Annotated in this window: 51 protein-coding genes, 1 tRNA gene and 1 pseudogene; 29 read left to right on the plus strand and 24 right to left on the minus strand. The window is 71.5% G+C overall.

Features of this window, described 5'->3' with window-relative positions; all coding sequences use genetic code 11:
* The coding region (locus GTY47_RS00625; protein ID WP_010039479.1) for a cytochrome b at positions 1-1,327 on the plus strand (1,327 nt) is incomplete at its 5' end.
* Here the strand turns inward: GTY47_RS00625 and GTY47_RS00630 are convergent.
* Positions 1,299-2,270, minus strand: a complete 972-nt coding sequence (locus GTY47_RS00630) for an acyl-CoA dehydrogenase family protein (protein WP_010039480.1) — start codon at positions 2,268-2,270, stop codon at positions 1,299-1,301. The two genes, GTY47_RS00625 and GTY47_RS00630, sit on opposite strands and share 29 nt — an antisense overlap.
* Positions 2,270-3,409, minus strand: a complete 1,140-nt coding sequence (locus GTY47_RS00635; protein WP_010039481.1) for an acyl-CoA dehydrogenase family protein — start codon at positions 3,407-3,409, stop codon at positions 2,270-2,272. Before GTY47_RS00635 ends, GTY47_RS00630 begins: the two co-directional genes overlap by 1 nt.
* 47 nt (positions 3,410-3,456) lie before the next feature.
* On the opposite strand from GTY47_RS00635, the gene GTY47_RS00640 reads away from it, so the two are divergent.
* Genes GTY47_RS00640 through GTY47_RS00650 form a run of 3 tightly spaced genes read left to right on the plus strand, consistent with a single transcriptional unit; the run spans position 3,457 to position 6,065 of the window.
* Entirely contained in the window at positions 3,457-4,242 is a 786-nt protein-coding gene (locus GTY47_RS00640; protein ID WP_010039482.1) for an SDR family oxidoreductase, read from the plus strand.
* A 12-nt stretch (positions 4,243-4,254) separates the two neighbouring features.
* Positions 4,255-4,884 carry a TetR/AcrR family transcriptional regulator gene (locus GTY47_RS00645; RefSeq protein WP_050810229.1) on the plus strand — a complete coding sequence of 210 codons (630 nt, stop codon included), beginning with the start codon at positions 4,255-4,257 and terminating at the stop codon, positions 4,882-4,884.
* Positions 4,885-4,907: 23 nt separating this feature from the next.
* On the plus strand, positions 4,908-6,065 hold the full coding sequence (locus GTY47_RS00650) for an acetyl-CoA C-acetyltransferase (RefSeq protein ID WP_010039486.1): 1,158 nt from the start codon (positions 4,908-4,910) through the stop codon (positions 6,063-6,065).
* Here GTY47_RS00650 and GTY47_RS00655 read toward each other — a convergent pair.
* The 4 genes from GTY47_RS00655 to GTY47_RS00670 are packed head-to-tail and all read right to left on the minus strand — an operon-like array spanning position 6,049 to position 9,394.
* Positions 6,049-7,098 (minus strand): nitronate monooxygenase, encoded by a 1,050-nt coding sequence (locus GTY47_RS00655; protein ID WP_010039487.1) that lies wholly within the window; start codon positions 7,096-7,098, stop codon positions 6,049-6,051. The genes GTY47_RS00650 and GTY47_RS00655 overlap by 17 nt on opposite strands.
* Positions 7,098-7,817, minus strand: a complete 720-nt coding sequence (locus tag GTY47_RS00660; RefSeq protein ID WP_010039488.1) for a CoA-transferase — start codon at positions 7,815-7,817, stop codon at positions 7,098-7,100. Before GTY47_RS00660 ends, GTY47_RS00655 begins: the two co-directional genes overlap by 1 nt.
* Positions 7,814-8,650: a CoA-transferase gene (locus GTY47_RS00665; RefSeq protein ID WP_010039489.1), complete on the minus strand. Its 837-nt coding sequence runs from the start codon at positions 8,648-8,650 to the stop codon at positions 7,814-7,816. The genes GTY47_RS00660 and GTY47_RS00665 overlap by 4 nt, the downstream gene beginning before the upstream one ends.
* A complete protein-coding gene (locus GTY47_RS00670; protein ID WP_010039490.1) occupies positions 8,651-9,394 on the minus strand; it encodes an enoyl-CoA hydratase family protein in 744 nt (247 codons plus the stop codon).
* 54 nt (positions 9,395-9,448) lie between these two features.
* On the opposite strand from GTY47_RS00670, the gene GTY47_RS00675 reads away from it, so the two are divergent.
* The gene (locus GTY47_RS00675; RefSeq protein ID WP_010039491.1) at positions 9,449-10,189 is read left to right on the plus strand and encodes an SDR family oxidoreductase; all 741 of its coding nucleotides are present in this window, start codon (positions 9,449-9,451) and stop codon (positions 10,187-10,189) included.
* Position 10,190: 1 nt separating this feature from the next.
* Positions 10,191-11,114 (plus strand): SDR family oxidoreductase, encoded by a 924-nt coding sequence (locus GTY47_RS00680; RefSeq protein WP_010039492.1) that lies wholly within the window; start codon positions 10,191-10,193, stop codon positions 11,112-11,114.
* Positions 11,115-11,230: 116 nt separating this feature from the next.
* Here the strand turns inward: GTY47_RS00680 and GTY47_RS00685 are convergent, their stop codons facing one another.
* A complete protein-coding gene (locus GTY47_RS00685) occupies positions 11,231-12,118 on the minus strand; it encodes a hypothetical protein (RefSeq protein WP_010039494.1) in 888 nt (295 codons plus the stop codon).
* Between the two features lie 122 nt (positions 12,119-12,240).
* Between GTY47_RS00685 and GTY47_RS00690 the strand changes: the two genes are divergently transcribed.
* The 6 genes from GTY47_RS00690 (at position 12,241) to GTY47_RS00715 (ending at position 19,288) form a co-directional block, all read left to right on the plus strand.
* Positions 12,241-12,555 carry a hypothetical protein gene (locus GTY47_RS00690; protein WP_158688409.1) on the plus strand — a complete coding sequence of 105 codons (315 nt, stop codon included), beginning with the start codon at positions 12,241-12,243 and terminating at the stop codon, positions 12,553-12,555.
* A gap of 62 nt (positions 12,556-12,617) precedes the next feature.
* Positions 12,618-12,968 (plus strand): chorismate mutase, encoded by a 351-nt coding sequence (locus tag GTY47_RS00695; protein ID WP_010039498.1) that lies wholly within the window; start codon positions 12,618-12,620, stop codon positions 12,966-12,968.
* 141 nt (positions 12,969-13,109) lie between these two features.
* Entirely contained in the window at positions 13,110-13,661 is a 552-nt protein-coding gene (locus tag GTY47_RS00700; protein ID WP_010039500.1) for a response regulator, read from the plus strand.
* A 67-nt stretch (positions 13,662-13,728) separates the two neighbouring features.
* Positions 13,729-16,224 carry an aminopeptidase N gene (pepN, locus tag GTY47_RS00705; RefSeq protein ID WP_010039502.1) on the plus strand — a complete coding sequence of 832 codons (2,496 nt, stop codon included), beginning with the start codon at positions 13,729-13,731 and terminating at the stop codon, positions 16,222-16,224.
* A 197-nt stretch (positions 16,225-16,421) separates the two neighbouring features.
* Positions 16,422-17,828 (plus strand): aminotransferase class V-fold PLP-dependent enzyme, encoded by a 1,407-nt coding sequence (locus GTY47_RS00710; protein WP_010039504.1) that lies wholly within the window; start codon positions 16,422-16,424, stop codon positions 17,826-17,828.
* Complete coding sequence (locus GTY47_RS00715) at positions 17,825-19,288, plus strand: SidA/IucD/PvdA family monooxygenase (RefSeq protein ID WP_010039506.1); 1,464 nt, start codon at positions 17,825-17,827, stop codon at positions 19,286-19,288. Before GTY47_RS00710 ends, GTY47_RS00715 begins: the two co-directional genes overlap by 4 nt.
* Positions 19,289-19,301: 13 nt before the next feature.
* On the opposite strand, the gene GTY47_RS00720 is transcribed toward GTY47_RS00715, so the two are convergent.
* Positions 19,302-21,107, minus strand: coding sequence for a 5'-nucleotidase C-terminal domain-containing protein (locus tag GTY47_RS00720; protein WP_010039508.1), 1,806 nt, complete (start codon positions 21,105-21,107; stop codon positions 19,302-19,304).
* A 163-nt stretch (positions 21,108-21,270) separates the two neighbouring features.
* Between GTY47_RS00720 and GTY47_RS00725 the strand changes: the two genes are divergently transcribed.
* Positions 21,271-21,990 carry an SIMPL domain-containing protein gene (locus GTY47_RS00725; RefSeq protein ID WP_010039509.1) on the plus strand — a complete coding sequence of 240 codons (720 nt, stop codon included), beginning with the start codon at positions 21,271-21,273 and terminating at the stop codon, positions 21,988-21,990.
* Positions 21,991-22,141: 151 nt separating this feature from the next.
* Positions 22,142-23,614, plus strand: coding sequence for a pyruvate kinase (gene pyk / locus GTY47_RS00730; RefSeq protein WP_010039511.1), 1,473 nt, complete (start codon positions 22,142-22,144; stop codon positions 23,612-23,614).
* On the opposite strand, the gene GTY47_RS00735 is transcribed toward pyk, so the two are convergent.
* Together GTY47_RS00735 and GTY47_RS00740 are read right to left on the minus strand one after the other, a co-directional pair.
* Complete coding sequence (locus tag GTY47_RS00735) at positions 23,583-24,326, minus strand: helix-turn-helix domain containing protein (protein ID WP_010039513.1); 744 nt, start codon at positions 24,324-24,326, stop codon at positions 23,583-23,585. The two genes, pyk and GTY47_RS00735, sit on opposite strands and share 32 nt — an antisense overlap.
* 107 nt (positions 24,327-24,433) lie before the next feature.
* Positions 24,434-24,508: transfer RNA gene (locus GTY47_RS00740), tRNA-Leu, on the minus strand.
* Between the two features lie 102 nt (positions 24,509-24,610).
* On the opposite strand from GTY47_RS00740, the gene GTY47_RS00745 reads away from it, so the two are divergent.
* Positions 24,611-25,267 (plus strand): response regulator, encoded by a 657-nt coding sequence (locus GTY47_RS00745; protein WP_010039515.1) that lies wholly within the window; start codon positions 24,611-24,613, stop codon positions 25,265-25,267.
* 61 nt (positions 25,268-25,328) lie between these two features.
* Here GTY47_RS00745 and GTY47_RS00750 read toward each other — a convergent pair whose 3' ends face one another.
* The 8 genes from GTY47_RS00750 to GTY47_RS00785 all read right to left on the minus strand — a co-directional run bounded on the left by GTY47_RS00750 (position 25,329) and on the right by GTY47_RS00785 (position 35,648).
* A complete protein-coding gene (locus GTY47_RS00750) occupies positions 25,329-26,045 on the minus strand; it encodes an ABC transporter ATP-binding protein (RefSeq protein WP_010039517.1) in 717 nt (238 codons plus the stop codon).
* Positions 26,042-26,917, minus strand: a complete 876-nt coding sequence (locus tag GTY47_RS00755) for an ABC transporter ATP-binding protein (protein WP_029181140.1) — start codon at positions 26,915-26,917, stop codon at positions 26,042-26,044. The genes GTY47_RS00750 and GTY47_RS00755 overlap by 4 nt, the downstream gene beginning before the upstream one ends.
* A 5-nt stretch (positions 26,918-26,922) precedes the next feature.
* Complete coding sequence (locus GTY47_RS00760) at positions 26,923-28,734, minus strand: branched-chain amino acid ABC transporter permease (protein ID WP_010039521.1); 1,812 nt, start codon at positions 28,732-28,734, stop codon at positions 26,923-26,925.
* Positions 28,735-28,738: 4 nt separating this feature from the next.
* The gene (locus GTY47_RS00765; protein ID WP_010039523.1) at positions 28,739-29,668 is read right to left on the minus strand and encodes a branched-chain amino acid ABC transporter permease; all 930 of its coding nucleotides are present in this window, start codon (positions 29,666-29,668) and stop codon (positions 28,739-28,741) included.
* Between the two features lie 140 nt (positions 29,669-29,808).
* On the minus strand, positions 29,809-31,038 hold the full coding sequence (locus GTY47_RS00770; RefSeq protein WP_010039525.1) for a branched-chain amino acid ABC transporter substrate-binding protein: 1,230 nt from the start codon (positions 31,036-31,038) through the stop codon (positions 29,809-29,811).
* 793 nt (positions 31,039-31,831) lie between these two features.
* Entirely contained in the window at positions 31,832-32,704 is an 873-nt protein-coding gene (locus GTY47_RS00775) for a trypsin-like serine protease (RefSeq protein ID WP_010039527.1), read from the minus strand.
* A gap of 118 nt (positions 32,705-32,822) precedes the next feature.
* A complete protein-coding gene (locus GTY47_RS00780) occupies positions 32,823-33,311 on the minus strand; it encodes a hotdog fold thioesterase (RefSeq protein ID WP_010039530.1) in 489 nt (162 codons plus the stop codon).
* Between the two features lie 57 nt (positions 33,312-33,368).
* Positions 33,369-35,648 carry an FdhF/YdeP family oxidoreductase gene (locus GTY47_RS00785; RefSeq protein ID WP_010039532.1) on the minus strand — a complete coding sequence of 760 codons (2,280 nt, stop codon included), beginning with the start codon at positions 35,646-35,648 and terminating at the stop codon, positions 33,369-33,371.
* A 163-nt stretch (positions 35,649-35,811) separates the two neighbouring features.
* Here GTY47_RS00785 and polA point away from each other — a divergent pair, with 163 nt between their 5' ends.
* Together polA and GTY47_RS00795 are read left to right on the plus strand one after the other, a co-directional pair.
* The gene (polA, locus tag GTY47_RS00790; protein WP_010039534.1) at positions 35,812-38,538 is read left to right on the plus strand and encodes a DNA polymerase I; all 2,727 of its coding nucleotides are present in this window, start codon (positions 35,812-35,814) and stop codon (positions 38,536-38,538) included.
* A 197-nt stretch (positions 38,539-38,735) separates the two neighbouring features.
* Positions 38,736-39,284: a hypothetical protein gene (locus GTY47_RS00795; protein ID WP_078602822.1), complete on the plus strand. Its 549-nt coding sequence runs from the start codon at positions 38,736-38,738 to the stop codon at positions 39,282-39,284.
* Here GTY47_RS00795 and GTY47_RS00800 read toward each other — a convergent pair.
* Entirely contained in the window at positions 39,196-40,059 is an 864-nt protein-coding gene (locus GTY47_RS00800; RefSeq protein WP_010039537.1) for a DUF4184 family protein, read from the minus strand. The two genes, GTY47_RS00795 and GTY47_RS00800, sit on opposite strands and share 89 nt — an antisense overlap.
* 315 nt (positions 40,060-40,374) lie before the next feature.
* Between GTY47_RS00800 and GTY47_RS00805 the strand changes: the two genes are divergently transcribed.
* The 3 genes from GTY47_RS00805 to GTY47_RS00815 all read left to right on the plus strand — a co-directional run bounded on the left by GTY47_RS00805 (position 40,375) and on the right by GTY47_RS00815 (position 43,421).
* Positions 40,375-42,111 carry a lytic transglycosylase domain-containing protein gene (locus GTY47_RS00805; RefSeq protein WP_010039539.1) on the plus strand — a complete coding sequence of 579 codons (1,737 nt, stop codon included), beginning with the start codon at positions 40,375-40,377 and terminating at the stop codon, positions 42,109-42,111.
* A 157-nt stretch (positions 42,112-42,268) separates the two neighbouring features.
* Positions 42,269-42,403: an SPW_0924 family protein gene (locus GTY47_RS00810; RefSeq protein ID WP_010039541.1), complete on the plus strand. Its 135-nt coding sequence runs from the start codon at positions 42,269-42,271 to the stop codon at positions 42,401-42,403.
* Between the two features lie 25 nt (positions 42,404-42,428).
* The gene (locus GTY47_RS00815) at positions 42,429-43,421 is read left to right on the plus strand and encodes a DUF3068 domain-containing protein (protein ID WP_010039543.1); all 993 of its coding nucleotides are present in this window, start codon (positions 42,429-42,431) and stop codon (positions 43,419-43,421) included.
* A 13-nt stretch (positions 43,422-43,434) separates the two neighbouring features.
* Here GTY47_RS00815 and hrpB read toward each other — a convergent pair whose 3' ends face one another.
* Together hrpB and GTY47_RS00825 are read right to left on the minus strand one after the other, a co-directional pair.
* The gene (gene hrpB, locus GTY47_RS00820) at positions 43,435-45,975 is read right to left on the minus strand and encodes an ATP-dependent helicase HrpB (protein ID WP_010039545.1); all 2,541 of its coding nucleotides are present in this window, start codon (positions 45,973-45,975) and stop codon (positions 43,435-43,437) included.
* Between the two features lie 4 nt (positions 45,976-45,979).
* Entirely contained in the window at positions 45,980-46,840 is an 861-nt protein-coding gene (locus GTY47_RS00825; protein WP_173937308.1) for a class I SAM-dependent methyltransferase, read from the minus strand.
* Between the two features lie 314 nt (positions 46,841-47,154).
* Between GTY47_RS00825 and rpsA the strand changes: the two genes are divergently transcribed.
* From rpsA to GTY47_RS00845, 4 genes are all read left to right on the plus strand, one after another.
* Positions 47,155-48,651: a 30S ribosomal protein S1 gene (gene rpsA / locus GTY47_RS00830; protein WP_010039549.1), complete on the plus strand. Its 1,497-nt coding sequence runs from the start codon at positions 47,155-47,157 to the stop codon at positions 48,649-48,651.
* Positions 48,652-48,885: 234 nt separating this feature from the next.
* The gene (locus GTY47_RS00835; RefSeq protein ID WP_010039551.1) at positions 48,886-49,824 is read left to right on the plus strand and encodes a PAC2 family protein; all 939 of its coding nucleotides are present in this window, start codon (positions 48,886-48,888) and stop codon (positions 49,822-49,824) included.
* 85 nt (positions 49,825-49,909) lie between these two features.
* Positions 49,910-50,530, plus strand: coding sequence for a dephospho-CoA kinase (coaE, locus tag GTY47_RS00840; protein WP_010039552.1), 621 nt, complete (start codon positions 49,910-49,912; stop codon positions 50,528-50,530).
* Between the two features lie 50 nt (positions 50,531-50,580).
* A complete protein-coding gene (locus tag GTY47_RS00845) occupies positions 50,581-50,961 on the plus strand; it encodes a tetratricopeptide repeat protein (protein ID WP_010039553.1) in 381 nt (126 codons plus the stop codon).
* Positions 50,962-51,028: 67 nt separating this feature from the next.
* Here GTY47_RS00845 and GTY47_RS00850 read toward each other — a convergent pair whose 3' ends face one another.
* A complete protein-coding gene (locus GTY47_RS00850; RefSeq protein ID WP_010039554.1) occupies positions 51,029-51,292 on the minus strand; it encodes a DUF6343 family protein in 264 nt (87 codons plus the stop codon).
* A 150-nt stretch (positions 51,293-51,442) separates the two neighbouring features.
* Between GTY47_RS00850 and GTY47_RS00855 the strand changes: the two genes are divergently transcribed.
* Positions 51,443-52,153, plus strand: a complete 711-nt coding sequence (locus GTY47_RS00855; protein ID WP_029181142.1) for a class I SAM-dependent methyltransferase — start codon at positions 51,443-51,445, stop codon at positions 52,151-52,153.
* Positions 52,154-52,273: 120 nt separating this feature from the next.
* On the plus strand, positions 52,274-52,738 hold the full coding sequence (locus GTY47_RS00860; protein ID WP_010039556.1) for a DoxX family protein: 465 nt from the start codon (positions 52,274-52,276) through the stop codon (positions 52,736-52,738).
* Positions 52,739-52,840: 102 nt separating this feature from the next.
* On the opposite strand, the pseudogene GTY47_RS00865 reads toward GTY47_RS00860, so the two are convergent.
* Positions 52,841-53,308: pseudogene (locus GTY47_RS00865) on the minus strand (RNA-binding S4 domain-containing protein); the annotation flags it as partial.
* Between the two features lie 132 nt (positions 53,309-53,440).
* Here GTY47_RS00865 and GTY47_RS00870 point away from each other — a divergent pair.
* From GTY47_RS00870 to GTY47_RS00880, 3 genes are all read left to right on the plus strand, one after another.
* Positions 53,441-54,058, plus strand: coding sequence for a winged helix-turn-helix domain-containing protein (locus tag GTY47_RS00870; RefSeq protein WP_010039558.1), 618 nt, complete (start codon positions 53,441-53,443; stop codon positions 54,056-54,058).
* Positions 54,055-55,404 (plus strand): MFS transporter, encoded by a 1,350-nt coding sequence (locus GTY47_RS00875; RefSeq protein ID WP_010039560.1) that lies wholly within the window; start codon positions 54,055-54,057, stop codon positions 55,402-55,404. The genes GTY47_RS00870 and GTY47_RS00875 overlap by 4 nt, the downstream gene beginning before the upstream one ends.
* Before the next feature lie 101 nt (positions 55,405-55,505).
* Positions 55,506-56,210, plus strand: coding sequence for a uracil-DNA glycosylase (locus tag GTY47_RS00880; RefSeq protein ID WP_010039563.1), 705 nt, complete (start codon positions 55,506-55,508; stop codon positions 56,208-56,210).
* On the opposite strand, the gene GTY47_RS00885 is transcribed toward GTY47_RS00880, so the two are convergent.
* Positions 56,207-56,869 (minus strand): GntR family transcriptional regulator, encoded by a 663-nt coding sequence (locus GTY47_RS00885; protein ID WP_029181144.1) that lies wholly within the window; start codon positions 56,867-56,869, stop codon positions 56,207-56,209. The two genes, GTY47_RS00880 and GTY47_RS00885, sit on opposite strands and share 4 nt — an antisense overlap.
* Positions 56,870-56,892: the final 23 nt, after the last annotated feature.

A 56,892-nucleotide genomic window follows, 5' to 3' on the forward strand; every position in this document is an offset into this window, starting at 1 on the left:
CTTCGACGTGCGCGGCGGGCTGCTGATCCGGCAGATCCACCACTGGGCGGCGCTGGTGTTCATCACGGGCATGCTGGTGCACATGATGCGGGTGTTCTTCACCGGCGCCTTCCGCAAGCCCCGCGAGCTCAACTGGGTCTTCGGCTGGACGCTGCTGATGCTCGGCATCATCACCGGCCTGACCGGCTACTCCCTCCCCGACGACCTGCTGTCCGGCACCGGCATCCGCTTCGCGCAGGGCGCGATCCTGTCGGTCCCGATCGTCGGGACGTACCTGTCGTTCTTCCTCTTCGGCGGGGAGTTCCCGGGCGAGGACATCATCTCGCGGCTGTACCCCGTCCACATCCTGCTGCTGCCCGGGATCATGCTGGCTCTGGTGACCGCCCATCTGATTTTGGTCTTCTACCACAAGCACACGCAGTTCCCGGGCCCCGGGCGCAAGGAGCGGTCGGTCGTGGGGATGCCCTTCCTGCCGGTCTACATGGCCAAGGCGGGCGGCTTCTTCTTCCTGGTCTTCGGTGTCCTGACGGTCATGGGCGCGATCGCCCAGATCAACCCCGTGTGGGCCTTCGGCCCCTACCGTCCCGACCTCGTCACCACGGGCGCCCAGCCCGACTGGTACCTCGGGTTCTCGGAGGGGCTGATCCGGGTGATGCCGGGGTGGGAGATCAACCTGTGGGGCTACACGCTGGTGCTCGGCGTGTTCATCCCCTTCTCGCTCTTCCCGCTGATCCTGCTCGCCCTCGGCCTCTATCCCTTCATCGAGGCGTGGATCACCGGCGACAGGCGCGAGCACCACATCCTGGACCGGCCGCGCAACGTGCCCGTGCGCACCGGCCTGGGCGTGGCCTGGCTGACCCTGTACGCCGTGCTGCTGATCGGCGGCGGCAACGACATCGTGGCCACGCATCTGCATCTGTCCATCAACGTGATCACCTGGTTCGTGCGGATCGGCGTCTTCGTGCTGCCGGTCGTCGCCTTCATCGTCACGAAGAAGATCTGCATGGGCCTCCAGCGCCGCGACCGCGCCAAGGTGCTGCACGGCAGGGAGACCGGCACCATCAAACGGCTGCCGAACGGCGAGTACATCGAAACGCACGAGCCCCTCTCGCAGGGGGAGCTCTTCACCCTCACCCAGCACGAGCAGCGCCCGCCGTACGAGATGGGGCCCCGGGTCGACGCGGGGGGCGTCCGCCGCAAGGTCAAGCGGTCCGAGCGGCTGCGTGCCCGGCTCGCGAAGGCGATGTTCGGGCCGGACGCGCGGATCGAGAAGCCGACGGTGGAGGAGTACCGGGAGATCACCAGCGGCGATCACCAGCCGCACTGACGACCAGGGCCCGGCACTCGTGGGGGTCGCCCCAGGCCGTGCGCAGGGCCCGGGCCTTGGTCAGCCACAGCGACAGGCCGTACTCCGCGGTGTAGCCGATCGCGCCGTGCAGTTGCAGCGCGGTGCGGGCGGTGCTGTACGCCGCCTCGCACGCGGCGACCTTGGCGGCGGCGACCTCCGCCGGCCGCATGCTCAGGGCGGCACCGAAGACCAGCGGACGTGCGAACTCCAGGGCGATCTTCGCGTCGGCCAGCCGGTGCTTGACCGCCTGGAACGACCCGACGGGCACCCCGAACTGACAGCGCCGCTTCACGTGGGCGACGGTCCGGTCGAGGAGCGCCAGGCCCACGCCCAGGGCCTGCGCGGCGGTGGCGAGGCGGGCCCAGGCGAGGGCCTGTTCCGTGAGCGGACCGGCCAGGAGGAGTTCGCCGCCCGGGGTGAGGGGTGTGAGGCGGCGGGCCGGGTCGAGCGCGGGGCGGACGGGGCCGTGGCCGGGGGAGAGGCGGATGCCGTCGGGGGAACAGGACAGGCGCAGGCCGGCGGCGTCGCCGTCGAGGGCGTACGACTGCTCGGTCCCTACTGTCGCGATCGTCCCGCCCGACGCCAGCGGCGGCAGCAGTCGCTTTGCCGTGCCCGGGTCCGCACCGCTGAGGAGCACCGCCGCCATGACCGTCTCGACGAGCGGCCCCGGTACCGCGTGACGGCCCAACTCCACGAAGGCGACGGTCAGGTCGACCGGTCGCGGCCCCAGGCCGCCTTCGCAGGTCTCCGGAACCGCCAGCGCGAACACGCCCGCCTCGGCGACACGGGACCACAGCGCCCGCCCGCTCGCATGGTCGCCCCGGCTCCAGTCCCGCACCACCGCCGGTGTGTCCGCCGCCGTCAGCAAGGCGTCCAGCGAGGCGGCGAAGGCGCGCTGCTCGGCGTCGAGGAGGAAACGCATCAGCGGCGTCCCTTCGGCAGTCCGAGCAGGCGCTCGGCGATGATGTCGCGCTGGATCTCGTTCGTGCCCGCGTAGATCGGACCGGCGAGTGCGAAGACGTACCGCTCCGCCCAGTCCGTGTCCGCCGGCTCGCCCTGAGGGCCCAGGAGATCGAGGGCCGTCTCGTGCAGGGCGAGGTCCAGTTCGGACCAGAAGACCTTGTTCAGGCTCGACTCCGGGCCGACGGCCCCGCCGTCCAGGAAGCGGGAGGCGGCCGCGTACGTGAAGAGCTGGTAGGCGCGGGCGCCGATCAGGGCGTCGGCCACCCGCTCCCGCTCCGACACCGGACCGCCCCGCTCCCGCCACAACTCGCCCAGCCGCCGCGCGGCGGCGAGGAAACGGCCGGGGGAGCGGAGCATCAGCCCGCGTTCGGCGCCCGCCGTCGCCATCGCGATCCGCCAGCCCTGGCCGGGTGCGCCGATCACGTCCTCGTCGGGCACGAAGACCTCGTCCAGGAACAGCTCCGCGAACGCCGGCTTGCCGTCGAGGCGGGCGATCGGGCGGACCGTGACCCCCGGGCCGCGAAGGTCGAACATGAGGTACGTCAGGCCCTGGTGCGGCTTCGCGGTGTCCGGGTGGCTGCGGAACAGGCCGAACGCGCGGTCGGCGAACGCGGCCCGCGAGGACCAGGTCTTCTGGCCGCTCAAGCGCCAGCCGCCGTCCGTGCGCACGGCCCTCGCCCGCAGGGACGCCAGGTCCGAACCGGCCTCGGGCTCCGACCAGGCCTGCGCCCAGACCACCTCTGCGGAGGCCATCGGGGGCAGCACCCGGGCCCGCTGCTCCTCGGTGCCGTGGGCGAAGAGGGTCGGGGCGAGCAGGTGGATGCCGTTCTGCCCGACGCGCCCCGGGGCGCCCGCCGCGTAGTACTCCTCCTCGAAGACCAGCCAGCGCAGGAGCCCCGCGTCCCGCCCGCCGTACTGCGACGGCCAGTCGACCACCGACCAGCGGTCCGCGGCCAGCTCCGCCTCCCAGGCGCGGTGGGCGGCGAAGCCCTCCGCCGTCTCCAGCGAGGGCAGCGGCTCGCGCGGCACGCGCGCGTGCAGCCACTCCCGCACCTCGGTGCGGAACTCCTCGTCCGCCGGCGAGAACGCGAGATCCACGACCGCCCTCCTTCCCTAACAAGTGTTTGGTAGGTTAGCGTGAGGCCATGACAGACGTCGAGAGTCCGTCGTACGTGCCCGGCCACGGCGTGCTGAAGGGGCGGACCGCCGTGATCACCGCCGCGGCCGGCGCGGGAATCGGCGGGGCCACCGCGCGCCGCTTCCTGGAGGAGGGCGCGCGCGTCCTGATCAGCGACGCGCACGCGCGGCGGCTCAAGGAGCACCAGGCGGAGCTGGCCGGCGAGTTCGGCGCGGCGTCGGTCGCCGCTGCACCCTGCGACGTCACCGACGAGAGGCAGGTCCGCGCCCTCTTCGACACGGCGGTCCGGGAACACGGACGCCTCGACGTCGTGGTCAACAACGCCGGTCTCGGCGGCACCGCGGACCTCGTCGACATGACCGACGAACAGTGGTCCCGCGTCCTGGACGTCACGCTGAACGGCACGTTCCGGTGCCTGCGGGCCGCACTCCGTCACATGCGGGAAAGCGGCGGCGTGATCGTCAACAACGCCTCCGTCGTCGGCTGGCGCGCCCAGGCCGGGCAGGCCCACTACGCCGCCGCGAAAGCGGGAGTGATGGCGCTGACCCGGTGCGCGGCGGTCGAGGCGGCCGAGTACGGCGTGCGGGTCAACGCCGTCGCGCCCAGCCTCGCCATGCATCCGCACCTGGTGAAGGTGACCACGCCCGAGCTGCTCGCCGAGCTGATCTCACGCGAGGCCTACGGGCGGTACGCCGAGCCCTGGGAGGTGGCCAACGTGATCGTGTTCCTGGCCTCCGGCTACTCCTCGTACATGACGGGGGAAGTGGTGTCCGTCAGCAGCCGGCACCCCTAGGACAATGGACCTGTGCCTCCTACGAAGAAGAAACCCCAGGTGACCGCCGCAGAGCCCGCCGCCGCCCGCGACCGCCGCAGCGAACTCCTCGGCACCGCCGCCGAGGTCTTCGCCGAGCAGGGCTACAACGCCACCACCGTCCGCAAGATCGCGGACCACGCGGGGATGCTCGCGGGCAGCCTCTACTACCACTTCGACTCCAAGGAGTCGATGCTGGAGGAGATCCTGCGCACCTTCCTCGAGGAGCTCTGGGACGGCTACGACGCCGTGCTGGGTGCCGGACTCGGGCCCCGTGAGACGCTGCAGGCCCTGGTCACCGAGTCGTTCCGGGAGATCGACCGGCATCGCGCGGCCGTCGCGATCTACCAGAAGGAGAGCAAGCAGCTCGTGGCGCAGGAGCGGTTCGCGTTCCTCGCCGAGTCGCAGCGCAGATTCGAGAAGGCGTGGCTGTCCACGCTGGAGCGCGGCGTCGCCGAACGGGCCTTCCGGGCCGACCTCGACGTCCGGCTCACCTACCGGTTCGTGCGCGACACGGTGTGGGTGGCCGCGTCCTGGTACCGGCCGGGCGGGCGGCACAGCCCGGACGAGATCGCCCGGCAGTACCTGTCGATGGTGCTGGACGGGATCGCCGTACGCGAATAGCCCTTATCCCCGAGGGAGTTGCCATGGCCGAGGCCTACATCGTCGAAGCGGTCCGCACGCCCGTCGGGCGGCGCGGGGGAGGGCTGAGCGCCGTCCATCCGGCCGATCTCGGCGCGCATGTGCTGAAAGAGCTGATGAGCCGCTCGGGCGTCGACCCGGCGGCCGTGGAGGACGTCGTCCTCGGCTGTCTGGACGCGGTGGGGCCGCAGGCCGGGGACATCGCGCGGACCTGCTGGCTGGCGGCCGGGCTGCCCGAGGAGGTGCCGGGCGTGACCGTCGACCGGCAGTGCGGTTCCTCGCAGCAGGCCGTGCACTTCGCGGCGCAGGCCGTGCTGTCCGGCACGCAGGACCTGGTCGTGGCCGGCGGGGTGCAGAACATGTCGATGATCCCCATCGCCTTCGCCACCCGGCAGGCCGCCGAGCCGCTGGGGCTCACCCAGGGCCCGTTCGCGGGCAGTGCGGGCTGGCGGGCCCGGTACGGGGACAAGCCCGTCAACCAGTTCGCGGGCGCCGAGATGATCGCCGCGAAGTGGGGGATCGGCCGGCGGGACCAGGAGGAGTTCGCCCTGCGGTCCCATCAGCGGGCGGTGCGGGCGATCGACGAGGGCCGCTTCGACCGCGAGACCGTGCCGTACGGGGAGGTCGCGGCCGACGAGGGCCCGCGCCGGGACACGTCCCTGGAGAAGATGGCGGGGCTCAAGCCGGTCCTCGACGGCGGCACGATCACCGCCGCCTGTTCCTCACAGGTCTCCGACGGGGCGGCGGCGATGCTGCTGGCCTCGGAGCGGGCCGTGCGCGAGCACGGGCTCACCCCCCGCGCGCGTGTGCACCATCTCTCGGTGCGCGGCGAGGACCCGATCCGCATGCTCACCGCCCCGATCCCGGCCACCGCCCACGCCCTGAGGAAGACCGGCATGACCATCGGCGACATCGACCTGGTCGAGATCAACGAGGCCTTCGCCCCGGTCGTCCTGGCCTGGCTGAAGGAGACCGGCGCGGACCCGGAGAAGGTCAACGTCAACGGCGGTGCCATCGCCCTGGGTCACCCGCTGGGCGCGACCGGCGTGAAGCTGATGACGACCCTGCTGCACGAACTGGAGCGCACCGGCGGCCGGTTCGGCCTGCAGACCATGTGCGAGGGCGGTGGCCAGGCCAATGTGACGATCATCGAGAGGCTGTGAGACGCCGGCGGGTGTCCTCGGCCTCCTCCATGATCCGCTCCACCAGCTCCGCGCACGAGGGCAGGTCGTCGATCACTCCGGCGACCTGCCCGGACGCCATCACGCCCAGATCCGTACGGCCGTCCACCATGGACGCCTTGAGCAGCATCGGTGTGTTGGCGGCGAGCAGGACCTGGCTCCAGGTCAGGTCCTTGCCGTGCCGGAGGGCGAGGCCGTCGCGGACCATGCGACGCCAGGTGAGGCCGGACAGCCGCCGGAAGCGGGACGCCCTGCGCGTCGCATGGAACAGGGCTGTCACCCGGCCCGCGTCCTCCAGCGCGTCCACCAGCTCCGTGCGCAGCATGCGATGCGGCAGCCCGTCCACCGCCCGGGTGACCGTCACGTCCCGCACCGTCGCCGCCAGGTACCGCGCCTTCACCGCCTCCGGCACCGTCGAGTCCGAGGTGAGCAGGAACCTCGTGCCCATGGCGATACCCGCCGCGCCGTAGGCCAGAGCCGCGACCAGTCCCCGCCCGTCGAAGAACCCGCCCGCCGCCACGACCGGTATGTCCACGGCGTTGACCACCTGCGGCAGCAGCACCGTCGTGGCCACCTCGCCGGTGTGCCCGCCGCCCTCCGTGCCCTGCACGAGGACCGCGTCCGCGCCCCACCCGGCGACCTTCTCGGCGTGCCGCCGCGCCCCCACCGTCGGCATGACGACCACCCCGGCCTCCTTGAGCTCGCCGATCAGCTCCCGGGAGGGGGCCAGGGCGAAGGAGGCGACCCGGACGCCCTCCTCGATCAGGATCCGCACCCGGTCGCCGGCGTCCGCCGCGTCGGCGCGCAGGTTCACCCCGAACGGCGCGTCGGTACGGGCCCGGACCTCCCGGACGGCCGCGCGCAACCGGTCGAGCGTCATCGTCGCGGAGGCCAGGATGCCCAGAGCGCCCGCGTTCGCCGTGGCGGAGACCAGACGCGGCCCCGCCACCCAGCCCATCCCGGTCTGCACGAGGGGATGACGGACCCCGGTCAGCCGGGTCAGCGCCGTCTCCATCACGCGGCGACCTCCCTGGTACGAGCGGCGGCCGGGTCGACGACCTCGCGGATCAGCCGGAGCTCCTCGGCGGTCGGCTCGCGGGTCGGCGGCACCTCGTCCGGGACGCTCAGCTCGAAGCCCGTCGCCTCCCTGACCTGCTCCACCGTGACCCCCGGGTGCAGCGAGGCCAGCCGCATCGAACGGTCCGGGGTGGCGAAGTCGAAGACACCCAGGTCGGAGACGACCCGCGGGATGCGGTGGTGACGCGCCCCGGCGGCGTGGTCGTACCCGACTCCGCAGACCAGGTCGACCCGCTCGACGAAAACCCGCCGGGAGTGCCTGGGGATCCAGTAACTGGTCGGATGGTTGAGGGTGTTGACCGGTGCCCCGCGCACCCCGAGCAGCTGCCGCCGCGGCCGCTCCCAGTCGCCGATGCAGGAGATGTTCTGGTTGCCGAACCGGTCGATCTGGCTCGCGCCCATCATCACGTGCCGCCGGCCTCCGGTGACCAGGGCCAGATGCTGCCGGTACGGCAGCCAGCCCTCCGTCGTCCCGTCCGGGCGGACCAGCAGCGCCTCGCCGTCGGTCAGCAGCAGGTCCGGCGCGAAGGTGAGCCGGGCGAGGCGGGCGCCGACGGAGGGGATCAGCCCCATGGGGCTCGCGAGCACCTCACCGTCGCCCCGCCAGGCCTCGGCGCACGCGATCACGCAGTACTCCGCGCGGCTGACGCGCGTCATGTCCCCTCCCCGACGGCCGACTGGTACGCCTGCTCGTCCCCGGCGAGGAAGCGGGCCGCGAACTGAGACCAGGGTGTCGTCGCGTACGTCTTCTGGAAGGCCTCGTCCCGGCCGTAGTCGGGTGCGCAGGACGTGAAGTGCGCCCCGTTCGGGGCCTCCACGACGCCTGTCACCGTGTGCCGCTTGAGCAGCAGGGTCTGCGGCGGTGCCGCCTTCGTCAACTCGGCCGTGTCGACGATCCGTTCGCAGCTGACGTACGCCGTGTCCGCCGCCTCGCAGAACAGGTCGTCGAAGTACGGGTCCGGGCCCAGGTACTGCCCGTTTCCCAGCCGGTCGGCGCGGTTGACGTGCACCAGGGCCGCGTCGAGCCGCAGGGCGGGCATCGCCACGAACGTCTCCCCGTCCTCGTACGGCGAAGTGACCGTCCGCAGGCCGGGGTTGACCCGCATCACGTCCGAGCCGATGCCGGCCCGCACGGGCAGGAACGGCAGCCGGTTCGCCGCCGCGTGCAGGCCCCACATGAACATCGCCTCGTCGATCTCCGTCAGGTCGAAGGCCCCACGCTCGCGGGCCGCGCGGTAGTGCGGCTCCAGGGGGATCGAGTCCAGGGTGACGAAGGCCGTGACCAGCTTCCGGATCCGCCCGGCGGCGGCCAGCATGCCGATGTCCGGGCCGCCGTACGAGACGATCGTGAGATCGGTGATCCGGGATCGGAGCAGTGCTCTCACCAGGGCCATCGGCTTGCGGCGCGAGCCCCAGCCGCCGATGCCGAGGGTCATGCCGCTGGACAGGCGGGACACGGCCTCGTCGACCGTCATCGTCTTGTCACTCACCTACGTGCCCTCCTTCCCGAAGCCGGCGCGCACCCGGTCCGCCACCCCGCTGAGGCCCGCCTCGAAGGTGAAGCCCTGCTCGAAGCGGTAGCTGCGGCGCACGTCGACCGGGTCGATGCCGTTGATGGCGGCCTTGGCCAGGCGCAGCAGCCGCCCGTCCTTGGCGGCGATCTCGCGGGCCAGCCTCAGGGCTGCAGCGCGCAGTTCCCCGCGCGGCACGACCCGCCACACCGAGCCGTGCGCGTGCAACTCGGCCGCGGTCGCCGTGCGCGAGGTGTAGTACAGGGCGCGCATCAGGTGCTGCGGCACCAGCCGGGCCAGGTGGGTGGCCGCGCCCAGCGCACCCCGGTCCAGCTCGGGCAGCCCGAAGACGGCGTCCTCGCTCGCCACGATCACGTCCGCGTTGCCCACCAGCCCGATACCGCCGCCCAGGCAGAAGCCGTGCACCGCCGCCACGACCGGCACCGCGCAGTCGTACACGGCGGCGAAGGCCTCCGCGCAGGCGTGGTTGGCGCCGATCAGCGCGCCGTTCGGGTCGTTCTGTATCTCCTTGATGTCCACGCCCGCGTTGAACCCGCGCCCCTCGGCCCTCAGCACCACGCACCGCACCTCCGGGTCGCGCCCGGCCGCGCGCACCGCGTCGGCCAGGGCGAACCAGCCGGCCACCGGCAGGGCGTTCACCGGCGGGAAGTCGACCGTGACGACGGCTATGCCCTTTTCCACGCACGAGGTGGAGACACCCATGGCCGCATCAGCTACCTTTCCACCAAACGTTTGTTAGGTGGAAGGTAGCAGCGAATGGAGCTGGACGGGAGGGTCGCCGTCGTCACGGGCGGGACCCGGGGCGTCGGGGCCGGCATCGCGCGTGCCTTCGCACGGGCGGGAGCCGAGGTCGTGGTCTGTGCCCGCCGCCCACCGGAAGTCCCGGTGCCCGGAACCGAGTTCGTGCCGCTGGACGTCCGGGACGCCGACGCCGTCCGGCGGCTGTGCGGCGAGCTGCCCCGGCTGGACGTCCTCGTCAACAACGCGGGCGGCAGCCCCCACCGCCCGCTCACCCACGCCGACGCCGACCGGCACGCGCGCGTGGTGGAGCTCAACCTCGTGGCACCGCTGACCGTGTCCCTCGCCGCGTACGAGCACCTACGGCGGGCCAGGGGCTCGATCGTCATGATCGGCAGCGTCAGCGGAGGCCGCCCGTCCCCGGGCACCGCCGCCTACGGCGCCGCCAAGGCGGGCCTGGAGAGCCTCGCCCGCTCGATGGCCGTGGAGTGGGCGCCCGACATCCGGGTCAACACCCTCGTCGTCGGCATGGTCCGCACCGAACTGTCCCACCTCCACTACGGCGACCGGGACGGCGTAGCCGCCGTCGCCCGCACCGTCCCGCTCGGCCGTCTCGCCGAGCCGTCCGACGTCGGCCGGGCCGCAGTCTTCCTCGCCTCGGACGCCGCCGCCTACATCAGCGGGGCGAGTCTGCTCGTCCACGGGGGCGGGGAGCGCCCCGCGTTCCTGGGCGTCTCGACCGCGCACAAGGAGACCTGAGATGAGCGGAATCTGTGACGGGCGGGTCGTCGTCGTCACCGGCGCGGGCCGGGGGCTCGGCCGCGCCCACGCCCTCGCCTTCGCCGCCGAGGGCGCGCGGCTCGTCGTCAACGACCTCGGCGTCGGCCTCGACGGCACACCCGGAGCCGACGGGATGCCCGGGCCCGGCAGCCCGGCCACCCGTGTCGCCGAGGAGATCCGCGCGGCGGGCGGCGAGGCGGTGCCGCACGGCGGCGACATCGCCACGACCGAGGGCGCGGCCTCTCTCGTCCGGACGGCCCTGGAGACGTACGGCCGGCTCGACACGCTCGTCAACAACGCGGGCTTCCTGCGCGACCGGATGCTGGTCAACCTCGACGAGGACGACTTCGACGCCGTCGTACGCGTCCACCTCAAGGGCCACTTCCTGCCCCTGCGGCACGCCGCCGCGCACTGGCGGTCCGAGGCCAAGGCGGGCCGCCCGCCGGAGGCCCGGATCGTCAACACCAGCAGCGGAGCCGGGCTGCTCGGCTCGGTCGGACAAGGCAACTACAGCGCCGCCAAGGCCGGGATCGTCGCCCTGACGCTGGTCGCGGCGGCCGAACTGCGCCGCTACGGCGTCCAGGTCAACGCGATCGCCCCCGCCGCCCGGACCCGTATGACGGAGCGGACCTTCGCCGAAACCATGGCGGCGCCCGACTCGGGCTTCGACGCGATGGCCCCGGAGAACGTCTCCCCCCTGGTCGTCTGGCTCGGCTCGGCCGCGAGCGCGGGGGTCACGGGCCGGGTCTTCGAGGCGGAGGGCGGCCGGATCACGGTGATGGAGGGCTGGCGCCCGGGTCCGAGCGCGGACAAGGGGGAACGGTGGGTTCCGGCAGAGGCGGGGGAGGCGGCGCGGAAACTGCTGGCGGAGGCGGACGAGCCGGGGCCGGTGTACGGAGCTTGAAGGCGGTGTACGGGACTTGCAAGGCGATGTACGGGACTTGAACGGTGGCGTACGGGACTTGAACGGTGGCGTACGGCTTGAAAGGCGCACCCGGAGGCGCGCGCACTGGGGAATGCCTACGTGTCGCACTCCAACACGCTCCGGCACAACGCACACCGCGCCCGGACCCGCCCCCGCACCGGCACCCTGATCCGCTGATGGCAGGTCGGACACGGAAACGACACCCGCAGCCGCCCACCCCCGTCGGGAGTGAACGAGTACCGCACACCCGGCTGCGGCGGCCCGGCCGGCGCGTGCCGCCGGTCGCGCGCGTACCGCCGCCGCCCCGCCCAGCCCGCCGCGGTCAGCGGCGGCTGCTGCTCATCGCGCCGGGCCAGCTCCATCCCCTTCACGTACGCCGTGTACGCCTGCGGGCTGGTGAACCACACCGACGGGTCCTCGCCGAAGACCAGCGCGCGCTTGGCCAGCACGTACCCGAATTCCTCCGGCGTCAGATAACCCAGCTTCTGGGACGACGCCCGGTCCTCCCGGTACGCGTCCAGCAGCAGCCAGCCCGCGCCCAGATACGTCGTCGCCGTGTCCGTCAGGATCTCGTTGTCCCGGACGCCGGGAAACGACAGGTCGAGGCGGTGCAGATACACATGCATCACCTCGTGCGCCAGGGCCGCCCCGATGTCCCGCCGATGCGTACGGAACCGGTCGTTCAGCTCCACGAAGTACTCCGGCCCGGCCGCGAGCTCGACGTTCGCCGCGTGCCGCATCTCCCGGAAGCTCACGATCAGCCGGGCGTCCGGCAGCCGGTAGTGCCGCACCAGCTCGTGCGCCACCCGCTGCGCCCCCAGATACAGGTCGTCGGTGTCGCAGAACGCCACGTCGGCGGGGAGCACACTGGTCGCGAACGTCTGGATCGTGTCGTACGACAGTCGCTTGTACAGCGCCGTGATGGCCGCCCGCACCGTCTCCAGATGCGGGTAGCCGTGCTCGACCGGCCCGTCGTTCGCCACGCCTCACCCCCAAGACGCCCCTGAACCCGGTTCCACTGTACGAAAGTGTGACGCCCACAGGGGCGCTCCGCCGCCGCGAAAACCGGTCGTCGCCGCTCCCGCCCGCCGACAGAATCCGGGCCGTGACCAGCGAACAGCGTTCCGTCGCCGCCTCGCTCCAGGTGGGCGGGCAGGACGACGAACTCTGCCGTGGACATGCTCTGGGTGCGCGCGGACCAGCAGCCCGCCGGCTGGGGCGGCCGGCTGATGCGCGCCGCGGAGGCCGAGGCCGTCCGGCGCGGCTGCACGGACATGATCGTCTCCACGGACAGCTTCCAGGCGCCCGCTGCTACCCGCGGCTCGGCTTCCGGGAACGGGCCCGCATCGAGGGCGTGCCCGGCGGACACGAGGAGATCTACTTCCACAAGCGGCTGAGCGAGGCTTCGACAAGCGGCTGAGCACCGCCGAGTCGTGAGACGGCCCGCGGCCGCCGGGCCTGCGCCCCTTAGGCTGACCTGCCATGACCACCAGCAACACCGGCACCGGTGACGTCGACCCTGCCGTCGTCACGGAACTCGCCCGCCTGCGCGACAGCATCGACAACATCGACGCGGCCGTCGTCCACATGCTCGCCGAGCGGTTCAAGTGCACCCAGCAGGTCGGCCACCTCAAGGCCCGGCACCAGTTGCCGCCCGCCGACCCGGCCCGTGAGGCCCGCCAGATCGCCCGGCTGCGCGCGCTCGCCGAGAACGCCAAACTGGACCCGGCCTTCGCGGAGAAGTTCCTGAACTTCATCGTCGCCGAAGTCATTCGCCACCACGAACGCATCGCGGACGAGACGCTCAACGGCACAGCGCCCGGCCGCGACTGACCTCACGCGACCACCCTCCGGGGGAGTGACACGGCGTCCCGCGCGGGGCATGCTGCGCTGTGCACAGCATGTCAGCTGACGAGTACTGCGCGTCAGTGTCCCGGACTACTCTGGTCCTCCACGAGGGAGGGGCGTCGGGCCATGCCGTCGGATACCAGGATCCTCATCGTCGACGATCACGAGGACACGCTGTACGCGCTGGAGAGCGCCCTGGCCCCGCTGGGCTATCTGCTCGGCCGGGCCACCAGCGGAGACGAGGCGCTCAAGCAGGTGCTGCGCGGCCAGGTAGGCCTGCTCCTGCTCGACGTGCGCATGCCCGGCGTGAGCGGACTGGAGGTCGTGCGCTACATGCGGCGCGTGGAACAGACCCAGCACATCCCGGTGATCCTGCTCACCGGCTTCGGCCCCGACCAGGAACTGACCACCGCCGCCTTCGGCCTCGGCGTCGCCGACCTCGTCATGAAACCCGTGGACCCCTGGGCCCTGCGCACCAAGGTCCGCTACCTCTTCGACGCCCACCAGCACCACCTCGCCCTGGAGCAGGAGGTGCGCCGGCTGCGCGCTCAGGTCCGGGAGCACACCGAGACCGCCGCACACCCACAGCGGCCCGCCCTGCCCCACCCCGACGTGCATGTGCCGCCCCAGCGGCCCACGGGGGCGCACGCCGGGGAGCTCGAAAAAGACCGCGCATAGACCGGACATTGGGCGCGTACCGATCCGCCTCTGTGCCATGCCAGTGCCATCAGGCAGCATGTCCTGCATGTCCGTACTGACGCGCGACGAAGCGCAGACCCGAGCAGGGCTCCTCGACGTCCACCGCTACACGATCGAACTCGACCTGACCACCGGGGACGAGACCTTCGACTCCCGCACCCTGATCAGGTTCAGCGCCCGCGCGCACGGGGACACCTTCGTCGAGGTCAAGCCCGCCGAGCTGCGCTCCGTCACCCTCGACGGACAACCTCTGGACCCGGAAGCCCTCGACGGCAACCGGCTGCCCCTGAAGAACCTCACCGCCGGCGAACACGAACTGCGCGTGCACGCGCACATGCGCTACTCCCGCACCGGCGAGGGCATGCACCGCTTCACCGACCCCACCGACGGCGAGACCTACGTCTACACCCAGCTGTTCATGGAGGACGTCCAGCGCGTCTTCGCCGCCTTCGACCAGCCCGACCTCAAGGCCGTCTTCGAGCTGTCGGTGCAGGCCCCGGAAGGCTGGACCGTCCTCGCCAACGGCGTCACCGAGCACACCGGCGACGGCCTCTGGAAGGCCGCCGCCACCCCGCTGATCTCCACCTACCTCGTCGCCGTCGCCGCCGGCCCCTGGCACTCCGTGCGCGCCGAGCACCGCGGCCTGCCCTTCGGCCTGCACTGCCGCCGCTCCCTCGCCCCCTACCTGGACACGGACGCCGACGAGCTCCTCGACGTCACGCGCGCGTGCTTCGACCGGTACCACGAGAAGTTCGACGAGCCCTACCCCTTCGACTCCTACGACCAGGCCTTCGTCCCCGAGTTCAACGCGGGCGCCATGGAGAACCCCGGTCTGGTCACCTTCCGCGACGAGTTCGTCTACCGCTCCGCCGTCACCGACACCGAGCGGCAGACCCGCGCCATGGTCGTCGCCCACGAGATGGCCCACATGTGGTTCGGCGACCTCGTCACCCTCAAGTGGTGGGACGACATCTGGCTGAACGAGTCCTTCGCCGAGTACATGGGCTACCAGACCCTCACCGAGGCAACCCGCTTCACCGACACCTGGACCGACTTCGGCGTCAACCGCAAGGCCTGGGGCTACGACGCGGACCAGCGCCCCTCCACCCACCCCGTCGCCCCCGAGGCCGTCGACGACACCGCCGCCGCGCTGCTCAACTTCGACGGCATCTCCTACGCCAAGGGCGCCTCGGCGCTGCGGCAGCTGGTCGCCTGGCTCGGCGAGAAGGACTTCCTGGCCGGCATCAACACCCACTTCGCCCGCCACAAGTTCGGCAACGCCACCCTCGCCGACTTCATCGACTCCCTCGCCGGCGCCACCGAACGCGACGTCCACGCCTGGGCCGACGCCTGGCTGCGCACCACCGGCGTCGACACCCTCACCCCGAGCATCGCCCCCGGGGAGAACGGCACCTGCGCCCTCACCGTCGACCGCACGGGCAGCCGCCCGCACCGCATCGCCGCCGGCCTGTACGACCGGGACCTCGGCGACGACGGCGGGCAGCTCGTCCTGCGCGAACGCCTCCACCTGGACCTGCCGCAGACCGGCGCCCGTCCCATCGGCAAGCGCCCCGCGCTGCTCCTCCTCAACGACGGCGACCTCAGCTACGCCAAGGTCCGCTTCGACCCCGAGTCCTTCGAGACCATCCGCAAGGACCTGTCCGGCCTGCCCGAACCGCTCACCCGCGCGGTCGTGTGGAACGCCCTGCGCGACGCCGTCCGCGACGGCGAACTGGCGCCCGCCGCCTACCTGGAGACCGCCCGGGCCCATCTCCCGCTGGAGACCGACCTCGCGATCGCCCAGGGCGTGCTCGCCTTCGCGTCCACGTACATCACCGACCGCTACGTCACGCCCGAGGAGCGGCCCGCCGCGCTCGCCACGCTCTCCGAGCTGTGCCGCGACCTCATCCGCCGCACCGAGGACGGCGACAACCCCGGCCTGCGCCTGATCGCCGTACGGCACCGCATCGACGTCGCCGCCCACCCGGACACCATCGCCGCCTGGCTCGCCGACGGCACCGTGCCCGGCGGCCCGGAGCTCGACCCCGAGCTGCGCTGGCGCGTCCTGGGCCGGCTCGCCGTCCTCGGCGCCACCGACGAGGCCGCCATCGCCGCCGAACTGGAACGCGACCCGAGCGCCACCGGCCTGGAGGGCGCCGCCCGCTGCCGGGCCGCCCTGCCCGACCCGGAGGCCAAGGCCCGCGCCTGGGAGTCGATGTTCGGCTCCGACGACCTGTCCAACTACCTGTTCACCGCCACCGCCCAGGGCTTCTGGCAGCCCGAACAGGCCGACCTGGTAGGCGCGTACGTGCCGCGCTACTACACGGACGCGGTCGACCTCGCCGACCGACGCGGGCCGGCCATCGCCGAAGCCGCCGGCCGCTGGGCCTTCCCCGCCGACGCCGTCGACCCCGAGAACCTCCGCCTCGGCCAGGAGTGCCTGCGGGACGCCGCACCGATCCCGGCGCTGCGCCGCAAACTCGTCGACCAACTCGACGACCTGGCAAGGGCGCTGCGGGTCCGCCGAGACCAGGAGGTCTAGGGCCGGTCCCCGGGGCGCGGACGGTCGCCCGTCGGCGGCCCGGGCGGAGGACTTGAGGACCTGCGGACCTGAGGACCTGGGATCCGAGGCCCGGGCCGGGCGGTTCCGTACGAGTTTCCCCGTACGGAAGCACCTCCTCCGGCATCCGGTCGTTGGGCTATTCGGGCGCGCCCGCCCCGCCCCCCGGAGGACAGCCCATGAGCACGCCGCCCCTCGCCTCAGGACCCGAAGGCCCCCGCGCCCTGCGGCCGTTGCTCGACACCGTGCTCGAAGCACTGGACGAGGGCGCCCGGGCGCGCGGCGGGCCCCTGCCCGCGGGCGGGCCGGACGTCGTCGCGGCGCGGATGCGGGAGGCGCTCGGCGAGGCCCTGCCCGACGAGGGCGACCCGCACGCCCTGCGCACCCTGGTCCGCGCCTTCGCCGAGGGCGCCGCCGACCCGGCACACCCCCGGTGCGCCGCCCACCTCCACTGCCCGCCCCTCGCCCTCGCCACAGCCGCCGACCTCGCGGCCTCGGCCCTCAACCCGTCCCTGGACTCCTGGGACCAGGCCCCGGCGGCATCGGAACTGGAGACACTGGTCGCGGGGGCGCTGGCCGCCGAGATCCACGGGCCCGGGGGAGACCCGGGCACGGCCCCCGACTCCCTGATCACCACCGGCGGCACCGAGTCCAACCAGCTCGCCCTCCTCCTCGCCCGGGAGGCGCACGGCGGTTCGGTGCGGCTCGTGGTCGGGGCCAACGCCCACCACTCGCTGCCGCGCGCCGCCTGGCTGCTCGGACTGCCCGACCCCGTGGTGGTACCCGCCCCGGCCGGCACCCTCCACCCCGCCGCGCTCGACGAGGCCCTCTCCCACCTGGCCGGCCCGCTGCTCGTCGCCGCCACCGCCGGCACCACCGACGCCGGACTCATCGACCCCCTGCCCGAGATCGCCGCCCGCTGCGCGGCCCACGGCGCCCGGCTGCACATCGACGCCGCCTACGGCGGAGGGCTCCTCTTCAGCGACCGCCACCGCGCCCGGCTCACCGGGCTCGACGCGGCCGACACCGTCACCCTCGACCTGCACAAACTCGGCTGGCAGCCGGTCGCCGCGGGCCTCCTCGCCGTCAAGGACCGCCGCGACCTCACCGCCCTGCGGCACCGCGCCGACTACCTCAACGCCGCCGACGACACCGAGGCCGGCCTGCCGGACCTGCTCGGCCGGTCCCTGCGCACCACCCGCCGCCCCGACGTCCTCAAGCTCGCCGTCACCCTCAGGACCCTCGGCCGCAGCGGCCTCGGCGCGCTCGTCGACCAGGTCTGCGCCCGGGCCCGGGAGTTCGCCGCCCTCGTCGACGAGCACCCCGCCTTCGAACTCCACGCCCGCCCTGCCCTCAGCACGGTCCTGTTCCGGCCCGCGGGCGCCACCGACGACACCGTGGCCGCCGTGCGCCGCGCGCTCCTCACCGACGGCCGTGCCGTCCTCGGCCGGGCCCGCCTCGACGGCCGGCTCTGGCTGAAGGTCACCCTCCTCAATCCCGTCACCGGGCCCGCCGACCTGGCCGCGCTGCTGCACCTCGTGGCGGCGCGGCGAGCGACACTCGTGGAAGGACACACCCCCCGATGAACCCCGTGCCGAGTCCCCGGCCGCACGACGAGCCGAGCCCCACCCGGACCACCCCGCACCCGCACCACGAACCGGACGCACCCCGCGACCTGATCGGCATCGGCATCGGCCCGTTCAACCTGTCCCTCGCCGCGCTCGCCCACCCGCTCGGCGAACTCGACACCGCCTTCTACGAGCAGCAGCCCGCCTTCGGCTGGCACTCGGGCCTGCTCATCGAGGGCGCGACCATCCAGGTGCCGTTCCTCGCCGACCTGGTGAGCCTCGCCGACCCCACCAGCCCCTGGACCTTCCTCAACTACCTCAGGTCGCGCGAGCGCCTGTTCCCCTTCTACTTCGCCGAGCGCTTCCACATCCAGCGCGCCGAGTACGACGCCTACTGCCGCTGGGTCTGCGAGAACCTCCCGGCGCTGCACTTCGGCCACCAGGTCGACGCCGTCCGCTGGAACCCCGAACGCGACCTGTTCGAGGTCGACTTCACCCAGCTCGACGCCGACGGAGAAGCCGAGGCCCTCGGCCGTACCTACGCGCGGAACGTCGTCCTCGGCATCGGCACCGAACCCCACGTCCCCAACCCCCTCAAGCCCCTCGTGGAGGCCCCCGGCGTGCCCGTGGTGCACGCCGCCGACTACCTCGACCACCGCGCGGCCCTGCTCGCCGCCGAGCACGTCACCGTCGTGGGCATCGGACAGTCCGGCGCCGAGATCTTCCTCGATCTGCTCCGCAACCGGCCCGCCGGGCGCGAGAAGCTCCACTGGCTGGGCCGCACCGAGGCCTTCGCGCCGATGGAGTACTCCAAGCTGGGCCTGGAACACTTCACCCCCGACCACACCCGCTACTTCCACGCCCTGCCCGAGTCGGCCCGCGACCGACTCGTCGCCGGGCAGTGGCAGCTGCACCAGGGCATCGACGCCGCCACCATCGCCGCCATCCACGACGAGCTGTACCGCCGCACCCTGCACGGCGGCTGGCCCGACGCCGTCCTCACCCCCGGCGTCCGGGTCCGCACCGCAGGCCGGGTCGCGACCACCAAGGTGGAACTGCACCTGGAGCACGGCCGGCAGGACAGCCGCTCCCGCCTCACCACCGACGGCGTCGTCCTCGCCACCGGCTACCGCGAACGCCCCCTCGACGGGATCCTCGCCGGCCTCGACCCCTACATGCGCCGCGACAGCCAGGAACGGCCGCGCATCGACGAGGACTACCGCCTCGTCCTCGACCCGGCCGTCACCGGCACGGTGTACGTCCAGAACGCCGAGACCCACACGCACGGCGTCGGCACCCCGGACCTCGGCCTCGCCGCCTGGCGCAGCGCGGTCATCCTCAACTCCCTCACGGGCAGGGAGACGTACCGGCTCCCGCGCCGCACCGCCTTCACCACCTTCGGCCTCACACAGCGGCAGCAGGTCCCGCCGCCCCGTGAGGCACCGGCGCTGACCCCGCTCGTCGACGACCGGAGGTGACGAAGCCCGCGGCTCAGAAGACCGGCGTGCCGTTCCGCGTGAGCTTCCAGTCCACCGCCGCGAACCCGGCCGGATCGATGGACCCCTTCGCCTTCACCCAGGAGATCATGGTGTTGCGGATCTCCTCCGAGTTCGACCACAGCACCGGGGCGGCGGCCACATGCGGGAAGTTGCCCCCGCCGTTGGCCCGGTAGTTGTTCACCGCGAACACGAACTTCGCGTCGTCCGCGAGCGGCTGCCCCTCGAACCGCACGTCCGTCACCCGCGAACCGGCCGGCTTCGCGATGTCGATCTCGTACGAGAGCCCGCTCACCACGTCGTAGTTGTAGTCCGGCGTACCGTTCGCGTTGGTCAGCTTCGCCGGATCCACCGGAGCGTCCGGCGCCGTCCGCACGTAGTAGTTCGCGGAGAACTCCAGGTACGCCTTCATCTGCGCACCCGTCATCAGACGCGCCTCCAGCGTGTTCTCGAAGACGTACAGACCCGCCACGTCCCGGATGGTCACCTCGCCCGACGGGATCCGGGCGGACCGCGAGAAGCACGCCGCCTGCGACAGCACCGGCAGCGCGGCGTGCTCCGTGCCCGCCAGGGCCTGCTTCACCGTGTCCGCCTGGATGTGGTTGATCAGATCGATGATCGGGACGTCCTTGTACGGCGCCTCGGCCGACGTCATCTCCGCCGCGTTCGTGCCGATGACCTGGTTGACGTACGCCACGACCTTCTCGTGCTCGTCGGAGAGCAGCTTCGTGATCTTCGGGTCCTCCTCCACCGTGTTGGAGTTGAGGACCTTCGCCCCCACCTTCTCGACCTTCCAGCAGCCCTTCTCCCAGACCAGCTCGAAGTCGAAGAGCGTCAGCCGCTGCCCCCACTTCAGCGGCTCCGAGAGCACGACCTGCTTGCCCGTCTTCTTGTTCGTCACGAAGTACTCGGGGATCTCCGTGTGCGCGTGCCCGACCAGGATCGCGTCGATGCCCGGCACCTGCTCGGCCACCAGCCCGGCCGCGTTCTCGACGTACGGCAACTGGTCACCGTAGGACGACGTCCCCGACGAACCGCTGTGCGCCGACACGATGACGACGTCCGCGCCCATCGACCGCAGCTTCGGCACCCACTTCGCCGCCTGCTCCTCCAGCCCCGGGAACGTCATCTTCCCCTGCACGTTCGCCTTGTCCCAGATCGCGATGCCCGGATTGGTCAGACCCAGCACCGCCACCTTCACGTCCCGCCCGAACGGCGTGCGCAGCCGGTGCATGCTGTACGGCGGGAAGGCGGGCCGCAGCGTCTTCGCGTCCAGCGCGTTCGCGCCCAGCAGCGGGAAACGGCACTGCTGCTGGAATTTCCGCAGCACCGGGATGCCGTAGTTGAACTCGTGGTTGCCGAGCGCCGCCGCGTCGTAGCCCATGGCGTTCATGGCCTGCGCCATCGGGTGCACCGGGCCGCCCTCGGCCGTGATCGGGTCGACCTTCGCGTAGTAGTACGACAACTGCGTGCCCTGGATGGTGTCGCCCGCGTCGATCAGCAGCGTGTTGCGGCGGCCCTTCTCCGCACGGACGCGGTTCACCAGGGTCGAGACCTTGGCCAGACCGACGTCGTTGTGGTCCTTGTCGTCGAACTCCTTGTCCGTGAAGTAGTCCCAGTTGAAGACGTTGCCGTGCAGGTCCGTCGTCCCCAGCACGGTGAACGCGTAGCGCTTCGCGCCCCGCCCGGCGCCGTGCGCCTCGGCCGCCTGCGCACCCGGCGCCCCGACCGCACCGGCCAGCGCCACCCCCGCCCCGGTCACGGCGGACTTCTCCAGGAACTTCCGGCGGTTCAACGGCATGTCTGGCTCTCCTCGCGGAATCTGTGAACGACGCGCGTAGATAACGCGCGTAGATTCTGACCCGGTCATGACCAGAAGCAACAGCCCCGGCAGGTTGCGATCTGATGACTCGGCTCACCGGCCCCACCCCGTTGGCCAGCCAAGACATGACAGAGTGGGGCGTATGACCGCGCCCACGTCAGACGCCTCCCAGCCCGCCGTCCCCTACGGCACACCCGACGCCCCCCGCATCGCCGTCCGAGGTGAGGCCCGCCTCGAAGTCGACCCCGAGATCGCCCGCATAGGCATCACCGTCGCCGCCCGCGGCCGCGACCGCCGCTCCGCCCTCGACGACCTCACCCGCCGCAACGCCGGAGTCCTCGACCTCGTCAAGTCCTACGGCGACGCCGTCGAACGCCTGGAGACCGGCGCCTTCTCCATCACCCCCGAACTCACCAAGCACGGCCGGGGCGAACGCGTCCGCACCTACCACGGCAGCGTCCACGTCACCGCCGAGCTCACCGACTTCACCGCCCTCGGCGAACTCACCACCCGCCTCGCCGACCTGGAACTCACCCGCGTCGACGGCCCCTGGTGGGCCCTGCGCCCCGACTCGCCCGCCCACCGCGAAGCCCGCAAGAAGGCCGTACGGGAAGCCGTCCAGCGCGCCCGCGAGTACGCCGAGGCACTCGGCACCACCCTCTCCGCCCTGGTCGAACTCGCCGACATCGGCGCCGAGAACGCACCGCCGCCCTACCCGCAGGCCCCCGGCCGCGCCCGCTCGGCCGCCTACGGCAGTGCCGCCGAGAACGCCCCGGCGGCCCCCCTCGACCTCGAACCCCAGCGCCAGCGGGTCCACGCCCAGATCAATGCCCGCTTCACGATGGTGCCGCCGGAGCTCTAGCATTCCGAAAACCCGACCGAATTCCCCCGGGGTGCTCATCGGAGCACCCCGCCGCACAATTCAACACTTGTCAATAACGTTTCACGCAAAGTCTGTTGAGTGGTCACTCACGACCAATTCTCTACCAGTCGGTAACTCATAGGCTCAGACCATGCGCCGAGCAAAGATCGTCTGCACACTGGGGCCCGCCACCGATTCGTACGACCAGATCAAAGCCCTGGTCGACGCCGGAATGGACGTAGCCCGCTTCAATCTCAGCCACGGCGGACACGCCGAACACGAGGAGCGCTACCACCGGGTGCGAAAGGCCGCCGACGAGACCGGCCGCAGTGTCGGTGCCCTCGCCGACCTTCAAGGCCCGAAAATCCGGCTCGGCCGCTTCACCGAAGGCCCCGTACTCCTCGAACGCGGCGACACCTTCACCATCACCGTCGAAGAAGGCGTCGAAGGTGACCGCGCCACCTGCGGCACCACCTACGCCGGCCTCACCGACGACGTCACCACCGGCGAACGCATCCTCGTCGACGACGGCAAGGTCTGCCTCGAAGTCACCGAGGTCGACGGCCCCCGCGTCCACACCACGGTCGTCGAGGGCGGCGTCATCTCCGACCACAAAGGCCTCAACCTCCCCGGCGTCGCCGTCTCCGTCCCCGCCCTCTCCAAAAAGGACGAGGACGACCTCCGGTGGGCCCTGCGCACGGGCTTCGACGTCATCGCCCTCTCCTTCGTCCGCACCGGCCGCGACATCCAGGACGTCCACCGCATCATGGACGAGGAAGGCCGCCGCCTCCCCGTCATCGCCAAAGTCGAAAAACCCCAGGCCGTCGACAACATCGACGACATCGTCGCCGCGTTCGACGGCATCATGGTCGCCCGCGGAGACCTCGGCGTCGAAATGCCACTCGAACAAGTCCCGATCGTCCAGAAGCGCGCGATCAAACTGGCGAAGCGCAACGCCAAACCGGTGATCGTGGCGACCCAGATGCTCGACTCGATGATCGACAACGCCCGCCCGACGCGAGCCGAGGCCTCGGACGTCGCCAACGCCGTCATCGACGGCACGGATGCCGTCATGCTCTCCGGCGAGACGAGCGTCGGCAAACACGCCGTCGAAACCGTCCGCACCATGGCCCGCATCGTCGAAGCGGCGGAGGAAGACATCCTGGCCAAGGGCCTCCCGCCGCTCACGGAACGCAACAAGCCCCGCACCCAGGGCGGCGCGGTGGCCCGGGCCGCCGCCGAAATGGGCGACTTCCTCGGCGCCCGCTTCCTCGTCGCCTTCACCCAGTCCGGCGACACGGCCCGCCGCCTCTCCCGCTACCGCTCCCCGATCCCCCTCCTCGCCTTCACCCCCGACCAGGCCACCCGCTCCCAGCTCAGCCTGACCTGGGGCGTCGAGACCTTCCTCGGCCCCTGCGTGGACTCCACGGACGCGATGGTCGACCAGGTGGACGAACTCCTGCTGCGCTACGGCCGCTGCCAAAAGGGCGACACGGTCGTCATCACGGCCGGCTCTCCCCCCGGGGTCTCCGGCTCGACGAACCTGGTCCGCGTCCACCACATCGGCGAGGACGACAGCCCGAAGCAGGGCGTCAGTACTTGGGCCCCACGTGGTCGTCCATGAGGGCTACGGAGGCTTTGCGGGCGATGGAGATGTTGCGTGCGTTCGCCTGCTTCCAGTCGACGCCCACCTGGTCGAGCGCTCTGGTGAACAGGCGCATGATGTCGACTGAGACGTTGGTGAAGAAGTACCGCGGATACTCGTAGCGCTTCCGCTCGCCGGCAACGGTGCGAGTCGTCCAGTTGGTGATACGGCAGCCGTCGGAGTGGATGAGACCCCGGATGAACGCCCAGGGGTGGGCTTCGACGATGGCCTGTTGCCAGGGCGCGAGGACGATGGGTCGTTCATGCTTCTTGCCGGGGCCGTGCTGGGGGAAGAGGCGGGGCCAATGTCTGCTGTAACCGACCACGGAGACGTAGCCCTGCGCCTGAGTGCGATAGGAACGCCCGGTCGGATTCACGGCACGCATGGCGATCTCGCAGGCGTCGATCAGACCAGGCCATGAGTTCGCGCACGCGATTCTCAGGTAGTAGCCGGTGCGGGGGTGGCCGCTGATGCAGCCATCCCCGAGATAGAGGCCCAGTAAGTAGGCGTACGCGCACTCATCGGCGGGCGGCCCCGGCTCTTGGGGCGCGATTCGGGGCAGCGGCTCGAGGCGGTTCTGCCAGGAGCGGATCGCAGCGCGTGAAATACCCGTCTCCAGGCTCACCGAACTCAGGCTGCGGCCCTGGGCCACCAAGCCGAGCGTTCGCTTGCGTGTGCTGACGTCGTACATAGGGCCCACTGTGGGACGGTGATAACGACGACACGCAGAAAGAAGTCGAGGTTCACGAGAACGTGGACATCCACTTGTGAACCGTGACCTTGGAAATGAAGGAAAAGTGCCCCGGGTCGGACTCGAACCGACACTGTATGGGTTTTGAATCCATTGCCTGCTGCCAATTGGGCTACCGGGGCCCGGTGAATCGAAGGTTGACCTCGACCCTCCGCCTGACCACCATACCGCAGCTAGGTACGCTCTTGGGAGCAGTACCGGCCTGCCCCTACCAAGGAGCCCACGTGAGCGCCCCCGAGTCGCCCCAGCCTGTTGACGTGCCTGAAGACGACAAGTCGCACGTGCCTCCGATGACGACGCGGGTCGTCATCGCCGAGGACGAGGCCCTGATCCGGCTCGATCTCAAAGAGATGCTGGAGGAGGAGGGGTACACCGTCGTCGGTGAGGCCGGGGACGGGGAGCAGGCCGTGGAGCTGGCCCGTGAGCACCGGCCCGATCTGGTGATCCTGGACGTGAAGATGCCGAAGCTGGACGGTATCTCCGCGGCCGAGAAGATCGCCGAGGAGAGCATCGCGCCGGTGCTGATGCTGACCGCCTTCTCGCAGCGCGACCTCGTGGAGCGGGCCCGGGACGCCGGTGCCATGGCCTATCTGGTGAAGCCGTTCAGCAAGACCGACGTCGTCCCGGCGATCGAGATGGCCGTCTCGCGTTTCACGGAGCTGAAGGAGCTGGAGAAGGAGGTCGCCGACCTCACGCTGCGGCTGGAGACGCGCAAGCTCGTGGACCGGGCCAAGTCCATCCTCCAGACCGAGTACGGGCTGACCGAGCCCGCCGCGTTCCGGTGGATCCAGAAGACGTCGATGGACCGGCGGATGTCGATGCAGCAGGTCGCGGAGGCCGTCATCCAGGACGCCGAGGAGAAGAAGGCCAACAAGGGCTGAGAGCCGAGCGAGGCCCGCCCCCTTAGAAGGGGGCGGGCCTCTTTTGTGTGCGGGCCGGACCTCAGTCCTCGCCCAGGTACGCCTTGCGCACCGACTCGTCGTGCAGCAGGTCCTGCCCCGTCCCGGAGAGGACGACGTTGCCGACCTCCATGACGTGGCCCTGATCGGCGAGCGAGAGCGCCGCCTGGGCGTTCTGTTCGACGAGCAGGATGGTCGTGCCCTGGGACTTCAGCTCCGAGATCGTCGCCATGATCTTCTGCATCATGATCGGGGAGAGGCCCATGGAGGGCTCGTCGAGCATGAGGAGCTTGGGCCGGGACATCAGGGCGCGGCCCATGGCGAGCATCTGCTGTTCGCCGCCGGAGAGGGTTCCGGCGGCCTGCTTCCTGCGTTCCCCGAGGATGGGGAAGAGGTCGTAGGCGCGCTGGATGTCCTTCTCGATGCCGTCCTTGTCCTTGCGGAGGAACGCGCCGAGCTGGAGGTTCTCCGCGATGGTGAGGCGGGGGAAGATGTGCCGGCCTTCGGGGGAGTGGGCGAGGCCGAGGGCGACGATCTTGTGGGCGGCGACGCCGGTCAGGGGCTTGCCGTCGAAGATGATCTTCCCGGAGGTGGGCTTCAGGAGGCCCGAGAGGGTGCGCAGGGTGGTCGTCTTGCCGGCGCCGTTGGTGCCGATGAGGGTGACGACCTGGCCGGCCTCGACGCTGAAGGAGATGCCTTTGACGGCTTCGATCTTGCCGTAGGAGACCCGGAGGTCCTCGACTTCGAGGAGTGCGGTCACTTGGCTTCTCCCTTGGTGCTGCTGGCGGTGCTGGGCGCGTCGGCGGCGGCTTCGGCCGCGGCCTCGGCTGCTTCGACCTCCGCGGCTTCGGCCTGCCCGGGGTCGCCTTCGAACGGCTCTCCCAGGTAGGCGGCGATGACGCGCTCGTCGGCCTGGACGACTTCGGAGGTGCCCTCGACGAGCTTCTCGCCCTGGACGAGGACGGCGACGCGGTCGCAGAGGTTGAAGACGAAGCGCATGTCGTGCTCGATGAGGAGGACGGCGACGCCCTTGTCGCGGATGGCGAAGACGAGTTCCTCGGTCGCCCGCGTCTCCTGGGGGTTCATGCCCGCCGTCGGCTCGTCGAGCAGGAGCAGGCCGGGTTCGCTGGCCAGCGCCCGGGCGATCTCCAGCTTGCGCTGTTCGCCGTAGGGGAGGTTGCGTGCCAGGTGGTCGCGCTTGTGGTCGAGGCCGATGAACTGGAGGAGTTCCATGGCGCGTTCCTCGCTGGCGCGTTCGGCCTTCTTGAAGCCGGGGCCGCGCAGGAGGGCCGACCACAGCCCCTCCTTCGTCCGCGTGTGGCGGCCGACGAGGACGTTCTCCAGGACCGTCATGTTGGCGAACAGGCGGATGTTCTGGAAGGTCCGGGCGATGCCGGCCTGGGTGACCAGGTGGGGCTTGGGCGGCAGGACGGTGCCCTTGTAGGAGACCGTGCCCTCCGTCGGGACGTAGAGGCCGGTCAGGCAGTTGAAGAACGTCGTCTTGCCGGCGCCGTTGGGGCCGATCAGCCCGACGATCTCGCCGGAGTTGACCGTGAAGTCGACGGAGCGGACGGCGGTGAGGCCGCCGAAGCGCATCGTGACGTCGCGTGCTTCGAGTACAGGTGTGGTCATGATGGTTACGCCCCCGCCTTGGTGACGGCCGGTTCGTCGGTCAGCGTGGTCTGTTTGGGTACGTCGAGTTGGCCGGTCTCGTGGAATTCGAGCTGGCGCCGGCGGTTGGCGATGATGCCTTCGGGACGGAAGCGCATCAGCAGGATGAGCGCGATGCCGAAGGCGAGGAGCGACTTGTCCTGGAGGAACACCAGCTTTTCGGGGAGCAGGTAGAGCAGGGCCGCGCCGAGGAGCGGGCCCGCGACCGTGCCCATGCCGCCGAGGACGACCGCGGCCAGGAGGAACGCGGAGTTGGGTGGGGTGGAGCCGGCGAACTGGTACGGCGTGGGGACCACGCTGTAGGTGACGTGGGCGCTGACGGTGCCGGCGAGGCCGGCGAGGGCGGCGCCGAGGGCGAAGGCGACGAGCTTGACGCGGAAGCCGTTGATGCCCATGGCGGTGGCGGCGGTCTCGTCCTCGCGGATGGCGATCCAGGAGCGGCCGATGCGGGAGTCGGCGGCGCGGGTGTAGACGAGGACGACGATGGCCATGATGAGGACCATCAGCAGGTAGTAGTTGGCGAACCGGCCGAGGGTGAATCCGCCGATGTCGTGGGCCTGGCCGAAGTCGAACCCGAGGAGGTTCAGGTCGGGGATGTTGGCGATGCCGTTGGGGCCGTTGGTGACGTCGGGTCCGGAGTCGCCGTCCATGTTGTTGACGGCGATGCGGAAGATCTCTCCGAAGCCGAGGGTGACGATGGCGAGGTAGTCGCCGCGCAGCCGCAGGGTCGGGGCGCCGATGAGGACGCCGAAGACGAGGGAGGCTGCGGCGCCGGCCAGGGCGGAGGCCCAGAAGGGCAGGTGGACGCCGGAGATGGTGGAGAACTCGGAGCCGGAGACGAGGGCGGCGGTGTAGGCGCCGACGCCGAGGAAGGCGACGTATCCGAGGTCGAGGAGGCCGGCGAGGCCGACGACGATGTTCAGGCCGAGGGCGACCGTCCCGAAGATCAGGATGTTGACGCCGATGTTGGCGTAGTGGTCGTCGGTCTGGGTGAAGGGGAAGGCGATGGCCGCGGCGAAGCCCATGGCGAGGGTGAAGCTGCGGTTGGCCGCGACCAGTGCGGAGAAGCGGTCGAGGAGACCGGCGGTGTGCAGGGCCCACATGGCGAAGACGACGACGAAGAGGTAGCCGACGAAGAGTTCGCCGTACTCGGTGTCGATGCCGTAGGTGAAGACGCCCAGGCCGATGATGGTGACCACGGTGATCAGGGCCCGCTGGATCCAGGGCGCGGTGGCCTGGGCGGCGGTGATGTGGTCGGGCTTGGCGATGTAGGCCTTGAGGGCTTCCTTGGTGCCGTCGGTGCCGGTGCGCTCCTGGGGGAGGGCGAAGGCGCCGAGGACGGGCAGGAGGGAGGCGATGGCCGCGATCCAGCCGCCGGGTTCGAGGTTGACGACGCCGCCGAGTTCGGCGCTGATGGCGATGACCGTGAACCAGGTGACGGCGAAGCCGCCGAGGGCGGTGAGGACGAGCGGTGCGTTGTTGCGGGCGGGCAGCAGCCAGCCCAGGCCGCGGATGCCGTACGAGGCGAGGGCGAACAGGGCGGTGAGGACGCCGGCGGTGAAGGTGAGCCACTGAAGGCCGCCGGGGTAGCCGTTGATGGTGAGGTCGCCGGGGAACTCGTCGGTCCAGGTCCAGGCGAGGAACGCGGAGGCCGCGGTGGCGATGCCGCCGGCGAGCAGGAGGGCGCGGGCGGCCGGCGCGGGCAGCGGTATGAGTCCGCGCAGCGCGGGCGGGGCGGGGACGGCGTCCGGGGCGGGGGTCTTGGTCGTCTCGGTCATGTGATCACGCCCTGTCCGCGACGCGCTCGCCGAGCAGGCCCTGTGGCCGGAACAGGAGCACGAGGATGAGGAGGCAGAAGGCCCACACGTTGGCCCAGCTCTGGCCGCCGAGCTGCGACATGCCGGGGATCTCGTCGATGTAGGCGGAGGCGAGGGTCTCGGCGATGCCGAGGACGACGCCGCCGAGCATGGCGCCGTAGATGTTGCCGATGCCGCCGAGGACGGCCGCGGTGAACGCCTTGAGGCCCATGAGGAAGCCCATGCGGTAGTCGACGTTGCCGTACTTGAGTCCGTAGGCGACGGCCGCGACGGCGGCGAAGAAGCCGCCGATGGCGAAGGCGATGACGATGATGCGGTTGGTGTCGATGCCCATCAGCTGCGCGGTGTCGGGGTCCTGCGCGGTGGCCTGCATGGCGCGGCCGGTGCGGCTGCGGCGCACGAAGAGGGCGAGGGCGGCCATGCAGAGGACGGCGGCCAGGATGAGGAAGATGTCGGCGTCCTTGATGGTGACGGAGCCGATGTCGTGGGTGGCGTCGAGGCCCGGGAAGGCGCGGGCGCGGTCGGCGCCGGGGTAGAAGTTGCGGACGACCTCCTGGAGGGCCAGGGAGAGGCCGATGGCGGTGATGAGGGGTGCCAGGCGTGGTGCTCCGCGCAGTGGCCGGTAGGCGAACCGTTCCGCCCCCACGGCGATGAGGATGGCCACGAGGGCGCCGCCGAGGAGCATCAGAGGTACGGCGAGGACCATCGAGGTGCCGTCGGGGAGGATGTAGAAGTAGACCGTGAGGGCGCCGAACGCGCCGGTCATGAAGATCTCGCCGTGCGCGAAGTTGATGAGCTGGACGATGCCGTACACCATCGTGTAGCCGATGGCGATCAGCCCGTACATCGAGCCTAGAAGCAGCCCGTTGGCCAGCTGCTGCGGCAGGGTGTTCACCGCATGGCCTCCATGTCGCTGGTGGTCGTGTGCACTGGATGCGTGCGTGGTCGCGTGCTGTGTGGGGGTGTGAAAACGGGCCGCGCGGTCGGGGTCCTCCTCCCGCGCGGCCCGTGGGTGCGGCGTTGTGGCGGGCCGGACTACTTCAGGTCGGCCGTGCCCGTCTCGACGTCCTTCCAGGCACCCTTCTCGACCTGGTACACCGTCAGCTGCTTGTTGGTGGTGTCGCCGTACTGGTCGAAGGAGATCTTGCCGGTGAGGCCTTCGAAGTCGGACTTCTGGACTCCGTCGACGACCTTGGAGCGCAGGTCGTTGATGTCGGTGGGCACCTTGCCGCCGTTGGCGTCGGCCGCGGCCTTGACGGCCTTGATGATGGCCGTGGTGGCGTCGTAGGCGTAAGCGCCGTAGGCGCCGTAGTCGCCCTTGTAACCCTTGTCCTTGTACGTCTGGATGAACGTCTTGGCGGCGGGCAGGGTGTCGGCGGGGACGCCGATGGCGGTGGCGAGGTCGCCCTCGGAGGCCTTGCCGGCGGCCTCGATGTAGGTGGAGGCGAACATGCCGTCGCCGCCGAACAGCGGGATCTTGACGCCGGCGTCCTTGAGCTGCTTGGTGATCAGCGCGGACTCGTCGTACTGGCCGCCGTAGTACAGCAGGTCGGCACCGGAGTTCTTGATCTTCGTGACGAGGGAGCCGAAGTCCTTGTCGCCGGTGTTGACGTGGTCGGTGCCCACGACCTTGCCGCCGAGCTTCTTGAACTGCTCGTTGAAGATCTTCGCGAGGCCGGCGCCGTAGGTCTGCTTGTCGTCGACGACGAAGGCCTTCTTCTTCTTGAGGCCGTTGTACGCGTAGCCGGCCGCGAAGCTGCCCTGGAGTTCGTCGGTGGTGGCGGTACGGAAGTACGTCTTGAACGGACGCTTCTTGTCCGTCTGCCAGTTCTTGCCCTGGGTCAGCTCGGGGGCGGTGTTCGCGGGGGAGATCTGGACCATGTTGGCCGAGGCGAAGACCTGCTGCATCGTCTGGGCGACGCCGGAGTTCAGCGGGCCGACGGCGCCGACGGCGGTCTTGTCGCCGGTGAGGCTGGTGGCGTTGGACTGGCCGGTGGCGGGCTGTGCCTTGTCGTCCAGGGCCTTGAGCTTGAATTTCACGCCCGGGACCCAGTTGTTCTTGTTGGCGTCGTCGACGGCGATCTGAGCGCCGTACTGGATGCCGAGGCCGGTGGTGGAGTTCTCACCGGACAGGGGCGCGTCCACGCCGATGGTCAGTGTGGTGGCGGCGCCGCTGTCTCCGCTCTTGTCACCGCTGTCGTCTCGGGAGCCGCAGGCGGTGAGAGTCAGAGCTCCGGTCGTAAGAACGGAGGTAAGAATCACCAAGGAACGCTGTCGCACGATCAGTCCTTTCACAGGCAGGCCCGCCCTGGTCGGGGGGTGAGTGCCGCGCTGGTACCGAACTCCCGATGGAGCGGTGACTGGCCGTGACTCTAAGCCCGGTGTGGAGGCAGGGTCAGCGGCGTGGGGCGGCTTGTGACTTTCTTGTTATGACGTGATGGATGCCCGGCTTCGGTGGAGGACCCTCTCGGCGGGTTTGATGGGCTTTCTCCGAAGTCCGCATTCTGAGAACGTGCACTTCCGGTTGGCCGCGGCTGGGGTCGTGGTGGTTGCCGGGGCACAGGCGGCGCGGGCCGGATGGGAAAGGTCCCCGGAGGAGGCGCGGCCGAGGATGAAACTGCGGTGCCGTATTGCGCGCGCGTTACGGAGCGTTACAGAGAGGAAGGGATCTCCGCGTCCAGGGGGAGTTCCGAGCAAGGGGGAACGGTTATGGCGCCGGTGACGTCATGGGTTTTCGCCGGGGGAAGTTGAGGGTTCGGTGAGGACGAGGTCAAGCCAGGCGGTGGCGTCGGCGGGCCGGTGCGGGGGCGGGGGTGGGGGCGGGTGCCGGCTCGGGCGGCCGGGGCGCCGGCCGGTCGGGCGTGCCGCGTCGGCGCGGACGACGTCCTGACTGCCGCTGGCGTCGTCACACTCGTCTGTTTCCGCGTAACTCTCGTCCGCTTCCGCGGAGTTGACGGTTCCCCGGGCCCGTGCAGCGCAGCGCCCCGCCGCTCCGGGCGGTGCCCGGGGCGGCGGGGCGGTCGGTCGTGCCGGGTGGCCGGTGGCTGGCGGCGCGGGGCTACGGCAGCTTCACGAACGGCGAGAGGAAGGCGCGGGCGCCGGGAGTGTCCAGGCGGTACGTCACGTTGGTCGCGTAGCAGGGGGTGTCGCCGGTGATGGTGGTGGAGGCGAGGATCCTCCGTCCGCCGATGAAGGCGAAGTTGGGGCCGCCGGAGTCGCCGTAGCAGGCGCCTCCGTTGCCCTGCGGCGCGGTCATCGCCAGCCGGGCCCAGGAGTCGTTGAGGGCGTCGAAGGTGACGGGTGCCTTCATGCGGACGCCGCCGCCGGGGTGGGTCTGGCCGCCGGGGCCGTTGACGGCCTCCTGGGTGCCGTAGCCGGCGACGAGCCAGTCGGTGGCGTTCAGCCCCTGCGGGCCGAGTCTGCCGAGCTGGTTCGCCGTGGGCAGGGTGGCCGGGGTGAAGCTCCAGCGGGCCTTGACCTTGGCGGCGGGCAGTTCGATCACCGCGATGTCGTGGGTGTCGGAGGCCGGTCCCGGGTAGCCGGGGTGCGTGTGGGCGGTGCCCGGGACGGCGACGGCGGCGGCCTGCGCGGCCGGGTCGCCCGGGTACTTCTTCGCCGCCGCGTCGAGCCCGGACTGCACGTCCTGGTCCAGGGACACGTAGAACCGCACGTCGTCGGGCCAGTCGGAGGTGCAGTGCGCGGCGGTCAGGAAGGTGTCCGCGTCGATCATGGTGCCGGAGCAGACCCAGTCGACCCGGTCGGGGGTCGCGGGGTCGCCGTCGTTGTCCCAGGTGGCCACGAGCGCGCCGACCTCGGTGCGTTCGGGGGCGGGTGTCGCGTTGTAGGAGTTGATGGCGGAGGACGGCAGCGCGGTGGCGAGCACGGCGGCACCGGCCGCGGCCGTGACGGCGAGGGCACGTACGGAGGTCAAGAGAAACCCTTCTAGGGGTGGGACGGGTCTTCTCCTGTGGGGGTGGAGCGTCAGTGAAGCGCGCGGGGGCGGCCGCGACAAGAGCGCGCCCGCCCCTCCAGGGTTTTCCCTACGTCGGTCAGCTCGGGGCGCGGATGAGCTGCTCGTCGCGCGGGTTCACGTCGCGCAGCAGGCAGGTCAGCCGGGCCGTGCACACCCTTTTGTCGCTTTCGTCCGTGATGACGATTTCGTACGTGGCGGTCGAGCGCCCCCGGTGCACCGGCGTGGCCACGCCGGTGACGAGGCCGGAGCGTACGCCGCGGTGGTGGGTGCAGTTCAGGTCGACGCCCACGGCGATCTTGGAGCTGCCGCCGTGCAGCATCGAGCCGACCGAGCCGAGCGTCTCGGCCAGCACCGCGGAGGCGCCGCCGTGCAGCAGCCCGTAGGGCTGGGTGTTGCCCTCGACCGGCATCGTCCCGACGACCCGGTCCGCCGACGCCTCGACGATCTGGACGCCCATCCGGGTCCCGAGGTGGCCCGCGGAGAACAGGGCCAAGAGGTCCACGCCGAGAGCGGCGTACTCGTCGATGACCTCCTGCGGGAACTTCACATGCTGCTGCTCACCCATGGGGCCCGGTCTCCGTTCGTCCAGATCATGCGGTTACCACTGTGGCTGAGCAAACGCTCAGTCGGTCGCCGATTGTTCCAGACGCACCACGACGGACTTGCTGGCCGGGGTGTTACTGGTGTCCGCCGTGGCATCCAGCGGCACCAGTACGTTGGTCTCCGGGTAGTAGGCGGCGGCGCAGCCCCGGGCCGTCGGGTAGTGCACGACGCGGAACCCGGGCGCCCTGCGCTCCACGCCGTCCTTCCACTCACCGACCAGGTCGACGTACTCGCCGTCCGCCAGCTTCAGGGCCCGCGCGTCCTCGGGGTTGACCAGCACCACGCGGCGGCCGTTCTTGATGCCCCGGTAACGGTCGTCGAGGCCGTAGACCGTGGTGTTGTACTGGTCGTGCGAGCGCAGCGTCTGGAGCAGCAGGCGGCCCTCGGGCAGCTCCGGGTACTCCACGGGCGCGGCGGTGAAGTTGGCCTTGCCGGTGGCCGTGGGGAAGCGCCGCTCGTCACGCGGGGCGTGCGGGAGAGTGAAGCCGCCGGGGCGGGCCACGCGCGCGTTGAAGTCCTCGAAGCCGGGGATCACGCGCGCGATGCGGTCCCGGATCGTCGCGTAGTCCTTCTCGAACTCCTCCCAGGGCGTGGCGCTGTTCTCGCCCAGCACGCGACGGGCCAGGCGGCAGACGATGGCAGTCTCGGACAGCAGGTGCCGGCTCGCGGGCTCCAGCCGGCCCCGGGAGGCGTGCACCATGCCCATCGAGTCCTCGACGGTCACGAACTGCTCGCCGCTGCCCTGGAGGTCCCGCTCGGTGCGGCCGAGGGTCGGGAGGATCAGGGCACGCGCGCCCGTGACCGCGTGCGAGCGGTTCAGCTTCGTCGACACGTGCACGGTCAGCCGGGCCCGCCGCATGGCCGCCTCGGTGACCTCCGTGTCCGGGGAAGCGGAGACGAAGTTGCCGCCCATGGCGAAGAAGACCTTCGCCTCACCGTCGCGCAGGGCGCGGATGGCGCGTACGACGTCGAAGCCGTGCTCGCGCGGCGGGGCGAAGCCGAACTCCTTCTCCAGGGCGTCCAGGAACGCCGGGGCGGGGCGCTCGAAGATGCCCATCGTGCGGTCGCCCTGCACGTTCGAGTGGCCGCGCACCGGGCACACGCCCGCGCCCGGGCGGCCGATGTTGCCACGCAGGAGAAGGAAGTTGACCACTTCCTTGATCGTCGGTACCGAGTGCTTGTGCTGGGTGAGCCCCATCGCCCAGCAGACGATGGTCCGCTCGGAGGCGAGGACCATCCGGAGGGCCTTCTCGATGTCCTCCCGGGTCAGGCCGGTCGCCGCGAGCGTCTCGTCCCAGTCGGCGGCGCGGGCGGCCGCGGCGAACTCCTCGTACCCGTGCGTGTGCTCCCGCACGAACGCCTCGTCGACCGCGCCCTCCGTCTCGACGATCAGCTTGTTGAGGAGACGGAACAGGGCCTGGTCGCCGCCGATGCGGATCTGGAGGAACAGGTCGGTCAGCGCGGCACCCTTGAGCATGCCCTGCGGGGTCTGCGGGTTCTTGAAACGCTCCAGGCCCGCCTCGGGCAGCGGGTTGACGCTGATGATCCTCGCCCCGTTGTCCTTGGCCCTCTCCAGGGCGGACAGCATGCGCGGGTGGTTCGTCCCCGGGTTCTGGCCGGCGACGATGATCAGGTCGGCCTTGTAGAGGTCCTCCAGCAGGACGCTGCCCTTGCCGATGCCGATCGTCTCCGACAGGGCCGAGCCGGACGACTCGTGGCACATGTTCGAGCAGTCGGGCAGGTTGTTCGTGCCGAGCTCGCGGGCGAACAGCTGGTACAGGAACGCGGCCTCGTTGCTGGTGCGGCCCGAGGTGTAGAAGACGGCCTCGTCCGGGGAGCCGAGGGCGGCGATCTCCTCGGCGATGATGTCGAAGGCGCGCTCCCAGGTCACTGGCTCGTAGTGCGTGCCGCCTTCGGGGAGATGGACGGGGTGGGTGAGGCGCCCCTGCTGGCCCAGCCAGTAGCCGCTGCGCCCGGCCAGGTCGGCGACCGGGTGCGCGGCGAAGAACTCGGGCGTGACCCGGCGCAGCGTGGCCTCCTCGGCGACGGCCTTCGCGCCGTTCTCGCAGAACTCCGCCTTGTGCCGGTGCTCCGGCTCCGGCCAGGCACAGCCGGGGCAGTCGAAGCCGTCTTTCTGGTTCACGCTCAGCAGCGTCAGCGCCGTGCGCTTCACACCCATCTGCTGCTGGGCGACCCGCAGCGTGTGCCCGATCGCGGGCAGGCCCGCTGCCGCGTGCTTCGGCCCGGCGACCTGCGGCGCGTCCTGAACCGGATCACTCTTGGGCGGCTTCGTCGCCATCGCACGCTCCTCTTCCACTGCACTGTGAGGTACATCTCCGATCCTCCCACGCGGCGGTGACACCCGGTGGGGGAGGGCTGGGGGCGACGGCCCGCCCCGGCGCATGCGCGGTCGGAGCCGGGGCCGGGGCCGAGTGTCAGTGGGGCGTGGCAGGATCGGGGGCGTGGCAGAGACAGCATCGAAGACGACCGACCAGACCTCCGGCGGCAGCCGCCCGCGACTGATGCTCATGGACGGGCACTCGCTGGCCTACCGAGCGTTCTTCGCGCTGCCCGCGGAGAACTTCACCACCGCGACGGGCCAGCCGACGAACGCGATCTACGGCTTCGCGTCGATGCTGGCCAACACGCTGCGCGACGAGGCGCCCACGCACTTCGCGGTCGCCTTCGACGTCTCCCGCAAGACCTGGCGGTCGCAGGAGTTCACGGAGTACAAGGCGAACCGCTCCAAGACCCCCGACGAGTTCAAGGGCCAGGTCGAGCTGATCTGCGAGCTCCTCGACGCGATGGGCGCCGCCCGCTTCGCGGTCGACGGCTTCGAGGCGGACGACGTCATCGCCACCCTCGCCACACAGGCCGAGGCCGAGGGCTTCGAGGTGCTGATCGTCACCGGCGACCGGGACTCCTTCCAGCTGGTCAGCGAGCACACGACCGTGCTGTACCCGACCAAGGGCGTCTCCGAGCTGACCCGCTTCACCCCCGAGAAGGTCTTCGAGAAGTACGGGTTGACGCCCGCGCAGTACCCGGACTTCGCGGCCCTGCGCGGCGACCCCTCCGACAACCTTCCCGGCATCCCCGGCGTCGGCGAGAAGACCGCCGCGAAGTGGATCAACCAGTTCGGCTCCTTCGCGGAGCTCGTCGAGCGCGTGGACGAGGTCAAGGGCAAGGCCGGGCAGAACCTCCGCGATCACCTGGAGGCCGTCAAGCTCAACCGCCGGCTCACGGAGCTGGAGCGCCGGGTCGAGCTGCCCAAGGGCGTCGCCGAGCTGGAGCGGACCGCGTACGACCGCAAGGCCGTCGCGATGGTCCTGGACACCCTGGAGATCCGCAACCCCTCGCTGCGCGAGCGGCTGTTCGCCGTCGACCCCGGCGCCGAGGAGGCCGAGACCACCCCCATCAGCACGGACGGCGTGCAGCTGGACGGCACGGTGCTCGGCACGGGCGAGCTGGCCGGCTGGCTCACCGAGCACGGCACCCAGCCCCTCGGCGTCGCCACGGTCGACGCCTGGGCGCTGGGCACGGGCTCGGTGGCCGAGGTCGCGCTCGCCGCGCCCGGCGGAGCGGCCGCCTGGTTCGACCCCTCCCAGCTGGACGAGGCCGACGAGACGGCCTTCGCGGCCTGGCTCGCCGACGCCGGGCGGCCCAAGATCTTCCACAACGCCAAGGGCGCCATGCGCGTCTTCGCCGAGCACGGCTGGAGCGTCGAGGGCGTGCGCATGGACACCGCGCTCGCCGCCTACCTGGTCAAGCCCGGCCGCCGCTCCTTCGACCTGGACGCGCTGTCCCTGGAGTACCTGCACCGCGAGCTGGCCCCCGCCGCCGCGGCCGACGGGCAGCTCGCCTTCGGCGCGGACGATGGTGCCGAGGCCGAGGCCCTGATGATCCAGGCCCGCGCCGTCCTCGACCTGGGCGAGGCCTTCGAGAGCCGGCTGGAGGACGTCGGCGCCGCCGACCTGCTGCGCGACATGGAGCTGCCCACGTCCGCGCTGCTCGCCCGCATGGAGCGGCACGGCATCGCCGCCGACCGGCCGCACCTGGAGGCCATGGAGCAGATGTTCGCCGGTGCCGTCCAGCAGGCGGTGAAGGAGGCCCACGCGGCAGCCGGGCACGAGTTCAACCTGGGCTCGCCCAAGCAGCTCCAGGAGGTCCTCTTCGGCGAGCTGGCGCTGCCCAGGACGAAGCGCACGAAGACCGGCTACACCACGGACGCCGACGCCCTCGCCTGGCTCGCCACGCAGACGGACAACGAGCTGCCGGTGATCATGCTCCGCCACCGCGAGCAGGCCAAGCTCCGCGTCACCGTCGAGGGCCTGATCAAGACGATCGCCGCGGACGGCCGGATCCACACCACGTTCAACCAGACGGTCGCCGCCACCGGCCGCCTGTCCTCGACCGACCCGAACCTCCAGAACATCCCCGTCCGCACCGACGAGGGCCGCGCGATCCGCCGGGGCTTCGTCGTCGGCGAGGGCTTCGAGTCCCTGATGACGGCCGACTACAGCCAGATCGAGCTGCGCGTGATGGCCCACCTCTCCGAGGACGAGGGCCTGATCGAGGCGTTCACCTCCGGCGAGGACCTGCACACCACGGCCGCCTCCCAGGTCTTCGCGGTCGAGCCGGACGCCGTGGACGCCGAGATGCGCCGCAAGATCAAGGCCATGTCGTACGGCCTTGCCTACGGTCTCTCGGCCTTCGGCCTCTCCCAGCAGCTGAACATCGAGGCGGCGGAGGCCCGTGCCCTGATGGACGCCTACTTCGAGCGGTTCGGCGGCGTGCGGGACTATCTGCGCCGTGCGGTCGACGAGGCCCGGGCGACGGGCTACACGGCGACGCTCTTCGGACGCCGCCGCTACCTCCCCGACCTCAACAGCGACAACCGCCAGCGCCGCGAGGCGGCCGAGCGGATGGCCCTCAACGCGCCCATCCAGGGCACGGCGGCCGACATCGTCAAGATCGCCATGCTCAAGGTGGACAGCGCGCTGAAGGACGCCGGGCTCGCCTCCCGCATGCTGCTCCAGGTCCACGACGAAATCGTGCTGGAGATCGCCCCCGGGGAGCGGGCCGCCGCCGAGGAGCTCGTCCGCCGCGAGATGGCGAACGCCGTCCACCTCCGCGTCCCCCTGGGCGTCTCGGTGGGCGCGGGCCCGGACTGGGAGTCGGCGGCGCACTAGTTGGGAGCGCTGCGCGCCGCTCCGGAGCGGCGCGCCGAGCAGCTCCGGAGGAGACGAGGCGGGGTGCCGTCGGCCGAGCCGGAGCCGGCGCACCCCCGTCGGCCCGCCACCCCGGCCCCGCGGAACCCCGCGGAAACCATCACTCGCGTGGCCCCCGAGAAAGGGCCCCCGCCCCCGGCGGTCGGAAAGATGCGGGCATGGGTATACGCACGTTCCTCCGTCGCAGGGCCCCAGGCGTGGCACCCCCGCCGGTCCCGCCCTTCGCGGCCGCCGCGAGCACGGTCCGCGTCCCCGCCACCCTCACCGCGGTCCTGCGCCACACGACGGCGGGCCTCCGGCGGCGCCTGGCCGACCGCTGGCGGCCGGCCGATCCCACGCGCGCCGCCGAGGTGCCCGCCGCGACCGGTCGCACCGGCGCCGTCGACGTGACGGCCGTCCCGGGTCTCACCGGCGCCGGCGACGTGTCCGCCGTCCTCGGGCACACCGGGGGCACAGCCCCTGCCGTCCGGCACCCAGGCGGTGCCGACCGCGCCGGCAGGACCGGCCGCCCTTGGGCGGACCTGGCCCGCAGCTACCTGACGCTCGTCCTCACCCTGCTCCCACGGCCCCGCCCTGCGCACACCACCATCACGGTGTACATCACGACGACCGAGCCCCTCAGTGAGCGGCCGACCGGCTCGGCTCCGCGTCATCGACGCGGCCAGGACCGCCCGGGGCCGGGCCCGGAGCCGGACGCCACGCCCTGACGCCCACGGCGTACAGCAGCAGCGCCGGGACGAGCCCCGCGCCCGCCCCGAAGCACACCGTCGGAATGATCTCCCACGGTTTCGCGCTCGAACCCCAGTAGGCCCACCACCGCGACGCCCGCTGCACCGCCCCCACCAGCGCGAGGCCGCCGATCACCGCACCGGCCAGCCACCGGTCCCGTACCGACAGCGCCGGGACCCCCACCGGCTCGCGCTCCGGCGCCCGCCGCACGGCCTGCGCCACGAACACGGCGATCACGACAGCGGCCACCGCCGAACCGCCGTACTGCAAGTACCAGTACAGCGGTGAACCCGCCACCTCCCGGCCCAGCACCGGGAACAGCCGCATCCCCCACCGGTCGAGGTGCGTGAACGCGTCCCACACCACGTGTGTCAGCGCGCCGAGCACCGCGGACACGTACCACCGCAGCACCAGGGACGGCCGCACACGCGCGCGTGGCGCCCCGCACCGCACCAGCGTGGAGACCCGCCCCTGCCGGGCCCGCGGCAGCAGCGCCACCAGCGGTTCGCGCACCACCAGCCACAGCCCCACCAGCGCCCAGGCGATGAGCACATCGACCGTGAACACACCCGGGAACGAGTGCGTGACGTCACCGAACTCCATCGCCCCGGACACCGCACTCGCCGCGTAATAGGTCATGTCGGGCGCGAAGGAACCCGCCACGAGCACGGCGGGCACCAGCGGGCCCCGGCCGGTTCCGTCGGCGCGTACGGCGGGCAGTACGGCTGCCGCGTGGCTCAGCGTGAACGGCAACTCGGCTCCTCGTGACGGTCGTTGCCAGGGCGATCGGAGCGCCCAGTATGCGGGATGCCGAACACCGGCCGACCACCGCGCTCACCGCATGACCAACCGGTGAAAAACGGGCACGAACGGGTGCCCGAGCAAAGGAAGTTGTCGTAGGGTCGCCAGGGTCACCGTGCCGGTGGCAGGAGACAGGCCCGTGGGGGGCAACCACTCGGGCCGGTCGATCGTCACAACAGAGCGAGCGCAACAGAAGTACGCGTACGCAACAGAAGCGCGCGACAGACAGAGACGGGCGCTCGGGCGTCCACGGGAGGGGTTCACTCTATGGCGGCGCAATTCGGCAGGAGGCTGCGCAAGGGGGCGGCTACCACCGCCGTGGCCGCGGTCGCGGTCGCGGCCCTGTCCGCCTCCCAGGCTCCGGGCGTGAACGACCACGGCAGACAGACGGCCGCGGACGCCGCACCCTCACCCGACGCGAGTGCCTCCGACGGCAGCGCCACCGGCAACTCGCCGTACTACACGGACCTGCCGCCGCTCAACAGCCCGAGCCCGTCACCGAGCACCGGACCGGGCCCCACCCCCTCCGGCACGACCGAGGCGGGCATCCCCGCGACCGTCCTCGACGCCTACAAGAAGGCCGAGGCCGCGCTGCGCGACTCCAAGCCCGGCTGCAACCTGCCCTGGCAACTCCTCGCCGCCATCGGCCGGGTGGAGTCGGGCCAGGCCCGCGGCGGCCGTGTCACCGCCGACGGCACCACCGTCTCGCCGATCCTCGGACCGCAGCTCGACGGCAACGGCTTCGCCCTCATCAAGGACACCGACAACGGCGCGTACGACGGCAACAGCAGCTACGACCAGGCCGTCGGCCCCATGCAGTTCATCCCCTCCACCTGGGCGTGGGCGGGTCGCGACGGCAACGGCGACGGCAAGAAGGACCCCAACAACGTCTACGACGCCGCCCTCGCCGCAGGCCACTACCTGTGCCGCAACAACTGGGACCTGTCCGACCAGAACGACCTCGACCGCGCGATCCTCAGCTACAACAACTCGCGTGAGTACCTGAACCTGGTCATGCGGTGGCTGGAGTACTACCGCAAGGGCACGCACGAGGTCCCCGACGGCACCGGCACGCTGCCCGACAACCGCAGCGACGAGGCGGCCGGGGCGCGCCCCTCACCCTCCGCGCCGGGCACGCCGGGTACGGGTGGTTCGAAGCCCGAGCCCAGCCCCAGGCCCGACAAGCCCGGCAGGCCCGGGGGCGGCACGACGACCCCGAAGCCGCCCACCACACCGCCCGGATCCCCGAGCGCGCCGCCCTCCACGCCGCCCACGCCCACCGACACGGTGCACCACCTGGAGGACGCCGGGACCGCGAAGCTCACCGCGATGGCGGGCGACGCGTTCACCAAGCGGATCAGCACCCGCGCCGAGACGAAGGCCGGCAAGGCCGTCGCCAAGGTCAGGATCCGCTTCACGATCGTCGGCGACACGGACACCACGTTCACGAACGGCGAGAGCGTGGCCACGGTGTCCACCAACAGCTCCGGAGTGGCCGTCGCACCCGCACTGCAGGCGGGGGAGAAGACGGGTGACGTCACCGTCCGGGCCACCGTCGTGGGCCGCACGATCGCGGGCCTCGACTACACGGCCACCGTCACCGAGCGCGCGGCCGACACCCTCGCCCGCACCGGTGACGCCCCGCTGACCTGCACCCCGGGCGGCGAGTTCGCGAACCAGGTCGAGGTGAAGGCCACGTACAGGGGCGCCGTCGCGGACGGCGTCGCGGCCACCGCCACGCTGATCAAGTCGGCGGACGATCCGACCGCCAACGACAAGGGCCCCTACTTCAAGGACGCCGACGGCAAGCCCGTACGTGTCCTGACGGGCCTGAGGACGGACCCGAAGGGCCTGCTGAAGCTGCCGAAGCTCTACGCGGACGACACCACCGGCACGTTCCTGCTGCGCGTCAACACCGAGGGCGGGGCGACCCTCACCGTCGAACTGACCGTGGCGGCCGCCGGGACGTCGTCGCCGAGCCCTTCGGCCAGTCCGAGCGCGTAGCTCTCAAGCAGCACTCACGGCGCCCCTCTTCAAAGAGGGGCGCCGTTGGTGTCGGAGGAGCGTCGTTGTGTGTGCAACGTGTTCTCATCTCCGCCGCACGTTGCTACGGTGCCGAGAAACCTGACGGTGTATCAGTACAACCGTGGGGAGGCCCCGTATGCGCGCACTCGTCGCCGCCGCGACCGGTCTCGCCGTCGCGTTCGCCGTGGTCCTGACGCTGACCGCTCTCGGCTCCCCCTCGGGCGGGACGTCCCCGAAGCCGCTGCTGACGACGGTGCCCGCACACCCCTGACCGCCCGCCCGGGAGGGAGGCCGAGATGCGCCGCAAGGCCGGCCTGGTCCTGCTCGCCCTCGCCGTGTTCTTCGCGGCCCTGTCCCCGCTGCTGCGCTGGTACGCCTTCCCGCGCCTCGCCAAGGTCCCCGCGAACCATTACCAGGACATGGTCCTGGAGGCGGAGAACGCCACCCTCCTCGACTACGGCACGATGCGGGCCCGCACGGTCCCCAAGGTCACCATCGTGCAGACCCTCAAGGGCAACGTCGAGGCCTCCGAGCGGATCGAGGAGTCGGCGGGCCGTGACGTGGTCGTCTGGGACGGCCTGTCCTACGTCGTCGGCCCCGACGGCGAGATGGTGTCGAAGATCCCCGAGCGCTACATCTTCGACGCCCACACCCAGGAACCCGTCCACGCCACCGGCGAGACGGTCGACGGCGACCCGGTGCGCCGCGAGGGCATCGAGTTCAAATGGCCGTTCCTCACGGAGAAGCGGGACTACGAGTACTTCGACGCCCAGGCCCGCGTCACCGCCCCCATTCACTACGAGGGCACCCAGGACTTCCGCGGCCTTGAGGTCTACTACTTCGAGCAGACCATCCCCTGGACCAAGGTGCGGATCCCGAAGACGCTGCCCGTCGAGGGCCTCACCCCCGAGGCGGTCGCCGAGACCGGCACCACCCGCTGGTACACCACGGTCCGCAAGTTCTGGGTCGAACCCCTCACCGGCGCCCCGGTCTACGGCGAGGAAGTCCACAAGGAGGAACTGCGCGGCGGCGCCCTCCTCGGTGACCGCGACAAGGTGACCGCGTTCGCCGGGCACGTGAAGATGCGCGAGGACTACATCACGCACACGGTCGACCTGGTGAAGTCCCAGCGCCTGCTCATCCTGCTGCTGACGTCCTACCTGCCGTGGGGCTCCCTGACCCTCGGCGTCCTGCTGCTGGCCCTCGCGCTGTACCTGGAGGCCCGCAGCCGCCGCCCGTCCGGCCCGGCCCCCACGGAGGCCGCGGAACCGTCACCGGTCAGCGCCTGAGCCGGGCGGTCGGTCAGCGCCTCAGCCGGGCGCTGGTGTGCCGCGTGGGCTCCGCCTCGGCGGGGTCCTCGGGCCACGGATGCTTCGGATACCGCCCGCGCAGCTCCGCCCGCACCCCCTTGTAGCCGTCCCTCCAGAACGAGGCGAGGTCGGCGGTGACGGCGGCCGGACGCCCGGCCGGGGACAGCAGGTGCACGAGCAGCGGCACCCCCGCGACCCGCGGCGACTCCTGGAGCCCGAACATCTCCTGCAACTTCACCGCCAGCACGGGCTGCTCGGGACGGGAGTAGTCGATGCGGATCCTCGACCCGCTCGGCACGGTGATCCGCTCCGGGGCGAGCTCGTCGAGCCGTCCGGCCTCCCCGGAGGCCCAGGGCAGCAGCCGCGAAAGCGCCTCCCCGGCGTCGACCCGGGCCAGCTCGGACCGCCGCCGGGCCCGGCTCAGCTCCGGCTCCAGCCACTCCTCCACGCGCGCGTGCAGCGCGTCGTCGGAGACGTCGGGCCACGGTTCACCGAGGTGCAGCCGCAAAAACGCGAGCCGCTGCCGCAGGACAAAGGCATCCGGAGACCACCGCAGCACCCCGAACCCCTCCTGCCGCAGCCCCTCGAGCAGCGCATCGCGCACGAGCCCGGGAACGGCGTCCTTCAGCGGCCGCACCGCCAACTCCACGGCCCCCAGCCGCTCCACCCGCCGCGCCACGACGTCCCCGCCCTCCCAGCGCACCTCGTCCCGCTCGTCCAGCAACGCGCCGGCCGCGAGCCGGGCCGTCTCCTCGTCGACGACGGCCCCGAGCTGCACGCGCGCGTGCCCCTTGCCGACGGGCCGGTCGGCCATGGCGACGGCGATCCAGGGGGAACCACGCAACGTGCTCCCGTCTCGGGCCTCGGCACGGGTTCCGGACGCCATGAGGTACGACCCACCGTCGACCTTGGCGACACGCTCGGGAAAGGCGAGCGCGGCGACGAGCCCGACCTGGTGTTCCTCCGAGGAGTGCGCCCACGCGTCGACCGGTGCCTCTGGATGCGGGATACCGGTGGGTGGGTGGGAAACGCCTGAAACGACGGCCCGCAGCCGCCGGAACTCGCTCCGCCACCGCGAGGCATAGGCGTCACCCCCACGCCGAGCACGACGCAGAGCACCCGCCAGATCATCCCCGTACTCTCGCGGAGCCTCCTCACTGAGCAACGCGATGACCTCAGCGGCCCTCTCCGCCCCGACCAAGCCGGACCCGTCCAGCAACGCCCGCCCCAACCGAGGATGCAACCCCAGCCGAGCCAGCGCGGCGCCCCGCTCCGTGGCCCGCCCGACGGGGTCGACGGCCCCCACCGCCGCCAGGACGTCCCGCGCCGCCGCCATCGCCCCACCCGGCGGCGGATCCAGCAACGCCAGCCCGGACGCGTCCGGATCCCCCCAGCACGCCACCTGGAGCGCGAACGCCGTCAGGTCGGCCACCTTGATCTCCGGCGACGGGAAACGCGGCAGACGCGCGTCCTCGGCCTCCGCCCAGCACCGGTACACGGCCCCCGGCGCCTCACGCCCGGCCCGCCCCGCCCGCTGCCGCCCGGCCGCCTGTGACGCCCGTACCGTCGTCAGCGCGCTCAGCCCGCGCGCGTGGTCGACGCGAGGCTCCCGCGCCAGCCCGGAGTCGACGACCACGCGCACCCCGGGAACGGTCAGCGACGACTCCGCCACCGACGTGGCCAGCACCACCCGGCGCCGCTCCCCGCCGGCCAGCACGGCGTCCTGGACGTCCGCGGGCGCCCGCCCGTGGACCTGGAGCACCTCGACGTCCCCGAGCTGCCCGAGCTGCCCGGCGACCCGGGCGATCTCGCCCACGCCCGGCAGGAAACACAGCACGTCCCCGTCCCGCTCGGCCAGCGCCCGCCGCACCACCGACGCCACGTGCGTCAGCAGAGCCGGATCCACACGCATCCCGTGCGGCGGCCGTACGGGCCGCGCCGGCGGCGCCCACACGACCTCCACCGGATACGCCGTCCCCCGGGCCTCGACCACCGGAGCGCCGCCCAGCAACTCGGCCCACCCCTGCGCGTCGGTCGTCGCCGAGGCGGCCACCAGCCGCAGTTCCGGACGGAGCGTCTGCCGTACGTCCCACAGGAACGCCGCCGCCGTGTCCGCGTCCAGATGCCGCTCGTGGCACTCGTCGAGCACCACCACGTCGGCACCGGCCAGCTCCTGGTCCCGCTGCAACCGCTGCACCAGCACACCGGTCGTGACGACCTCCACGCGCGTGTGCCGCCCGACGACGCGTTCCCCGCGCACGGTGTACCCGACGCTGTCGCCCACCTTCTCGCCGAGCAGCCACGCCATCCGCCGCGCCGCCGCCCGTGCCGCGATCCGCCGCGGCTCGGCGACGATCACCCGCCGCCGGGGCCCCTCACCGAGCAGCCCCGCAAGAGCCAGCGGCACCAGGGTCGTCTTCCCGGTGCCGGGCGGCGCCACCAGCACGGCGGTGCCGTGCCCCTCCAGGGCGTCGTCCAGGGCGGGCAGGGCACCGCGTACGGGCAGGGCGTCCAGTGCGTCGTAACGGATCACGCACTCAGTCTCGTACGCACACGAAGATCGCCGTCCCCGGGATCAGGTTCCCGCGCAGCGGCGACCAGCCGCCCCACTCGGAGGTGTTCCAGGCCGGCCACTCCGGCTCCACGAGGTCCACCAGCCGGAAGCCCGAGGCCACCACGTCCCGGACGCGGTCGCCGAGCGTGCGGTGGTGCTCGACGTAGACCGCGCGGCCCTCCTCGTCCTGCTCGACGTAGGGCGTGCGGTCGAAGTACGAACCCGACACCGACAGCCCCTCCGGTCCCGGCTCGTCCGGGAAGGCCCAGCGGATCGGGTGCGTCACCGAGAAGACCAGACGGCCCCCGGGCCGCAGCACCCGGTGCACCTCCCGCAGTACCAGGCGCGGATCGGCGACGAAGGGCAGCGCCCCGTACGCCGAGCAGGCCAGGTCGAACGAGCCGTCCGCGAAGGGCAGCGCCCCGGCGTCGGCGCACACCAGGGGGAAGGGGCCGCCGATGCGCAGCGCGTGCTGCAACTGCCGGTGCGAGATGTCCAGGGCCACCGGGCGGGCTCCCTGGCCGGCCAGCCAGCGCGAGCACTGTGCCGCGCCCGCGCCGATCTCCAGGACGTCCCTGCCCTTCAGCTCTTCCGGCGGGCCGAGCAGCTCGGCCTCCACCTCGTCCAGACCCTCGGGGCCCCACACGAAGCGGTCGTCGCCGAGGAAGGTGCCGTGCTCGGTCTGGTACTCGTCCGCGTTGCGGTCCCACCAGCCACGGTTGGCGCGGGAGCTCTCCGTGACCCCCGCGGTACGCCGGGTGGCCTCGGGTTCGGACGCTTCGGGCTCTTGGATGATCGGCTCCCTCGTCGTACTCTTCCGTCCAGCCGGTCCCGGAGGGGTCACGAAAGGGGCGTCGCACGCCCCGCGTGGCCTCGGACGACACGACTTGTGCCGGGTATGCGGTGTTGCGCCCCGGGTGGGCGGCTTCGCGCATTGACCCTGCCCGGCTGCCCCCGTATGCTACAAGTTGCGCTGCGGGCCTGCGCACCTCAGACGTAGCAGGCTGCGCTCGCATCTGTATGTATGTCCCCTCGGTTGTCGAGGCGCCACCGATCTTGTGTGGCGCTTCCTTGGCTGTCCGGCTTCTGCAGAGCGAAACGGGCTCCCGGCGTAGCAGTACCTACGACTTCAATGTCCGTACCGGAGCCCTTTCCCACATGACGAGCAGCACCGAGACCACCGCCACCACCCCGCAGGTAGCGGTCAACGACATCGGTAACGAGGAAGCCTTCCTCGCCGCGATCGACGAGACGATCAAGTACTTCAACGACGGCGACATCGTCGACGGCGTCATCGTGAAGGTCGACCGGGACGAGGTCCTGCTCGACATCGGTTACAAGACCGAAGGCGTGATCCCGAGCCGCGAGCTCTCGATCAAGCACGACGTCGACCCCAACGAGGTCGTCGCCGTCGGTGACGAGATCGAGGCCCTTGTTCTCCAGAAGGAGGACAAGGAAGGCCGCCTGATCCTCTCGAAGAAGCGCGCCCAGTACGAGCGTGCCTGGGGCACCATCGAGAAGATCAAGGAAGAGGACGGGATCGTCACCGGTACCGTCATCGAGGTCGTCAAGGGTGGTCTCATCCTCGACATCGGCCTCCGTGGCTTCCTCCCGGCCTCCCTGGTCGAGATGCGCCGCGTCCGCGACCTTCAGCCCTACGTGGGCAAGGAGCTCGAGGCCAAGATCATCGAGCTGGACAAGAACCGCAACAACGTGGTCCTGTCCCGCCGTGCCTGGCTGGAGCAGACCCAGTCCGAGGTCCGCCAGACGTTCCTCACGACCCTCCAGAAGGGTCAGGTCCGTTCCGGTGTCGTCTCCTCGATCGTCAACTTCGGTGCCTTCGTGGACCTGGGTGGCGTCGACGGCCTGGTCCACGTCTCCGAGCTGTCCTGGAAGCACATCGACCACCCGTCCGAGGTTGTCGAGGTCGGCCAGGAAGTCACCGTCGAGGTCCTCGACGTGGACATGGACCGCGAGCGCGTCTCCCTGTCGCTGAAGGCGACCCAGGAAGACCCGTGGCAGCAGTTCGCCCGCACCCACCAGATCGGCCAGGTCGTGCCCGGCAAGGTCACGAAGCTGGTTCCGTTCGGTGCGTTCGTCCGCGTGGACGAGGGCATCGAGGGTCTGGTCCACATCTCCGAGCTGGCCGAGCGCCACGTGGAGATCCCGGAGCAGGTCGTCCAGGTCAACGACGAGATCTTCGTCAAGGTCATCGACATCGACCTCGAGCGCCGTCGCATCAGCCTCTCGCTGAAGCAGGCCAACGAGTCCTTCGGTGCCGACCCGTCCGCGGTCGAGTTCGACCCGACCCTGTACGGCATGGCCGCGTCCTACGACGACCAGGGCAACTACATCTACCCCGAGGGCTTCGACCCCGAGACCAACGACTGGCTCGAGGGCTACGAGAAGCAGCGCGAGGAGTGGGAGCGCCAGTACGCCGAGGCGCAGCAGCGCTTCGAGCAGCACCAGGCGCAGGTCATCAAGTCGCGCGAGGCGGACGCCCAGGCGGCTGCCGAGGGTGGCGAGGCCGCCGCTCCGGCCGCGTCCGGCGGTGGCGGTTCGTACTCCTCCGAGGGCCCGGACAACTCCGGCGCGCTGGCCTCGGACGAGGCGCTGGCCGCGCTTCGCGAGAAGCTGGCCGGTGGGCAGAGCTGACGCTCGCTGAGCAGTAGCTGTTCCTGACCGAGGGCCCGCACCTTTCCAGGTGCGGGCCCTCGGCGTGCGCCGGCTCGGTTCTCGGCTGCCGGCCGGTGGGGGCTTGTCGCGCCGTTCCCCGCGCCCCTCAAGAAGGGCGTCGCCCCGGCCGGCAAGATCGAAATTCCCCTCCTCCGGGAATGCCCGTGCCCGCAACGGCGTTGTGGCGTATGAACACGAGGAGGAGCGGTCACTGTGCTTGATCCGCAGGGCTTGTACGCATGGGAGCCGAAGGGGCTGGCCGTCGTCGACATGGCGCTGGCCCAGGAGTCGGCCGGTCTTGTCATGCTCTACCACTTCGACGGATACATCGACGCGGGCGAGACCGGCGACCAGATCGTCGACCGGGTGCTCGACTCGCTGCCCCACCAGGTCGTCGCCCGCTTCGACCACGACCGGCTCGTGGACTACCGCGCCCGCCGCCCGCTGCTGACGTTCAAGCGCGACCGCTGGAGCGACTACGAGGACCCCGCCATCGAGGTGCGGCTGGTCCAGGACGCCACCGGAGCGCCGTTCCTGCTGCTGTCCGGCCCCGAGCCGGACGTGGAGTGGGAACGCTTCGCCGCGGCCGTCAAGCAGATCGTGGAGCGGCTCGGCGTCCGTCTGTCGGTGAACTTCCACGGCATCCCGATGGGCGTCCCGCACACCCGGCCCGTCGGCCTCACTCCGCACGGCAACCGCACCGACCTCGTCCCGGGCCACCGCAGCCCGTTCGAGGAGGCGCAGGTGCCCGGCAGCGCCGAGTCCCTCGTCGAGTACCGCCTGCTCCAGGCCGGGCACGACGTCCTCGGCGTGGCCGCCCACGTCCCGCACTACATCGCCCGCTCCCCGTACCCGGACGCGGCCCTGACGGTCCTGGAGGCCATCACGGCGGCGACCGGACTGGTGCTCCCGGGCATCGCCCACGCCCTGCGCTCGGACGCCCACCGCACGCAGACGGAGATCGACCGGCAGATCCGCGAGGGCGACGAGGACCTCACCGCGCTCGTCGAGGGCCTGGAGCACCAGTACGACGCGGTCGCGGGCGCCGAGACCCGGGGCAACATGCTCGCCGAGCCGGTGGACATCCCCTCGGCGGACGAGATCGGCCGCGAGTTCGAAAAGTTCCTGGCAGAAAGAGAAGGCGACAGCTGAGGCCGGGGAGACCTCGACTGGGGGAGACCTGGACAGGGGGAGACCTGGACAGGGCCCTGTCTCTGGCAGGGCCTAAGCTCGGCTCATGCTGAAGGTGGGCCTGACCGGCGGTATCGGCGCCGGCAAGAGTGAGGTGTCACGGCTGCTCGTCGAGTGCGGTGCCGTGCTGATCGACGCGGACCGCATCGCGCGGGAGGTCGTCGCACCAGGAACCCCGGGGCTCGCCGCGGTCGTGGACGCCTTCGGCGAGGAGGTGCTCGCGGCCGACGGCAGCCTGGACCGGCCCGGGCTCGGCTCCATCGTCTTCGCCGACGCGTCGAAGCTCGCCACGCTCAACTCGATCGTGCACCCCCTCGTGGGCGCCCGCTCGCGCGAACTCGAAGAGGCCGCCGCCGAGGACGCGGTCGTCGTGCACGACGTCCCGCTCCTCACGGAGAACGGCCTGGCGCCCCTCTACGACGTCGTGATCGTCGTCGACGCGAGCCCCGAAACCCAGCTCGACCGGCTCGTCCGGCTGCGCGGCATGACCGAGGAGGACGCCCGCGCGCGGATGGCCGCGCAGGCGACACGCGAGCAGCGCCGGGAGATCGCGGACATCGTCATCGACAACGACGTCCCGCTGGTGGACCTGGAGCGCCGCGTGAAGGACGTGTGGGCCGAGCTGACACGCAGGTCGCAGGCGTCCCGGCCGTCCGCACAGGAATAGCGGCATCTCACGGGGGCGTTGAACCCTGGCAGTGAGGGAAGGAATCTGCCGTGCCCGAGACCAGCGGTTCGACCGGCCGTACCCCGGAGACGCACGTCATCGACTTCCGTGCCGCCGAGCAACTGCTCGCGGCGCGGGACCCGCGGGGCGCGGTGAAGCTGCTCGACGGAGTCATCGCCGCGCACCCGGAGAACACCGCCGCGCGGCTGCTGCGCGCGCGTGCCTTCTTCGCGGCGGCGCAGCTGCGGCCGGCGGAGCTGGAGTTCTCGATCGTTCTGGAGCGCGAGCCGGACAACGCGTTCGCGCACTTCGCGCTCGCCCGCACCTATGAGCGGCAGAACCGCCCCGACCAGGCCAAGCGCCACTTCCGCCTGGCCGCCGCGCTGGATCCGAACCCGCGGTTCCTGAAGGCGGCGCGCTTCGACGCGTGAGCGGCCGGCCTTGTCCGGCTCAGGGGTGATCTGTCAGCCCCAGGGGTGATGCTCCAGGAGTGATGCCTCAGGGATGATCTTCCGGTGGGCAGTAGGGCGGGATGTCGGGGCCCGGCTGGTAGTGCGGGCCCTGGCGGATGTGCCTGAGGACGATGACGAGGTCGATCGTGACGACCAGCAGCAGCGCGCCGCAGGCGATGGCCCAGCCGGTCCGCCCGGCGAGCGTGAACGCGACCGTCCCGAAGAGCGCCCAGACCAGCCCCCACAGGCTCAGCCAGAAGCGCGCCCGCAGAGCACTGCGCGCGGTCGTCGGTTCACTGCCTGTACGCATCACGATCTCCGCTCCTGTCTGCAACGTACTCCTCGCCGCGGAGGCCGACCAACAGGGGAGGCCGGGGCCGGCGCGGGACGTCGTTCACTCGGGCGGGTGAACGCGGGCGGGGACGGGAACGGGTGTGCGGGTGCGGTCCGTTGGGCGGGCATGGAGCTGAGAATGCGTGAGGGGTACGAGGGGACGGGACCCGGGGCCATCACCCCGGACGGCTGCGCGGTGGAGCTCTACTCGCGGCTGCCCGTCGGGGACGAACCGGAGGTCATCCAAGCGGCGGTGCCGGCGGGCGCGCGCATCCTGGAGCTGGGCAGCGGCGTCGGGCGGATGACCCATGCGCTGCTGGAGCACGGGTTCACGGTCACGGCGGTGGACGAGTCCGCCGAGATGCTGGAGCGGGTACGCGGGGCTCGGACGATATGCAGCCCGATCGAGGACCTGGATCTGGGCGAGACGTTCGACGTGGTGCTGCTCGCGTCGTTCCTCGTGCACGCCGGGGACGCCGAGGTGCGGCGGAGCCTGCTGCGCACGTGTGTGCGGCATGTCGCGAAGGGCGGCTCCGTGCTGATCCAGCGGGAGGGCGAGGACTACCACGCGAACGTCCCGCGCGAGCGGGTCGACCCCAGCGGCTTCACCGTGCGGATCGTGTCGTCGGAGCCGGTCGGCGACGGGGTCAACTCGGTGCGCGCGGAGTACGAGTTCCCGGACGCGTTCTGGACCCAGACGTTCCGGGCGCGACCGCTGACCAGGGAGCAGTTCGAGGAGGCGCTGAAGGAGACGGGCCTGAGGGTGGACCGGTACCTGACGGAGGATCGGGTCTGGGTGCGGGCGGTGCCCGACGGTCCAAGCGGCCGGAGTGCATGAGGGGTCGGACAGGGCTGGAGCGAGCCGGGGTGAAAGTCCGCGGGGCGGCGATGAGTTCGAGGGCGAGTAGCGGTCTACCTCTGCGACATCATCACGGACCGCTTCCCCCAGGAGACCTCCATGCCCGAGATCGACTCTCCCGCCACCGCCGCCCCCTCGGCCCCGGCCGGTGTCGTCGTCGCCGAGTCCGCGACCGCCCGCGGGCGGCGTGCCCGGATCGCCTTGCGCGGTCTCCAGGTGCTGCTCGCCCTCATCTACGGGATCGCGAGCGCCCTGCCCAAGCTGATCGCGCACCCGTCGGCTGCCGAGTTGTTCGACAAGCTCGGCTGGGGCAGTGCGGGGATGTACACCATCGGGGCGCTCGAACTGGCCGGTGCGATCGCCCTGTTGATCCCGGTGCTCCAGTCGGTGGCGGCGATGGCGCTGGGCGCGCTGATGGTGGGCGCGTTCGTCGCCCGGATCACCGTCTTCGACGGGCAGTACGCGGCGACGCCGATCATCCTGCTCGTGCCGCTCGCCCTCATCGCCTGGGCGCGGCGGAAGCACAACGCGGATCTGCTGCGCCTGCTGCGGCTCCGGGCGTGAACGTGCCAAGTGCGCTGCTCACGGCCTCGGTTTGCCCGACCCGCCGCCGGGATCGGGGCCGAAGCCGCCGCCGGGGGCCGGGCCGGGGACGGGGCCTGGGCCGGTCAGGCCGCGCAGGCGCTCCAATTCGCGGCGGTCCCGCTTCGTCGGGCGGCCCGCGCCTCGGTCGCGGATGCCGGCCGGGGCGACGGCCTCGCGCGGCGGGGGCGGCGGGGAGTTGTCGATGTAGCACTGGGCGGCCACGGGGGCGCCGACCCGCTTGCGGATCAGCCGTGTGACGACGACGACCCGCTCCCGGCCCTCGTGCCGCAGGCGCACCTCGTCGCCGACGCGTACCGCGTGGGCGGGCTTCACGCGCTCGCCGTTGACGCGGACGTGCCCGCCCCGGCAGGCGGTGGCGCCCAGGGAACGGGTCTTGACGAGGCGCACGGCCCAGATCCAGCTGTCGACGCGGACGGTCTGGCCGCTCTGTGCTCCGGCGGCCTCGGCAGCTGCGATGGCCGCCGCGACCTTCGGGTCCACGGCCTTCGTGTCGCCCGCCCCGTCGTACTCCGCGCCTTCAGAAGCCATGTCCCCGACCTTAGTCCTTCGAGTGATCTGTTTCCGGGTCGTCCGGGCAGGAACCGCCCTCCATCCGACTCTACAAAACAACTTTTGCAAAAACTCTTTTGGTAAACGCCCGCCTCGGCCTACCCTCCCGGCATGGACAGCGATGAGCAACGGCGCGTACTCGACCCCGAGCACGACACGGACGCCCTGAAGGCCCTCACCCACCCCCTGCGCATCCGGCTGCTCGGGCTGCTGCGGCAGGACGGGCCCGCCACGGCCAGTGAGCTCGCCGCGCGGACGGGGGAGTCGTCGGCGTCGACCAGTTACCACCTGCGGGTGCTGGCGAAGTACGCGTTCATCGCCGAGGCCGAGCATCGTGACGGGCGGGAGCGGCGCTGGCGGGCCCGGCACACCGTGACGTCCTGGAGCAACGAGGCGATGGAGTCCTCCGAGGCGGGCCGCGCCTTCGTCAGCCTGTCGCGGCGGCGACAATTGGAGCACCTGGAGACGTCCCTCGCCCGGCACGAGGCGGACATGGCCGCCGGACGGTTCGGCCAGGAGTGGGTGGAGCCGTCCGGGATCAGCGACCTCATGCCCCGGCTGACGGCCGGGTCGCTCACCGAGCTCTGGGACACCATCGCCCGGAAGCTGGAGGAACTGACCGCCCGGGACGCGCAGGACCCGCGTGCCGAACACGTCATGCTCCTCACCGCCGGCCTTCCGCTCGCCCCGCACGACCGTGAGGACGCGGATCGCGAGAACGCCTCATGACCGAGCTGCCGGAGCTGCCGGAGCTGCCAGAGCTGCGAGAGCAGCCGGAGCCGCCCGGGGTACGGACCGCTCGCCGCCGGTACGTCACCGTCTGCGCGCTCTTATGGCTGCCGCCGGGCCTCGCTATGGCCTCGATGGTCCTCCTGTTCAGCGAGCGCGGCATGTCCCTCGCCGCGGTGGCGGGGCTCTTCGCCGCTCACTCGCTGACCGTGGCCGCACTGGAGCTGCCCACGGGCGGGCTCTCCGACGTGCTCGGGCGCCGGCCCGTCCTCGCCATGGCCGGCGCGCTCAACGTCGTCGCCTTCGCCCTGGTCGGCCTCGGCACCACCGCCTGGGTCCTCACCGCCGGCATGGTGCTCATGAGCGCGGCCCGGGCCCTGGCCAGCGGTACCGCCGAGGCCTGGTACGTCGACACCGTCCAGGCGCATTCCGGACCCGACGCCGAGCTGCGGACGGGCCTGGCCCGAGGCGGCTCCGCGACCTCCGCCGCCCTCGCGGCCGGCCTGCTGCTCGGCGGTGCCCTGCCCTGGCTGCTCGGCGCGGGGCCCGGTCTCGGAGCCAGGCTGAGCGAGGCGACGTCCGGGGCCGTGCTGCCCTTGTCCGTCCCCGTGCTGCTGGGAGCCGCGCTCAGGGTCGTCTTCGTCTGCTACGTGCTGACCGTCCTGCGGGAGCCGCCGCGACCTCCGGCCACCCTGCGTTCCGTGCTGCGCGGCGTCCCGGTGACCGTCCTGGGCGGACTGCGGCTGGGCGGCCGTGACGCGCTGGTCCGGCGGGTCCTGCTCACCGCCGCGGCCGTCGGCAGTGCCCTGGCCGCCATCGAACTGCTCATGCCGGGGCGTACGGTGGCGCTGACCGGCGCGACCGGCTCCGGCGCGCTGGCCTATGCCGCGCTCTCCTGCGCGGGCTTCCTCTGCGGCGGTGTCGGCAGTCACCTCGCGCCGCTCGCCGCCCGGGTCGCGGGCAGCGGTGAACGGGCCGTGCTCGTCTGTCTCGGGGCCTGCGCGGGCGGCGTGCTGCTGCTCGGCGCCACCGCCTCCACCACGCACCTGCTCGCCACGGCCCTCGCGGTCGTCGGATTCTGCCTGTTCCACCTCGGCATCGGTGCGGCTTCCCCGAACGAGAACGACCTGCTCCACCGCCGCGTCCCGAGCGCGCAACGCGCCACCGCCCTGTCCGTCCAGTCCCTCGCCCTGCAACTGGTCGGCGCGCTCACCGGCCTGGTCCTCGGGACACTGCGGCCGGGCCCGCTGCCCTGGCTGCTGACCGGTGCCGTGCTGCTGTCCGGAGCCCTGCTCTGGCTCCGGCGCGCCGACGTCCGGTCCACGCCGGTCACCACCGCCACCTGAGCCGGCACACCGGGGCACCCCACGCACCGGCGCTCCGGACCGACCCGAGGAACCCGACTCCCCCCGACGCCCACGACCCCACCTGCGCCTACCGTGGAGTGATGGACGCCAGCGGTCTCCCCCTCCTCGACCGGCGCATTTCGGACTGCCGGGCCTGCCCGCGGCTGGTCTCCTGGCGCGAGGAGGTGGCCCGGACCAAGCGAGCCGCCTATGCGGACTGGACGTACTGGGGGCGGCCGGTGCCCGGGTTCGGGCCGGCGGACGCCCGGCTGCTCATCCTCGGACTCGCCCCCGCCGCGCACGGCGGCAACCGCACCGGCCGGATGTTCACCGGCGATCGCTCGGGGGACGTCCTGTACGAGGCGCTGTACGACATCGGCCTCGCCTCCCAGCCCACCGCCGAGCACGCCCACGACGGACTGGAGCTGTACGGCGTGCGTGTCACCTCGCCCGTGCACTGCGCCCCGCCCGCGAACAAGCCGACCCCTGAGGAACGGGACACCTGCCGCCCCTGGCTCGTGCAGGAACTGCGGCTGCTGCGTCCGACACTGCGGGCCGTGGTCGTGCTCGGTGCCTTCGGCTGGCAGGCCGCGCTGCCCGCGTTCGCCGAGGCGGGCTGGCCCGTGCCCCGGCCCCGGCCCGCCTTCGGTCACGGCGCCCGGGTCCACCTGGACGGCCTGGAGCTCTTCGGCTGCTTCCACGTCAGCCAGCGCAACACCTTCACCGGCCGGCTCACCCCCGTGATGCTGCGTGACGTGCTGCGAACAGCCGCACGGGCGGCGGGACTCGGCCCTGCCGAAGCCTAGGGAGCCTCTTCCCCGAACAGATGCCGCACCGTGGAGCGGTAGTTGGTCCGTACGTGCGTGAGCGCGTGCGCGCGAGCCCGGCCCGGGTCGCCCGAGGCGATCGCCTCGTACAGCTCACGGTGCTCCACGAGCAGCTGCGGCCACTCCTCGTTGCGCCGGGTCATCCAGCGCAGCCGGCCGGCGACCGGTTCCAGGGCCTCGGTCAGCAGGCTGTTGCCGGCCATCGCCACGATCCGGTCGTGCAGGCGGCTGTTGAGGTCCGTGATCAGCTCGGCGTCCCCGGCCTCGGTCGCGGCGGCCGCGCGGTCGAGGAGTTCCTGGACCTCGGCCAGGTCCTGCGGTGTCGCGCGGGACGCGGCGAGTCCGGCGGCGTAGACCTCCAGGGCCTCGCGCAGTTCGAACAGTTCCTTGACGTCGTTGGGGGTGAGACGGCGTACGACCGTGCGGCGGGGCGTCTCGAAGTGGACGAAGCCCTCGGCGACGAGCGCCCGGATCGCCTCCCGGACCGGAACGCGCGAGACGCCGAAGCGCTCCGCCAGCTCGCGTTCGACCAGGCGGTCGCCGGGACGGAGGCTGCCCGCGATGATCTCCTGCCGCAGTTCGGCCGTCACGCGTTCGCGCACCGCTCCCAGAGGTTCGATCTTCGTCATGGACCCCATCTTCGCCGAGGCGAGGTGTCTTT

Origin of the sequence: Streptomyces sp. SID5464 (assembly GCF_009862985.1) — a bacterium.
Taxonomy (GTDB): Bacteria; Actinomycetota; Actinomycetes; order Streptomycetales; family Streptomycetaceae; genus Streptomyces; species Streptomyces chartreusis_D.

Excerpts from the sequence above, each read along its gene's own strand:
- GTY47_RS00630 (WP_010039480.1), bottom strand. The coding sequence starts at position 2,270 with ATGCGTTTCCTCCTCGACGCCGAGCAGCGCGCCTTCGCCGCCTCGCTG.
- GTY47_RS00640 (WP_010039482.1), top strand. The coding sequence starts at position 3,457 with ATGACAGACGTCGAGAGTCCGTCGTACGTGCCCGGCCACGGCGTGCTG.
- GTY47_RS00650 (WP_010039486.1), top strand. The coding sequence starts at position 4,908 with ATGGCCGAGGCCTACATCGTCGAAGCGGTCCGCACGCCCGTCGGGCGG.
- GTY47_RS00655 (WP_010039487.1), bottom strand. The coding sequence starts at position 7,098 with ATGGAGACGGCGCTGACCCGGCTGACCGGGGTCCGTCATCCCCTCGTG.
- GTY47_RS00660 (WP_010039488.1), bottom strand. The coding sequence starts at position 7,817 with ATGACGCGCGTCAGCCGCGCGGAGTACTGCGTGATCGCGTGCGCCGAG.
- GTY47_RS00670 (WP_010039490.1), bottom strand. The coding sequence starts at position 9,394 with ATGGGTGTCTCCACCTCGTGCGTGGAAAAGGGCATAGCCGTCGTCACG.
- GTY47_RS00675 (WP_010039491.1), top strand. The coding sequence starts at position 9,449 with ATGGAGCTGGACGGGAGGGTCGCCGTCGTCACGGGCGGGACCCGGGGC.
- GTY47_RS00680 (WP_010039492.1), top strand. The coding sequence starts at position 10,191 with ATGAGCGGAATCTGTGACGGGCGGGTCGTCGTCGTCACCGGCGCGGGC.
- GTY47_RS00695 (WP_010039498.1), top strand. The coding sequence starts at position 12,618 with ATGACCACCAGCAACACCGGCACCGGTGACGTCGACCCTGCCGTCGTC.
- GTY47_RS00700 (WP_010039500.1), top strand. The coding sequence starts at position 13,110 with ATGCCGTCGGATACCAGGATCCTCATCGTCGACGATCACGAGGACACG.
- pepN (WP_010039502.1), top strand. The coding sequence starts at position 13,729 with ATGTCCGTACTGACGCGCGACGAAGCGCAGACCCGAGCAGGGCTCCTC.
- GTY47_RS00710 (WP_010039504.1), top strand. The coding sequence starts at position 16,422 with ATGAGCACGCCGCCCCTCGCCTCAGGACCCGAAGGCCCCCGCGCCCTG.
- GTY47_RS00715 (WP_010039506.1), top strand. The coding sequence starts at position 17,825 with ATGAACCCCGTGCCGAGTCCCCGGCCGCACGACGAGCCGAGCCCCACC.
- GTY47_RS00720 (WP_010039508.1), bottom strand. The coding sequence starts at position 21,107 with ATGCCGTTGAACCGCCGGAAGTTCCTGGAGAAGTCCGCCGTGACCGGG.
- GTY47_RS00725 (WP_010039509.1), top strand. The coding sequence starts at position 21,271 with ATGACCGCGCCCACGTCAGACGCCTCCCAGCCCGCCGTCCCCTACGGC.
- pyk (WP_010039511.1), top strand. The coding sequence starts at position 22,142 with ATGCGCCGAGCAAAGATCGTCTGCACACTGGGGCCCGCCACCGATTCG.
- GTY47_RS00735 (WP_010039513.1), bottom strand. The coding sequence starts at position 24,326 with ATGTACGACGTCAGCACACGCAAGCGAACGCTCGGCTTGGTGGCCCAG.
- GTY47_RS00755 (WP_029181140.1), bottom strand. The coding sequence starts at position 26,917 with ATGACCACACCTGTACTCGAAGCACGCGACGTCACGATGCGCTTCGGC.
- GTY47_RS00760 (WP_010039521.1), bottom strand. The coding sequence starts at position 28,734 with ATGACCGAGACGACCAAGACCCCCGCCCCGGACGCCGTCCCCGCCCCG.
- GTY47_RS00780 (WP_010039530.1), bottom strand. The coding sequence starts at position 33,311 with ATGGGTGAGCAGCAGCATGTGAAGTTCCCGCAGGAGGTCATCGACGAG.
- GTY47_RS00785 (WP_010039532.1), bottom strand. The coding sequence starts at position 35,648 with ATGGCGACGAAGCCGCCCAAGAGTGATCCGGTTCAGGACGCGCCGCAG.
- GTY47_RS00795 (WP_078602822.1), top strand. The coding sequence starts at position 38,736 with ATGGGTATACGCACGTTCCTCCGTCGCAGGGCCCCAGGCGTGGCACCC.
- GTY47_RS00805 (WP_010039539.1), top strand. The coding sequence starts at position 40,375 with ATGGCGGCGCAATTCGGCAGGAGGCTGCGCAAGGGGGCGGCTACCACC.
- GTY47_RS00810 (WP_010039541.1), top strand. The coding sequence starts at position 42,269 with ATGCGCGCACTCGTCGCCGCCGCGACCGGTCTCGCCGTCGCGTTCGCC.
- GTY47_RS00815 (WP_010039543.1), top strand. The coding sequence starts at position 42,429 with ATGCGCCGCAAGGCCGGCCTGGTCCTGCTCGCCCTCGCCGTGTTCTTC.
- rpsA (WP_010039549.1), top strand. The coding sequence starts at position 47,155 with ATGACGAGCAGCACCGAGACCACCGCCACCACCCCGCAGGTAGCGGTC.
- coaE (WP_010039552.1), top strand. The coding sequence starts at position 49,910 with ATGCTGAAGGTGGGCCTGACCGGCGGTATCGGCGCCGGCAAGAGTGAG.
- GTY47_RS00850 (WP_010039554.1), bottom strand. The coding sequence starts at position 51,292 with ATGCGTACAGGCAGTGAACCGACGACCGCGCGCAGTGCTCTGCGGGCG.
- GTY47_RS00855 (WP_029181142.1), top strand. The coding sequence starts at position 51,443 with ATGGAGCTGAGAATGCGTGAGGGGTACGAGGGGACGGGACCCGGGGCC.
- GTY47_RS00860 (WP_010039556.1), top strand. The coding sequence starts at position 52,274 with ATGCCCGAGATCGACTCTCCCGCCACCGCCGCCCCCTCGGCCCCGGCC.
- GTY47_RS00870 (WP_010039558.1), top strand. The coding sequence starts at position 53,441 with ATGGACAGCGATGAGCAACGGCGCGTACTCGACCCCGAGCACGACACG.
- GTY47_RS00875 (WP_010039560.1), top strand. The coding sequence starts at position 54,055 with ATGACCGAGCTGCCGGAGCTGCCGGAGCTGCCAGAGCTGCGAGAGCAG.
- GTY47_RS00880 (WP_010039563.1), top strand. The coding sequence starts at position 55,506 with ATGGACGCCAGCGGTCTCCCCCTCCTCGACCGGCGCATTTCGGACTGC.
- GTY47_RS00885 (WP_029181144.1), bottom strand. The coding sequence starts at position 56,869 with ATGGGGTCCATGACGAAGATCGAACCTCTGGGAGCGGTGCGCGAACGC.